Source organism: Tritonibacter litoralis (assembly GCF_009496005.1).
Classification (GTDB): domain Bacteria; phylum Pseudomonadota; class Alphaproteobacteria; order Rhodobacterales; family Rhodobacteraceae; genus Epibacterium; species Epibacterium litoralis.
Genome location: NZ_WIBF01000008.1, coordinates 56,967 through 114,176, shown reverse-complemented (window position 1 = coordinate 114,176; position 57,210 = coordinate 56,967). Strand labels below are relative to the sequence as shown.

The following is a 57,210-nucleotide window of genomic DNA, read 5'->3' as shown; positions in this document are numbered from 1 at the left end:
CCTTGATCTTGCGCACCGGAACACCGGAATTCGACGCCGCATTGCTGTCCCCGCCCGACGCAAAGATCCAGTTGCCTGCAGGCGTGCGCAGCAGCACGTAGGTCGCCGCCAGCGCAATTGCGATGAACCACAGGATCTCAACCGGAATGCCAGGCACCTTGGGCGCACCGCTTTTGAAGGTGGCAATCATACCCGCCTCCGCCAGCCAGGCAAACAGGCCGCCAAAGGCCTCGCCCGAGAACACCGGCGCAAGCCAGTCTCCCTCGATCGCATCGCGCACGCCGCGCAGCTGGGTCGAGCCTCCCGTGGCCAGCTTCAGACCCACCAGCGACAGACCCCGCAGGATAAACAGGAACGCCAGCGTTACAATGAAGGACGGAAGCCCCGAACGCATCACGATATTGCCGTTGATCGCACCCACAAGCGCCGCAAAAACAAAGGTCATCGGGATCGCAACCACCAGAGGCAGCGACCAGTTCACCACACAGACCCCAAAGAACAGACCCGCAAAGGCCACCATCGAGCCAATCGACAGGTCAAACTCACCGCCGATCATCAACAGGGCTGCCCCGATCGCCAGGATCCCCAGCTGCGAGGCAGGGGTCATAAAGTTCATAACCCCCGAGAGGCTGAACATCGACCGGTCCGCCGTGATCGCAAAAAACAGAAATACAAGGACCACGCCCGCGATGGCACCCAGCTCAGGGCGTTTCATCAATTTGGTGAGAAGCGGTTCAGACTTGATCCTCTCATCCCCGGCATCTTGAGTTGTTACACTCATGTCTTCCTCCCAGAGTGAGGAACGGCGCCTGACGCGCCGCTCCGTTTGGTTGCATTCGGATTAAATCCGGCCCGGGCTTAGCGGATGCCCTTGGCCGACAGATCAACAACCTGACCGGCTTTGTCGGCGGTGATCAGGTTCGGACCAGACGGCACATTGCCACCCGGCATCAGACCGTATTTGGCGTGCAGCGCCAGGAAGTTCACCGCCAGGTACCCCTGCAGGAACTGCTGCTGGTCAATTGCAAAGGCCGCGTCGCCCGCCATGATCGACTGCAGGAACGGCGCAGACATATCAAACGTGGCAACATTCACATCACGGCCAGACGCTTTGGCCGCCGCAACCGCAGGCTCACCCGCAGTCGACGCTCCCAGCGCCATGATGGTGTCGATGCTCTCATCAGACGACAGCGCCGCCGCAACCTTGGCCTCAACCTCGGTCGGGTCATTGGTGGTCGGAAGAACAGACCCCGTGCCGCCAAATCCCGCAAGGAAACCCTCGCAGCGCAGATCCAGCGCAACATTGCCAACTTCCTGGTTCACACAGATCGCAGAGGTGCCGCCCATGCCCGCAAGCTTCTCGCCCGCAGCCTTGCCCGCATCATATTCGTCCTGACCCACATGCAGCAGCGCGCCCAGACCCTTGGACACATCAGAACCAGAGTTGATCGAAATCACGGGGATACCTGCTTCTACCGCGCGTTCGATTGACGGGCCAAGCGCGTCCGCATCTGGGATCGACACGACCAGACCGTCGGGCTCCTGGTTCACGGCTGCGTCAATCAACTGCGACATTGCAACCATATCAAAGGTCTCAGGAGAGCGGAAATCAACGTTCGCGCCCGTGTCCTTGCCAGCCTCTTCCACGCCGTTCTTAACAACAGACCAGAACGGGTCATTCGCTTGGCCATGAGCCACCACGATGATCTCTTGCGCAACGGCTTGCGCAGCCATGCTCAGACTGGCGGCTGTGACAACCCCTGCTAATACTCGTTTCATATTATTCTCCTCCCAGTTATCCTGCCGAGCTTTTGCTCGGCTCAAAATTCGATCCACTCCGCGATTGGCGCAGTTTCACAGATTACAAAGCAGAAAAGCTTCCTTGCACGTTCCTCCTGTGCTGGTGGTCCAGTTCGAAAATTGGAATCACCGCCCTCCCGCCATATGGAATATTCATTCTATTGAGAGGCAATACAAGTGTTTTATTCCATTATTTTTCCACCCGACGCGATCCAACGGCCACGGCAATCGTGATCGCAAGCGAAAGCGTCGCGGAGAGCGCTCGAAACGACCCAAAATCCACCTCAGAGACCGAAATGGGCCGCACGCCCGGGATATGCAGCGGGCTCATGACAGTATCGGTAATGGCCACAACGGGAAGCCCGCGGTCGGCTGCTGCTTGCGCCAGGTCCACTGTCTCTTGACTATAAGGGGCAAATGAAATCGCAATCACAGCATCCCCTCCCCGCAGAGCATGGCGATGATCAAGCTTACCTGTGCCCTCGTGCAACATGCATGGAACTTCCATTTTTTCAAATGCATAGGTCAGGTAGGTTGCAACCGGAAAAGCTCTTCGAAAGCCCACGACGTGAATCATCTGTGCCCCAGACAAAGACACGACGGCCTCATCCAGAACTCTCGGATCCACAACATTAGCGAGATTTTCCAATGACATACGACCCGCATCCACAAATTCCGCCAGCAAAGACGCTGGACTATCTGCGCCGCGCTCGCGCAGATTGGCCAACCGTGTGGTGTAATCCGGTAGCCCCGGAGAATAGGCAGTTCGAAACAGCTTTTGCATTTCGCTAAAGCCCGCAAACCCCATGACGGAACAAAACCGCATCATGGCCGACGGCTGAACACCTGCCGCACTTGCCATTTCCGCAACGGTCGAGACTGCAATTCGTTCGGTGTTTTCGGCCACATAGGTTGCGCATTGCTTCATGCGTTTTGGAAGATCCTGCGACACGTCCTTAAGCCGGGCATTAAATTCATCGATGTTTTTTGGGGCCAGCCGCGCGGTCATGGGCATCTCCTGAAAGTCATTGACAGAACGTCATGGAAGCAGGATAGCGATATTGGAATGAAAATTCCACGATGAATCTCAGGAGGAGCTTTTGGGGAGGAGCACATGGGAACACCGTTAAATGTAGCCCTGGTCGGCACCGGCTTTATGGGCAAAACACATGCGCTTGCGTGGCGCAACTTGCGCGCGGTTATGGGCGGCGCGCGCGAGATCCAATTGGAACTGCTGTGTGATATGCCCCTTGCACAGGCGCAGGCCACGCAAGCCCAATTTGGTTTTGCCCGCGCAACGGAGGACTGGCAAGCGGCAGTGGCGGATCCCAATGTCGACGTTGTTTCAATCACAACGCCGAACCACCTGCACAAAGAGATGGCTCTGGCCGCCATCCATGCTGGAAAACATGTGTGGTGCGAGAAACCGATGGCCCTCACCCTGGCCGAGGCGCAAGAAATGTCAAAGGCCGCCGCTACGCAAGGCGTGCAGACAATGGTTGGGTATAACTATATTCACAACCCGGCCTTCACCCACGCGCAGCAGCTGATCAAAGATGGCATCATTGGCCGCATTGTTCATTTCCGCGGCTGGGTGGATGAGGATTATCAGGCAGACCCCAACCTGGCCTGGACCTGGCGTGCAAAACTTGCCGATGCAGGCCTTGGCACATTGGGCGATCTTGGGTGCCATCTGGTCTCAATGGCCTATGGCCTCTGTGGCCCGGTTGAAAGCCTGATTGCGGACATGCAGACTGTCCATGAAACGCGCCCTCTTGCAGATGGGACTGGCGCAGCAACGGTTGAAAATGAAGACACCGCAACTGCGCTGGTGCGATTTGCCAGCGGCGTTCAGGGCTCGCTGTCCACCTCTCGCTCTGCATGGGGCCGCAAGAACCGCCTGGCTTGGGAGGTTCACGGCACCAAGGGGATGCTGTGTTTTGACCAAGAACGCATGAACGAATTGCAGCTATATGTGAATGAAGGCCCCAAGAGGACACAGGGGTTTAAAACCATTTTAACTGGTCCGGAACACGGCCCCTATGGTCAGTTTTGCCCGGCCCCTGGCCATCAGCTTGGGTTCAATGATCTCAAAATCATCGAAGCTGCGCGATTTGTGGATGCGATCCAAACCGGTACTGACGCGCATCCGAATTTCGCGGACGCGCTTGGGTTTGAGAAGGTGATCCATGCAATGGCCGCCTCTGCCCGCGCGAACGGAAGCCGTGTGACGCTCTGACCCACCTCAAGCCACGAATAGTCACAGACCGCCGCCCCGATTGGGTGCGGCGGTTTTGCGTTTTGATTTCGGTTTTAGGCGATCATAAATGTTGACAAGTCAACACATATTGGAAAAGATGCCCCTGATCCCCATTATTCGTGGCGGATCCCCGCGGGCCGGGAGTTTGTTTGTCGCGTCAAGGGCACGTCAGCGCGACCAGCAATGGAGGAACGACCATGGGTCCTTTTCCACATGACGCACCCAAAGCCACCATCGATGAAAACAATATTGCCGGAACCGACGGGTTTGAATTTGTAGAATTCGCCCATCCAGACGCAGGCGCGCTGGAGGAATTGTTTGAAAAGATGGGCTATGTTGAGGTGGCGCGACACAAGACCAGGGATATTTCCCTGTATCGTCAAGGGGACATCAATTATCTCATCAACCGCGAAGCCGGAAGCCACGCTGCCGAATTTGTCGAAGCACATGGTCCCTGTGCGCCGGCAATGGCCTGGCGGGTAGTGGATGCCCAACACGCGCTGAAGTGCGCGCTGGACTACGGTGCCAAAGAATACACCGGCCCCGGAAAATCAATGGATGTTCCGGCTGTTGTCGGCATCGGCGGGTCGCTTTTGTATTTTGTCGACACTTATGGCGACAAAGGCTCCTGCTATAGTGCTGAATTTGACTGGCTGGGCGAAGAAGACCCCAAGCCAAAGGGCGCGAGTTTCTATTACCTCGACCACCTCACACACAACGTCCAGCGTGGCAATATGTCGACCTGGTATGATTTTTACGCCAAGGCTTTCAACTTCAAAGAAATCCGCTTCTTTGACATCAAAGGCCAGCAGACCGGGCTGTTTTCGCGCGCGTTGACCTCGCCAGACGGCAAGATCCGTATCCCGATCAACGAAAGCAAGGACGATAAAAGCCAGATCGAAGAATACCTGCGCCGTTACAAGGGCGAAGGCATCCAGCATATCGCTGTCGGGACCGAGGGGATCTATGACGCGGTGGATGAGATTTCAGAAAATGGAATCAAGTTCATGCCGAAGCCGCCGAACACCTATTACGACATGTCCCATGATCGCGTCACTGGGCACGAAGAGCCCATTGAACGGATGAAGGATCACGGCATTCTGATTGACGGCGAAGGCGTTGTGGATGGCGGCATGACCCGGATTTTGCTGCAGATCTTCTCCAAAACCGTGATTGGCCCGATCTTCTTCGAGTTCATTCAGCGCAAAGGCGATGATGGCTTTGGCGAAGGCAACTTCCAGGCGTTGTTTGAATCCATTGAGGCCGATCAAATTCAGCGCGGTGTCTTGAAGGCGGGCAAGTAATTTAAGCCTTTTGCCCTTACCCGTTTGTTGGGTCAGGGCTTTTGCTGTTCTGACGCCGGAATGGCCTGCGGTTCGCCAAGTTCCTGCGCCAAATGCCGTGAAAGCTTGTCAATCGCAGCCGTCAGCCCAGCCAGCTCGTCCGGGCTCAGCAGGTCCTCGAACTCAGCTTGGCGCGCAGAAAAAAACGGCTGTTCACCGGACAGCGCGTCTGTCCCTTTTGCCGAGAGCCGCAACAGCTTGCGCCGCTTGTTCTTGGGATCTGTGCGCTCTTCCAGAAATGCACCTGTACGCAACGCCGCCACAGAGCGGCTGATCTGCGCCCGATCAATCACCATAATACGCGACAAATCCGCCGCGCTGGTTTCGTGAAACAAGTCCAGCACCAACAAGATCCGGTAATCGGTCAGGTTCAGTTGCGGGTGTCGGATGTTTTTGGCGGAGTGATTGTCCATAAGCTTGCTCAATCGAGATACACGAAACGACAGATGCTCTTCGAGCTGAGACAGAGCCAACAAACGTGTTCTTGTTGTATTTACATCCAAAACATCCATCGCGTCGCCCTTGGACCTTTTTCATTTACTGCGTCAATCGCACCACAGTATCCGGTTTCTTACGGAATGTACGCCTTAAAGAGACAGAATGGAGCTGTCATGGTTAAAGGTTGCAACAGCATCAGAAAATCGCCATTCGGCCGCTGCGTCAGATTGCGTCAAACACCATAGAAAACAGCTGACACTCGGTGGTGATACCGAGCTTGCGAAACGGTCGATGCGTGTGGTTTCGGACAGTTCCAGCGGTGACGCGGGCATCACATAGGCATCACCGCGAGGGGAATTTTCAAACTCTCGCGGAAACGCAGGAAATGGGCGTGACGGAAAAGAGCGTCGGTGAACGCCATGTGCGAATGGATCACAACCCGAGGGCACACGGTCCGTCACTGCGCTGCGTTACACCGAAGCCTCGACCGCCTTCACGACCAAATTCGTGGTTGCAGACAAAAGGCTCTCGTCCTCACACTCCGCCATCACCCGGATCAGCGGTTCGGTCCCGGATTTACGAATAAGTAGCCGCCCCTGACCGTTCAACATCTCCTCTGCAGAGGCGATTGCGTCCTGCACGCTGTCGTTTTCGAGCGGGGTTTGCCCGGCTTTATAGCGCACGTTTTTAAGGAGCTGAGGCACCGGCGTGAACTGACGCGCCAGTTCCGAGGCCTTTTTGTCCGTGCGGACCATCTCAGCCAGGAAATGTAGCCCCGCCATCAGCCCGTCGCCGGTGGTGGCAAAGTCAGTCATCACAATATGGCCCGACTGTTCGCCCCCCAGATTAAAGCCCTGCTCACGCATGCGCTCCACGACATAACGGTCGCCCACGGCTGTCCGCTCCAACGCGATGCCATCGGCGTTCAGCGCCCGTTCAAGACCCAGGTTCGACATCACGGTCGCCACCAGCGCGTTGCCTTTCAGACGGCCATCGCGGTGCCACTGGCGCGCCAACAGCGCCATCAGCTGGTCTCCATCCGCAATCGCGCCGGTTTCATCAATCATGATCACCCGGTCCGCATCCCCATCCAGACAGATGCCCACATCCGCGCCATGGGCCACCACGGTCTCGGCTGCTGCCGCCGGTTTGGTGGACCCGCAGTCGCGATTGATGTTGCGTCCATCCGGTGACACGCCCACAGGGATCACCTCGGCACCAAGCTCCCACAGGATCTCTGGCGCGGCGCGGTGAGCAGCGCCATTTGCGCAGTCCACCACGACCTTCAACCCTTCAAGCCGCACATCACGGGACAAGGAGCTTTTGACGCGCTCGCCATAGCGAAACCGTGCATCATCAACGCGTTTCGCACGACCGATGTTATGGGATTGCGCACAGTCCACACCGGCTTCGATCAACGCCTCGATCTCCATCTCAGCGGCATCTGACAGTTTAAACCCGTCGGGGCCAAAGAATTTGATCCCATTGTCATCTGCAGGATTGTGGCTGGCCGAAATCATAACCCCCAGATCCGCACGCATGGATCGGGTCATGAGCCCCACAGCAGGTGTAGGCACGGGCCCAAGCAACAACACATTCATCCCTGTTGAGGTCAGACCTGCTGTCAGTGCGCTTTCGAACATGTAACCCGACAGGCGCGTGTCTTTGCCAATCACCACCCGGTGTCCGCTGCCGCTGTCACGGCGGAAGTAACGCCCGACAGCGGCCCCGATGCGCAAGGCCATCTCGGCGGTCATCGGATGAATATTGGCTGTGCCCCGCACGCCATCGGTTCCAAAAAGCTTCCGCATCATTTTGCCTCGCATGATCAGCCCGATCGGGTGCCGGGTCTCTTTTGGCTGCAGATTAACTGACGGACTGCCATAGGCGCAACGCCTGTTGTGTTGCCGCTACGTCGTGCACACGCAGGATCTGAACCCCCTGGGCCACGGCAGCCAGGGCCACTGCGATCGATCCCGGTGCTCGGTCTTGTGGCTCGGTGGCTTGACCGATCTCTCCAATGAACCGCTTGCGCGAGGCCCCCAACAGAATAGGACAGCCTAGACTGTGAAACAGGCTGATGTTTTTCATAAGTGTCAGATTATGTGCCTGGGTTTTTCCAAAGCCGATGCCGGGATCAACAACGATCTGATCCCGGAACACTCCAATGGCCTCCAGCTTGTCGACCTGTTCTGCAAGGAAGTCGTATACATCCAACAGAACATTGTCGTAATGCGGATCATCCTGCATCGTCGCCGGGTCGCCTTGGGCATGCATCACGCAAACCGGCACGCCGGCCTGCGCAGCCAAGGGGGCAAGCGCCGAGTCGAAGGTAAAGCCAGACACATCATTGACCAGCCCCGCCCCGGCTTCCAAAGCTTCCAGCGCGACCGCCGCTTTGCGCGTATCGATGGATATGGGAACTTCGCTCTTCTCACGGATCCCGGCAATCACGGGCGCGGTACGGGCGATTTCTTCGACCTCTTCCACCGTGGCCGCGCCTGGCCGGGTGGATTCGCCGCCGATGTCCAGGATTGACGCCCCGTCGCGCACCATTTGCAGCCCGGCCTCGCACGCCGCATCATAATCATCGTGCTTGCCACCGTCTGAAAAACTGTCCGGGGTCACATTCAGGATGCCCATGATCTTGGAGGTGGACATATCCACGCCACCGATGGCCGACCGTCGGGTCGATAGACGTCTGCGGATCTCTTCCGGGATCAATCCCGCAGGAACGATTTGTGGCGGGCGACCGCGCTCATGAATTTCGACGTCAGAAAACCATAGGGCGCTTGCCGCCAGGGAAATTGCACCTTCGGGGCGCGTCTCCCCGCTACGGACGAGAGGACGGTAATACATCACAGCTCACGTTGCTCCAGGTTTATGATGCGCGGGGGCATTGTCGTCGGCCATCCATCCTGTTCCTGTGGACCTCCAAAGATCAAGACTTCTTTGGCTCCGATAAACGCTGCAAACCACCGAGCCAGTTCCGGGCCACTTTCAACGGTCACCGCGCTTCCCTCCGGGGTGTCCAAAATAATCTTGGTCGGCGCCCAGACGCTAATCTGCCCATTTTTGAACGCCCAGTCCAGCTCTGTGCGGTTATCGACAACCACGCAACGTGGGTCCTTGTCCGCAAGCCGCCAGGCTGCCAGTTCACCGCCAAGCAGAGCCATGCGCCACCGTGCCGCTTGGGTGTCCGCCCCTTGGGCCACCGTATTGTCCGGGGCCACGCAGAACACAATTGGTGCCGCGCCTGCTGCCAGTTGATCAATCCAACTAGTCAAATTGGGGCTCTGCATCGCTTTTTCACTGAGAAAGGCCACAACAGGCGACAAAGCGGAAGAAGGCTCCACCTCCGAAACGGCTTGTCCCTTTTTGCGAACGATCTCGACTCCTAGGGCCCCAGGACCCCGGTCCAGTTTTTCAATCCGGACAAAAACACGTTCAGCCTGTGGCTGAAGCAGGATGCGATCCGCAACCCGTTCGCACAGCGTTTCCAGCAGGTTGAACCGCTCGGCAGCCAGCTCATGCGCAATCGCCTCGGTCAACCGGTCATAGGACAGGATCCGGTCGACATCATCACCCAGATCGTTGGGCAAAGGCGCGATTTCAACAACCACATTGAACTGCAGTCGCTGAACAACGTTGCGTTCGCTTTGAAACGCTCCGATTTCCACCTCGGCCAGATGGTTGCGCAATGACAGACGATCCAACGGTCGATCAGCCGTCGCAACAGACCGTGCCTCGGGGTGGGCAAAGGCCAATTCGGTTTCAGTTGTCATCACAGCTGTCCTTGTAGGATGGCACTCAATCCCGGTGCCACAGGGACCGGGGGCCTTCTCATACACCGGTTTTTTCGCCGAGGGAACAGCACAAACCTTTCGAATTGGAAACCCCACGAACGACGTGGACAGCCTTAGTTGGAGGCGGTCCGATACCGGTCGTCGCGATAGAATTTATGAACCCCGATCCGCGCCGTCTGCGTGAAACTGCGGCTCCAGCGCGGTCGCACAGCTGTGGTGTGATAATAAGTTGCGCCATCCGTCAGCTTGGTCTCGATCCCGTCCAAAACAACCCGTGCCACTTTGGACACCCGTTCATAGGCGCGTTTTTCTGCAATGATCTCTTTGTGGCCATCGCAGGTATAGGTGAACTGGCATTGGTACTTGCGCCCAGTGCCCTGGTTGACAACACCACAAGCCGTATTGGGGAATTGTTTGCTAGCGACACGGTTCATAATGACCTCGGCCACGGCAAACTGCCCTTTCACTGTTTCACCACGGGCTTCAAAGTAAAGCGCCTGCGCCAAGCACTGAAACTGAGCATCGCCGGTCGCCTGCGGACGTTGATCAAGCCAATTGTTACTAAATTCCACGATTTCGCCTTTGGCGTGCCGGTTTTTGCGGTTACCCTGAAAGAGACGTGCAAAGCGGGCGCTCGGAATCGAGTCCAAGGTGGTTTCTTCCTTCGCGAGCAAAGCGTCCAGGTTTGCTTCTGCCTGCACCGGTCCGCACAAGGACAGAGCCGCAGCAGCCGCAGCGGCAAACTTGATCTTCATCATCTCTTTTCACCCCCAAAAACACCACGTGCATGGCAAAGCTGGTGCACGCAGTCGGATCGTCTAACCGAAAGTTTTCAAAAGGTCCAGCCAGCGCATGGGTTTACCCATTTATGCGCGTTTATCCGCTGCCTTGTTTCCGGTATTCTCGCCGCCGGGTATGGCGAGGAAGACCTTAATTTTCAGTTATTTTGTCGTGAATCCTTTAAGTTATCCGCGATTGCAAGCTGGGCGGCGGCAAGCCGCGCAACCGGGACGCGAAACGGTGAGCATGAAACGTAATCGAACCCTGCCCGACGGCAAAATGCGATTGATTCGGGGTTGCCGCCGTGTTCGCCACAAATGGACAATGTGACGTCGGGATTGGCCTCTCGTCCGCGCTGAACACCCAGTTTCAGCAACTCACCGACCCCATCGACATCCAGAACGTGGAACGGATCTTCGGGGAACACGCCTTGGCGGACATATTCCGACATAAAGCGACCCGCGTCATCACGCGACAACCCATAGGTCATCTGTGTCAGGTCGTTGGTGCCAAAGCTTAGAAAGGCCGCATGTGTCGCAATTTCATCCGCGCGCAGGGCCGCACGGGGTGTTTCAACCATCACCCCCAGGCGATAGTCAAATTCGCGCCCACGCTCCAGCCGCACAGCGGCCGCAACCGAGTCGATACGCGCTTTGACCATTTCGACTTCACGTTTTGCTGACACCAGGGGGATCATGATCTCGGGCACAACCGGCGCGCCTTCCTCAGACGCTTCCAACGTTGCCTCAAAAATCGCACGCGCCTGCATGTCGTAAATTTCAGGCACGGTCACCCCAAGGCGCACGCCGCGCAGGCCCAACATTGGATTGTATTCGCCAAGTTCCTCGACCCGGCGCGTGACTTCGCTGACGGGCAGACCCAATGCCTCGGACAATTCGCGTTGTCCCGATTGGCTGGTGGGCAGAAACTCATGCAGTGGCAAGTCGAACAGTCGGATACAAACCGGCGTGCCTTCCATAATACGAAACAGCTCGCGGAAGTCGTCCCGCTGCATCGGCAAGAGGCGTGCCAACACGGCGGCCCGTCCTGATGGGGTCTCAGCAAAGATCATTTCCTGCATCACCGTAAGGCGACCGGGGTCAAAGAACATATGTTCCGTCCGGCACAACCCGATCCCCTGCGCATCAAAGTTGCGAGCGGTAGTGGCATCCCTTGGCGTATCCGCATTGGTGCGGATGCTGATATCGCGCGCCTCGTCCGCCCACCCCATCAAGGTCTGGAAGGCCCCATCCTGCGCCGCCTCAATCATCGCGGGCTCACCGGCGAGAACCTGACCGGTGCTGCCATCGATGGTGATTAAATCACCGGCCCGGAACACACGCCCATCCGCAGCCCGCAACCGTTTCCGGCGCGGGTCAAACCGAATGGAATTTGCACCAACAATACAAGGCAGCCCCAAACCACGTCCGATCACGGCTGCGTGGCTGGTCATACCGCCCTTTTCCGTCAAGACCGCAACCGATGCATGCATGCCTCGCACGTCTTCGGGCGATGTTTCACGGCGCACCAGCACGCAATCCTCGCCCCGGGAGGCGCTGGCCTGCGCCTCAGCCGAGGTAAAGACAAGACGCCCGGTGGCCGCGCCCGGACTGGCGGCAATACCGTCCCCGATGACATCGCGCCGCGCATCAGGTGCGACCTGGCGGTGCAAAAGCTCATTCAGCGAATGGGCATCAATCCGCATCACCGCCTCTTGTGGCGGGATAATATTGTCCTCGGCCAAGCCGACGGCCATTCGCAAGCCACCCCGCGCGCTGCGCTGTACCCGCACACCGTCCAGAATATGAACTCTGCCGTCCTGAATCACAAATTCCGCCTGCATTTCTTCGCGCAGGCGACGGCGCATCAGGGCCGCGTGGGTCTTTAGCTCTTCAAACGCTTCAGGCGCGGTCTCCTCCAAGGACGTGCCGCGGGGATCTTTTGCCAGAAACATCGCCGACGCCCCGGCCCCCAAAGCATCGCGCCCCTGGCTCTGGCTTAGATAACGGCCCGTGATCTGCGGCTCGCCCGTGTTGGAGTTGACCAATTGCAGCACACCAGATCCACAAACGCCCTGGCCAAGCCCCGGCATCATCTGTTGCACAACAAGGCCAAGCCCCGCATCTGCCGGTGCGCCACGCGCTTGGCGCAACAATCGGGCCGAGGTGCCCTCCCACGCACGTGCCATCGACCGCAGCACCGCTCCCAGCTGTTCGGATCGATTCTGTGGGAAACTCTCATCCGTTTCCGCCTCATAGGCATGCAGGATTTCGACCAATGCATCTGGCCCGCCGTCCTCAACATCCTCAAAGACATCCGGGTCCAACCGCGCCACATGCACGGCATAAGACTGCACAAACCTTAGATAAATCGCCGCTGCCGCCTCACGGCCCAGTTGATCACACAGATCGACATAACAGGCGTCATTGACGCCAATATTCAAAATCGCGCCGGGACCACCCCAATCGGGATCCTCGGAAGATGGGCGAACACATAACAAAGCGTCATCTGGAAACTCAGCCAAGATCGCGTCCAGATCCGGCATTACCCCATTGGCAATGCCAAGCACCGCATCAAAGGACAAGGCCACCGTTCGCGGGACGGGCAATTCCAGTCGCACAAGACGCTGCAAACACTTGGCGCGCCCGCCGTGGGTGGCCACATGCACCGGCGCCGTTGGCGTGATACGTACTGCATCTTGGATATCGGAACCGTTTTTCTGCATCGCAGCATCCCTTCACTGCTCGCAGCATATCACCGCATTTGCCCCTGCATAGAGCAGAGTTCAATTTTCTCGCTGCACCTACAAAACGAAGAAAATGTAAAAAGCCGGCGTGACACCTGCATTAAAATTGCGGTCCAAACTATGAAACAGGTCGGCCCACCGTCAAGCCGCCCCATGAATCACAGATCGCTTTGCAGAACTTACCCTTCTATCTGGGTCAGATCAGCCACTTGGCCACAGGCTTTTCGAATGTCGCTCAGCAAGTTCAGCCGGTTACGACGCAGGATATCATTCTCGGCGTTGACCTGCACCGCTTCGAAAAACGCATCGATCGGAGCGCGCAGCGCCGCCAGGCCGCCCATGGCGGCCGCGAAATCCTCGGCCTCGATGGCCGTGGAGATCGTACCCCCGTCCCCTTCAAGCGCCGAAAACAGTGCTTTTTCGGCATCGTCTTCTGCAAATTTCACATCTGCGCCATAAGAATACTCCACCCCATCCTTCTCTTCGGCCTGCGTCAGGATGTTGTTGGCCCGTTTAAAGCCCTGCACCAGATTTTCGCCATCTTCCGTGCCCAGGAACTCTTGCAAGGCACGGGCGCGCTTCACCAGCAGCGTCAGATCATCATTGCCAGCCATTTCCAGACAGGCATCAATCACATCATGGCGGATGCCTTGGTCGCGCAGGAAAACTTTCAAACGGTCGTGGAAGAACCCCAAAAGATCACGAGACACATCGGGCAGCATGGATTTCAGCTCTTCCAGATGCTCCGGCAAATCTCCGTCAAAAGCATCCAGAACCGTACGTACCGCCGAGCCAAAAACACCGTGATCCGCAATTTCGTTCAACATGTCCTGCATCAAGGTCGCCGAAACCTTGTCAGATCCATTTTGCGCAATCTCATGACGCAGCAATTGGCTGTCAAAGAACCGATCCAGCGGCATACGCGCATCATTTTCCAGAACCAGCCGGATCACCCCCAACGCGGCGCGGCGCAGGGCATAGGGGTCTTTGGAACCGGTCGGCTTTTCATCAATCGCCCAAAAGCCGGTCAACGTGTCGATCTTATCCGCCAACGCCACTGCAACCGAGACTGCCTCGGTCGGCACATCATCAGACGGGCCAAGCGGCGAATAATGCGCCTCGCAGGCATTGGCGACCTCTTGCGGCAGACCTGCCGCTTCGGCGTAGTACCGCCCCATCAGGCCTTGTAGTTCCGGGAACTCATAAACCATTTCCGATGACAGATCCGCCTTAGCCACGCGTGCGGCCTGTTCCGCCAGATCGGCATCCGCACCCACTACTGGCGCAATTTCCCGCGCCAGTTCCGCGATCCGGTCGATCCGCGCGGCTTGGGTGCCCAGTTTATTATGGAAAGTCACATTTGACAGCTTCTCGGTCCAGGCGGACATGCCCGTTTCCGACTGGGCAACGCGAAGATCGTTCTCCCAAAAGAACTTCGCATCCGCCAGACGGGCCGATAGAACCTTTTGGTTGCCAGCCAGAATAGTTGCGCCATTGTCGGCCGTTTCCCGGTTGGCCACGGTGATAAACCGTTCAATTCGACCCGTTTTGGGGTTCTTGACCGAGAAAAATTTCTGGTGCTCTTTCATCGAGGTCTGCAAAACTTCCGGCGGCAGCCCCAGAAAATCATCGGCAATCTCGCCCATCAAGACAACGGGCCATTCTACCAGACCCGCAACCTCGGCCAGCAACCCCTTGTCCTCCACCACGTCCAGACCAGAGGCAAAGGCCTGATTGGTTGCATCCTGCCAAATCGCATCGGCACGTTCCTTGGGATCCAACACGACAAAGGCGCGCTTCAGCTGGGTCACATAGTCGTCAAAGCCTGTGACGGTGATCTGCGCCGGTGCCATAAACCGGTGACCATAAGTGGTGTTGCTGGCCGCAATCCCCTCGATCTCCAGCGGCACAACTTCACTGCCTTCGTCTTTGGTCAGAACACAAAGAATGGAATGCAGCGGGCGCACCCAGCGCATCGAGCTTGCCCCCCAGCGCATGGACTTCGGCCAAGGGAAGTTGCGGATTGTGGTATCCAGGACCTCAGCAATAATCTCCGCCGCCGGACGGCCCGCCTTTTCGATAGTTGCGAAATAGACCGCGCCTTTAGGGGTCTCACGCTCTTCCAACTGTTCGCGAGTCAGACCCGCGCCGCGCAAAAAGCCTTCGATGGCTTTATCGGGCGCTCCAACCTTGGGACCCTTGCGCTCTTCGCGCACGGTGGGGCTTTCCGCCAACAAGCCTTCAACTGTCAGCGTCAGACGGCGCGGTGTCGAAAACGCGGCCGCGCTGGCATAGGTCAGACCGGCTTCCACCAGACCATCGGTCATCTTCTTCTTCAGATCTTCCGATGCGCGTGCCTGCATGCGGGCGGGGATTTCTTCGGAGAAGAGTTCAATCAAAAGATCGGGCATTGTCGTGTCCTCGGGTCCAGCGCTGTTCACGCATCGTATCGTGTCATGCCGGAGGCCCTCCGGCGGAAATTCAATTCTCTCGGGGTGGGCAATCTTCGCCAACGACCGTCCCGTCGTAGGCTTTCTCGCCACAATTGTTCAGTTCTTGCCAGGCATAACCGCGCCCGTCCTGGGTGATCGCGACAATCCGGTCGACGCCATAGTGGATGTTCTTTTGTCCCAAAAAGGCGGTTGCTTTGCCCGACTTCAGATCCGCGCCCAAGGCGGCGGCATCAAAACAGTCAAACCACCCCGGTGCGTTCCGCGGATCCAAGTGATCCGACAGTGTAAATACCTGCGCCAGTTCGTCCGGCGTCAGATCGGTCTTAAAACACGCCCGATAACGGATCGGCGAACTGCCGGCATCGATGGCTTGGAACGAGTCATATGCGATGGGCTGCGGCGCGCTCCCATCCAGAGGCATCAGCAGAACGTCCTGCCCAGGCGTGCCCGCAACCTCTTCATAAAACCCATAGACCTGCAGATAATACATCGCGCCACCGGCAATCAGCGCCGATAGGCCAAGGAAAACGGCCAGGATCTTGCCAATCATCCTGCGTCCTTTCCAAAGCACAGAACATTTCCATCCGGGTCTGTGACCTCAACCTCGACCATTCCGTATTCCGTCGTGGTCGGTCCTTTAAAAGCCAGTTGTTTTTCCTGAAGGGCGGCCACGAACCCGTCAAAGTCTTCGGGGTAAAAATAGACCCGCCACCCATCATAGGATTCGGCTGGACCGTCCCCAGCCGTCAGGAAAACTTGCGCTTTTCCGACGCGAAAAATTCCGAACCCCACAATTGGCTCACCAGCTTCCATGCCAACAGAAAAGCCCAGAACATCCATATAGAAGGTCTTGGCCCGCTGATAGTCGGATACCCGCAGCACAGGTGTGGCGTTCGAAAAACTCAAACCGCAGCCTCCGTCACAAATCCTCCAGCCTCAGTCAGAACAAAGGCATCCGCGCATTGCTTTGCCAGTGCGCGCACACGGCCGATATAGGCCTGCCGCTCGGTTACAGAGATGACGCCGCGCGCGTCCAGCAAGTTAAAGATATGGGAGGCTTTGATGCATTGGTCATAAGCCGGATGCGCCATGATGATGCGCTTGCCGGTTTTCGGGTCCTGGTGCTCTTGCGCCAGAATTGCGGCGCATTCGGCTTCGGCCTCCTCGAAATGGCGCAGCAGAACTTCTGTGTTGGCCACATCAAAATTCCAGCGCGCATATTCTTGTTCGGTCTGCTTGAACACATCGCCATATTTCAGCGCAATCGGCGACTGCGGATCATTGAACGGCATGTCCATCACGTGGTCCACGCCCAGAACATACATGGCAAGGCGTTCCAAACCATAGGTCAGCTCGCCTGACACGGGCGTGCAATCATGGCCGCCAACCTGTTGGAAATACGTAAACTGCGAAACTTCCATTCCGTCGCACCAGACCTCCCAGCCCAGCCCCCAGGCCCCCAGCGTCGGGCTTTCCCAGTCGTCTTCGACAAAACGGATGTCATGCAGCTCCATGTCGATGCCAATGGCCTGGAGCGAACCCAGATACAGCTCCTGCAGGTCCGGCGGCGACGGTTTGATCAGAACCTGATACTGGTAGTAGTGCTGCAACCGGTTCGGGTTTTCCCCATAGCGGCCATCGGTCGGGCGACGCGACGGCTGCACATAGGCCGCAGCCCAAGCGTTGGAGCCCAGCGCGCGCAGTGTTGTTGCCGGATGGAATGTCCCTGCGCCCACTTCCATGTCATAGGGCTGCAGTATCGCGCAGCCTTTTGAGGCCCAGTAAGTCTGGAGCCGCAGGATGATCTCTTGGAACGAGCGCGGAGCGCCGGATGCGTGGGTCATATCTTTTCCCTTTTGGGGCAGCAAATGCGGTCTTCTTCCTAGGCAACTGCAGCCACAGGGTCAACGGCCCAAAACACGGCTTTAATGCGTAAAAACCCAAAAGCCATGGGCGAAATCAACACAGTCCCCGGTAAATTCCCCCTGATCGGGAGTTCCCTTCGCATCTTATTGCCGCTATGAGCCAAAGGAATTTATTTATGATCCGGGATAGAGGCCCCTCAATGAAAAAGATCATCGCCGTCTGGGCGCTGTCCATTCTGTCGCTTATTATCGCAGCTCCCCGTGCCGTGCAGGCGCAACAGGAGCCAACCGTTTGGATCCAGATCGCAGCGCATCCGTCGCTGGCACAGGCCGAGGCGCGGGCGCGTGACTTTGCCTCGCGTCTGCCGGATGTCTCGGGCTTCTCGCTGGGTGGCGGCTGGTATGGTGTTGTTTTGGGTCCTTATTCTCGCACGGATGCAGAACGCGTTCTGCAGGTGTACCGCGCGGAACGGCAAATCCCAGGCGACAGTTTCATCGCCTTTTCCCGGAACCTACGCGCGCAGTTTTACCCCGTCGGCCCGGTCGAGACGACACCTGTCATCCCGCCCGTGGCCGAGGCTGCGCCTGAGCCTTCGCAATCGCCTGCAGTGTCTTCTGATTTCGACGATGAAAGCCCCGCTGAAGCACGCCGGTCCGAAGCGCGTCTGAGCCGGGATGAGAAGATGCAGCTGCAGATCGCGCTGCAAGCTCAAGGGTTTTACAACTCGTCTATCGATGGTTCATTTGGCCGAGGCACCCGCCGGTCAATGGCAGACTGGCAAGCCGCGAACCGAGTGGAGCCCACTGGCGTTTTGACCACACGCCAACGCCAGTCCCTGCTCGATCAGTATAACGCGCCGCTGATCTCGGTTGGTATGGATCGTGTCGAAGACGCAGCCGCAGGCATTGCCCTGTCCCTGCCCACCCAGGAAGTCACCTTTGCCCGCCATGAATCGCCCTTTTCGATCTATGAAACCTCTGGAGATCTGGGCGCGCAGGTTCTGCTGATCAGCCAGCCAGGTGACGCCCGCACTTTGGCGGGTCTGTTTGAGATTCTCCAAACGCTTGAGATTGTCCCGTTGGAAGGTCCGCGCAGCCGTCAGGGCAACAGCTTTTCGATTGAAGGGCGCGGCAAGGGGATGATTACCCACGCCGAAGCCACGCTGCGCAACGGCGAGATCAAAGGGTTTGCCCTGATCTGGCCAACAGGCGACGACGAGCGCCGCGCACGGATCCTGACCGAGATGCAGCGCTCCTTCACCCGGCTGGACGGCGTTTTGGACCCAACCGCAGGGGCGGATGCACCGCAAAGCGTCGATCTTCTGTCGGGGCTGGAAATCCGCAAACCGCGCCTGTCACGCACCGGGTTCTTTGTCGACGCCACGGGCACCGTCTTGACCACATCTGACGTTGTGGCCGAATGCAGCCAAGTGACTCTGGACCACGACTATCCGGTGGATGTGATCCTGAATGATACCCCCAACGGTGTTGCCGTTCTGCGCCCGCGTGGCACGTTGGCACCTATGGATGTGGCCCAGCTTGCAACAAGCGCGCCGCGGCTCCAGTCCGATGTGGCGGTTGCCGGCTTCTCCTACGAAGGGGTCTTGGGTGCGCCCTCCCTGACCTGGGGCACGCTCAGCGACCTGCGCAGCCTGGACGGCAATCAAGGTGTCGCGCGCCTGGCCCTGGCCGCGCAATCCGGCGACGTTGGCGGACCGGTACTGAACACAAATGGTGCGGTTCTGGGCATGCTGTTGCCACGTCAGATCGGCAGCCAGCAATTGCCGGACGGCGTCAGCTTTGCCGCAAACGCCCAAGCGCTGCGCGCCATTTTGGAACGCGCCTCGGTTGCGGCGGTTGACCAATCCGACGATCAGGGCCAAGTGCCAAATGCTGAATTGGTCCGCAAGGCCAATGGAATGACAGTTCTGGTCAGCTGTTGGAACTAAGCCAAACAAAACGAACAAAAAAACCGGGCATGCCGCCCGGTTTTTTTCATTCTGAACCCTCTGGTCAATAGGGCATAATCCGCCCGTCCCAGTCGTGGAAACAGCCCGTTGTTTCTACGCTCAGATCCTCAAACTCGCGGATCAAGCCAGAGGCGCTTTCCAAAACCGAAATCTCACCCTCTTGGCCGCCCATATCCGTTCGCACCCAGCCTGGATGGTAGATCCCAACAGCAATGCCATCCAGTTTCAGATCGGTTGCCAGATTGCGACCAATGCTGGTCACCGCAGCCTTGGAAGCCCGATAAGCGTAGCTGCCCCCAGGTGAACGGGCGTGGCTGCCCATCTGGGATGACAAAATAGCGATCTTGGGCGTTTCAGACAGGTGTAGATTTGGCAGCAGGGTCTGAACCGTCAGGAACACACCCATAACATTGGTGGCCAGCGTCTTGCTCCAAACCTCGGCGCTGTAGTCCCCCATTGCCATGTTCTTGTCGAGATAGACCCCGGCATTACACACCAAAAGATCGACCGGCTGCCCTTTGAGACGCGCGGCAAAGCGCGCCTGCTGACCTGGATCCGTTACATCCAGCTGTGTATCTGCGGAATGGTCGCGCGATGTCGCACTGACCTCGTGCCCTTCGTCGCGCAGCTGACGCGTCAACTCTTTGCCGATACCCCGGCTTGCTCCTGTGATGACAACATGCATGTTCTGCCCTTCTTTGGCTTTTATTTGCTTTTGTGTTTTCCCAAAACCCGCAAGCCCCCTGCAAGTCCACCGTCGCCATTCATTTGCAGCAGATCAGTTCGCCTTGCGCCCCGATACAAAGGGGAGTGGGACAACCGGGATCCCGTCCTCTAACAGTTCTTTTGCTTCCTCAGGCTTGGCCTCACCATAGATCGCCCGTTCCGGCGCATCGCCAAGGTGCATGGCCCGCGCTTCATCCGCAAATTTCGCGCCGACATAGTCCGAATTGGCTTCCACGGTCTCGCGCAGCTTCTTGAGCGCGGCCGCAACCTCTTCTTGGCTGGGGCCCGTCTCCGCAGCAGCAACCACCGGTTCTGGGGCAGCAACAACTGGCGGCGTTGCTTCGTGAACAGGTTGTTCCGCCTCGCCCAGTCCGGACACGGCCTTGCGTCCTGTCCGAACTCGCGGAGCCATTATTGCCTTTTGGACATGAGCGCAGCCGCATTCAACGCAAGTCACCATGCCCGCCTCCGAAAGCTTGTCAAAAGCTGAGGCAGATTGAAACCAGCTCTCAAAAACATGGCCGTTTGAGCATTTGAGCGTGTATTGAATCATGCTTCCCCTCTTAGCAGGAAAACATGATTAAAACTCCAATTTCGGCAAGCACAAGATCAATTCACTGTGGTTTTAAGATCTTTGGGACGAAATGTGGCCAATATCTCAGCCAGTTGCGGCTCAGCCACCAGCTCTGCAGCGTCTTTGGGCGGTAGCCATTGACGCTCACGTTGTCCGACCTCGGGGAAATCCTTTTCAAGGCTTGCAACTTCCAATGGGTATACATCAACACGGCAGGGGATCGGGCGTTCACCATCTCGCCATTTCTCGTATTCATAATGCCCAATGCGCTTGTCTCGCACCCGGCCCCGCACGCCGGCCTCTTCCCAGGCCTCGACTTGGGCCGCTTCCCAGGGTTTGCGCCCGCGCATCGGCCAGCCCTTAGGTAGAACCCAACGCCCGATACCGCGCGAGGTTATCAGCAGAAATCGCAATTTGCCTTTCGCCGTGACTCGATAACAAAGGGCAGCATATTGCTGCTCTAGACTTCGAGTGTTGTTGGGCGATTTCGCCATTCTTTTCTGCTCCGTTCCACGCTTTTCAAACCGCGCAGTGGCCTTCTAATTAACATTGAACATCTGTTCTAACGACGTGGGGCTGGGTGCACCTTTTGCATGCGTTCAATTATGTCAGCTTCAGATATATCACAATCTACCGCCAACTTACGCACAGAGAAGTGAAGATTTGCGATTTTCTGGTAATAGTCGGCATAAATATAATTGCAAGACGCGCCAGCAACGCCCCCGGCAATGGGGGCAGCTTGCACCGCCAGTTTCTGCCCCAATGCAACGCCCAATTTGGGTGCAATCTGCGACACCAGCCTGTTAATTCCGGTGCTGTTGAGCCCCAAGCGCGTGGCCAAAAAACCCGTCTCGGATTGATCATCTCCAAATGGACCCGGCGCCGAGAAGACCCGCACAATGTCGAACTGAACATTTTCCTGACGTGGATCAAACCCTTGGCGCTGCCCCTCTTTTTGAATGACGCGCAACAGAAATGCGGTGGTTACCGGCAGCTCCACCAGTGTTCCAGCAAGCCCCCCCGCGCCACCGACAGCACCAAGCGCTGCGCCCATCAACCGCTCTCCGCGCTCAGAGACCTCGGGCAGGAAGCGGGGCGCGCGTGTTTTGGTGCTGTGTCGCAACGCAGACATCAAAGCCTGCTCGCTTGCGTACTCAAGATTGTCGCGCACGCTGTTCGGAAGCCGGTCCAGCAGCTGATCCGCCTGCGCGCCAATCCGGTTTAAAAACCGAAGCGCAGGCCCGTTTGCCCGGTGTCCCAAGTCCGCCAGCCGCACAATCTCCTGGTCAAGGTCATGGGCGCTGACTACCGCATCCGGCATAAGGATCTCTTCCAAGCTGCACCTCCAGCTGAATGTTCCCGCATACTTTCTATGGGGTAATATGTGGGGATGTGAGCCTGCGGTTCAATGCGCGTTACCGCTGCCAGCGCCGGACCTGTCCGGAAACACCGTCCCAAGCCCCCGGTTTGATCGCTAACCCCAACACTCGGGCCGGGTTTGTGGGCGGCGGCATTTCGACCCTGTCCAGCTGCGCAAATCCAAACCGTTTGTAATAGGGAAAGTCACCAACCAACATCATGCGCGACCAGCCGCTTTCCATTGCTTTGTCAACGCTGTCGCGGATCAACACGCCGCCCAGCCCCTCGCCCTGACGGGTGGGGTGCACAGCCACTGGCCCCAGCAGCAACGCATCGTGATCCCCAATATGAACGGGCCAAAACCGGATCGCGCCTGCCAAGATGCCATCTCCATCCCGCGCCACTTGGCTGAGCCCGGCCACCGGTGGCACGTCATCACGCAGACGATAAGATGACAGAGCCTCTCGACCCGGTGCAAAACACAGGTCATACAGGGCCTCAACTTCCCATTTGTCCTCTGGCTGCTCAGATTTTAGCTCAATCACCGCGCTCACCTCATTGTGCCCTCGCGTAGGGGTGGCATTGCCCCTAGCACGTGACTAACTGTGGCGCAAACACTTGGAGACCCACATGTTCTATCGCCCAAGCGAAGGCCACGGCCTGCCCCACAACCCCTTTAACGCTATTGTCACGCCGCGCCCGATCGGCTGGATCTCCAGCCGGTCCAAGGACGGTGTCAACAACCTGGCGCCTTATTCCTTCTTCAACGCCACTGCTTATGTCCCGCCACAAGTTATGTTCTGCTCGACGGGTACAAAGCCGGATCAGGACGGCACCAAAGACTCGCTGACAAATATTCGCGAAACCGGTGTCTTCTGCGTCAACGTTGTCGAATATGAGATGCGCGACGCCATGAACGCGTCCTGCGCAAACCTGGCCAAAGAGGTCGATGAGTTCGCCCACGCAGGTCTTGAGGCCGCGGAATGTTCGGAGATCGCCTGCGCCCGTGTTGCAGCCGCCCCTGCGGCGCTGGAATGTCAAGTGACACAGATCGTCGAATTGAAGGGAGAGACCAATTACATGGTGATGGGCGAAGTGGTCGGTGTTCACATGCGCGACGATTGCCTGGTCGACGGGATTTTTGACGTCACCACCTATCAGCCCCTCAGCCGATTGGGGTATATGGACTATACGGCTGTGCGTGAACTGTTCAGCCTGAAACGTCCTGGATAACGGAACATCCAATGCCCCTTCCCGACCCTGCGCAGTCACATCCAATCGAATTGCCGGATGGAAGCCTCTATCCAGGGACGGTTTTGTTGAATCAGGTCGTGAACAATCCGCAGATCGAAATCGGTGACTATACCTATGCCTCTGATTTTGATCCGCCCAAAGATTGGGGGCGCCGTCTTGCCCCCTATCTGTTTCCGTTCTCTCAGGAACGGCTGATCATCGGGAAATTCTGTCAGATCGCCCAAGGGGTGCGGTTTATCACGGCCTCGGCCAATCACAGTCAGGCCGGGTTGACGTGTTATCCATTTCCCGTGTTCTCGCTGGAGACCCGCGCTGGTTATCAATGCGACCTGCGGGACACAGTGATCGGTCATGATGTCTGGTTAGGGTATGGATCCATGGTGCTGCCCGGTGCCCGGATCGGGCATGGCTCGATCATTGGTGCGGGTGCCGTTGTGCGCGGCGAGATCCCGCCCTATGCCGTCGTCACCGGCAACCCAGGCACGGTTGTGCGCCATCGTTTTTCGCCAGATGTGATAACACGGCTGCTGGACCTCAAATGGTGGGATTGGCCGCATGAGGCGATCAAACATGCGGAGGCCGCGCTGTTGTCCGGGGATTTGGAGCAACTGGCCGCGCTTTCACCAAGCTGAGCAAAGGTCATCCGATGGGTCGGCCGTGGCACACAGAAAAACCCGGCGTTTTATCGCCGGGCTCAAATGGTTCACCGCGTAGTCTGGGGACCTTAGACCATCGCAAGCAGTTCTGACTCGGGCGGCCAAACCAAACGCGACAGATCCGGAAACTGTGCGGTATCAGCCGACTGGCACCGCGCCGAAAGCATCCGTTCAACAGCTTTAAAGATCTGCCGCATATGTCGTTGCTTGTACGGGTAGATCTCACTGCTATCGAGGTTGTGCACAATCAGCGCATTGTCGATTTCAAACACCACCAGATTCCCGTCGGCATCTTCGGCGCAGTCAAAGCCGACATACTCCAACCCGATTGCATCATTCATTGCCTCAAATGCGTTTTGATGGCGTTTGCAGAACTCGGTTCGAAAGTTATCCATAAACGCCTCTTCTTCCAGACGTTTCCAAGGCGACTCTTCCATTTTGGAATTGGCGTACCAAATGTCCCAGTGATCCGCGATTGCATAGTGGGACGGGTACGCTTTGCCATCGACCAGAACGACGCGTGCCTTGCGGAACATGCCGTCCTCTGGCGAGGCGTAGTTGATGAACTCTCCAATGGAAAATTCATCTTCCGCGCGCGTCGCGAGATAGGACGCAAAATCCTCTCTGCTATCGATCTTCTCCAGACCAAATCCCGCATGAGAGCCAGCCGGGCGAATGATAAACGGATAAGAACCCGTCTCAGCCAGCACGTCAGCCTCGTTCCCCAGTGCCAGCATCTGCTGCAAGGCATCACGCGACATTTGCTGGGTTTTGGGCACATGCAGACCAGGCACATTGGCAAAGAGCTTCGGAAGCAACTCACGCTCGGGCTTCACCAAGTTGTCCGGCAGGTTTACAACCTTCAGATCCTGCAGCGCTGCCAGATGGCGAATTTTGGCATAAAACGCTTGCGCCTGCGCATGGTCCGCCGGGGCCGCGCAAAAGGCGATGTCGTGTTCGGGCAGCTGCGGCACCTCTTCGGGTGACATGTCAAAGCTGGGATAATAGGTCACAACGTCAAATTCATCACTGCGCAGCAGCAGATCAACCGGGGTGTTGCCCCCCATGTGAATCGGCGCAGCAAAGACCAAAACCGTCTTTTTTGCAGGGGTTTGCCGGATCGACCGATAGACCCGGCTGATCTTGAACGCCTCACCCTGCCACGCGAGGCCAAGGTCCTGATGCCCCTGCATTTGGGCCAAAACAGACAGATCCATCATCACCCCAGCATTGGTGGGGTTTTCCTGAACAAGGGGAATGAGTTTTGCGTAAAACGCTTTCAGGTCACCGCCGTCAAACGCAAATTCGCTCAACGCGGCAAGCCCAATTCTGAGGTGCGGTTCCATTCTGGCTCCTTTGAGTACACAGCCCAAATCTGCCAGCAAGCCCTTAAAAACTGATTTAAGTCACGACCGCTTTGTGATTGCGCAATATCACAAAAACGGCATCTGTGCCCGGAGGGTTTTGCCACGCAAAACCTGCGTGCAGCCTCCGGGCACAGGAAACAGCTTAGTGACCGCCCAGAACACCTGTGCGGACCGAGTAATCCACGGCCACAGCATATTCCGGGTCATCATCGCTATCGACTATCAGATGGCCCGCTTTGGTGAGCAGCTGATGGCAGTCCCGGCTCAAATGGCGCAGCACCAATGTCTTGCCCGCCTCATCATATTTGGCGGCCAGCGCCTCGATAGCCTGCAGCGCGGATTGGTCCACAACCCGGCTGCGGGCAAAGTCGACGATCACATGATCCGGATCCTCCGCAACGGTGAACAGCTCGCCAAACCCTTCGGTCGAGCCAAAGAACAGCGGCCCTTCGATCTCATAGACTTTGGCCCCCTTGTCGCTTTCGCTGTCGCGCGTATGAGCTGTGATGCGGCGCGCATTGTTCCACGCATAGGCCAGCGCCGACACGATCACACCCACAACCACGGCAATGGCAAGGTCGGTGGCTACGGTCACAACCGTCACCAGCACGATAACAAAGGCGTCGGTGAACGGAACTTTGGTCATCACCTTAAAGGAGTTCCACGCAAAGGTGCCAATCACCACCATAAACATCACCCCAACCAGCGCAGCCAGCGGAATCTGTTCGATCAAGGGCGAGGCCACAACAATGAACGCCAGCAAGAACAGCGCCGCCGCAATACCTGCAATCCGCGTGCGACCGCCGGATTTCACGTTGATCATCGACTGACCGATCATGGCACAGCCGCCCATACCGCCAAAGAAACCGGTAATGACATTCGCCGTGCCCTGCGCGATACATTCCTGGCTTGCGCCACCTCGTTTATTGGTGATCTCCCCCACCAGGTTCAGGGTCAGCAGGCTCTCGATCAGGCCAATGGCAGCAAGGATCACCGCATAGGGCAGGATGATCTCAAGTGTTTCCAGATTGAACGGAACCAGCGGAATATGGAAACCCGGCAAGCCGCCTTCGATGGAGGCCATATCACCAACACGCGGCACATCCAGTCCCAGAGCGATCACCAGAATGGCGACAATCCCGATACCCGCCAGGGGGGCCGGGATAACTGAGGTAATCTTTGGCATCCCCCAGATGATCACCATCGTCAGCGCAACCAACCCCAGCATCAAGGCCAGCTGACCACCGGCCAGCCATTGCTCACCATCTGTGCCCGGCACTTTGAATTGCGTCAGCTGCGCCAGGAAGATGACGATCGCCAGACCGTTCACAAAGCCCAACATAACCGGATGCGGCACCAAACGAATGAACTTGCCCCAATGCATGACACCGGCAAAAATCTGCAGGATCCCCATCAAAACCACGGTTGCAAACAGATATTCAACGCCGTGTTCAGCAACCAAAGCCACCATCACAACCGCAAGCGCGCCAGTGGCACCGGAGATCATCCCCGGACGGCCGCCAATCAAAGCCGTGACCAGCCCCACCAGAAACGCGGCGTAAAGCCCGACCAATGGGTGAACACCCGCCACAAAGGCAAAGGCCACCGCCTCGGGCACCAAGGCCAGCGCTACGGTCAGCCCCGACAAAAGCTCGGTTCGGATACGGGAAACAGTGAACCCTTCGTCCTGCATGATGGACAGGTTCGGGGGAGAGATTTGCTTGGCCAACAGGCCGAAAACACCACGTGTCATCAAGTCTACCTGATTAGGGGAAGGAGTGCGTTACCGCCTGTTAACGCCAAACCCGTTTGCAAGCAAGGCAAGCCCCCGTCTGAAGCGCGGTCGCGCGCCGCATTCCCACGCTCTGTCGCAAAAGCCGTGCGCAACACGCAGCCTTTGTGCAGCATGCGCCAGGAATGCATTCCAAAACAATCATGCAATACTTTCTGTCTGCAACGTGATTTGGGAGTTTGAGTGCTGCCGCATAAAAGCAACGCACAGCGAAATGGAGAGTGATATGTTCCCTGCCCTGCGATCCCGAGTTCTGCCAGCCCTCTGTACTTGCCTGTGTGCACTCCCGGCTCTTGCCCAGGACCAAGACGGCAATGACACCGCCGGCAATTGGCGCGTGACCCATTTTGAAAAATTCGGGATCTACCTCTCCTCCTGTGACGAAAGGATGGAGGGCGAAGCCCTCAAGCAGCGGTGCTACTTGCGATATGTCGATATCTTCTCCGCCAAACCAAAATTCGCGGCCCAGTTTATGTTTGTCACCAATGGCGCAGACGGGCCTGAGGTGGAGTTTGGTCTCGAAGCGGGCACTTTGTTTGGGGCCAATGGGTTTCGCATCGAAACCGCGGGCGATGTGGCCTGGCGCACCCGCCGCATCGGCTGCCTTACTGGACTGTCCTGCAGTTTTGACGGATCGGCCGCAGCCGATCTTCTGACTGCCATGGAAAACGGCGATGCGTTCCGCTTCACCTTCCGGGACAGCCATGGCCAGCCCCAGGACCTCAGCTGGCCGCTTGCAGGCTTTGACGACGCGCTCAAAGATTTCCACCAGCAATCCCAACTGCGCGGCCTTTAATCAGCGCCAGTTGCACACGCGCCGTTCAAATATGCGCGCCTTGGCTTTCATCTTTTTAAAAATACTTGCGCCGCAGGCACGCGCTTGTCAAAGCGCGTTTCAACCCTCACTACTTGGCACAACAGAATTTCTTCAGAGGTTTGAACAATGACCAAAGAAACCATGATTGCCATTATCGGCGGTTCCGGCATTTATGACATCGATGGCCTGGAAGGTGCCGAATGGGTCACGGTTGAAACACCCTGGGGTGCGCCATCAGATCAGATTCTGACGGGCACATTGGATGGGGTAAAAATGGCCTTCCTCCCGCGTCACGGCCGGGGCCACGTCCATTCCCCAACCGAAGTGCCCTATCGCGCCAATATCGATGCGCTGAAACGCTTGGGCGCAACGGATGTTTTCTCGATCTCGGCCTGTGGATCCTTCCGCGACGAAATGGCACCCGGTCATTTTGTCGTCGTCGACCAGTTCATCGACCGCACTTTTGCCCGCGACAAAAGCTTCTTTGGCACCGGTTGTGTCGCCCATGTGAGCGTCGCACACCCTACCTGCCCTCGCCTGTCCGATGCGGCGGAAACAGCCGCCAAGGAAGCGGGCATCACCGTGCATCGCGGCGGCACCTATCTGTGTATGGAGGGCCCGCAGTTCTCAACCCTCGCAGAATCAAAAATGTACCGCGAAAGCTGGGGCTGTGATGTCATTGGTATGACCAATATGCCCGAAGCCAAACTCGCCCGCGAGGCGGAGCTGTGCTATGCCTCCATTGCGATGGTTACAGACTACGACAGCTGGCACCCGGATCATGGTGAAGTGGATGTGACCTCCATCATCGCGACCCTGCAGGGCAATTCAGCCAATGGCCGCACGCTGGTCAGCAAGCTGCCAGCACTTTTGGGAACCACCCGCGCGGATTGCGAACACGGGTGCGACAAAGCCTTGGAGTTCGCCATTATGACGGCCCCGGAAAAACGCGACCCGGCGCTGTTGGCCAAGCTGGATGCCGTGGCAGGGCGCGTTCTGACGTAACGCCACCGCAACGATCCAATGCGCAATCCGGCAATCGACATCGCGCGCTTTGTGGCCTTTTGCGGAATGGTGCTTGTCAACTTCCGCATCGCCGCCAGTGTAACGGCAACGGCCGATTGGCCGTCTGCCGTCACCAACGCGCTTGAGGGGCGCGCGGCAGCCCTCTTTGTTCTGCTCGCAGGTCTTGGCCTGTCACTTGCCCGGGCTCAGCCCCAGCGGATTTTGAAACGCGCAGCTTTTCTGTTTCTGCTTGGGCTTTTGAACCTCACGATTTTTGAAGCGGATATTCTTCATTTCTATGCGCTCTATTTCCTGTTGGCCGCGCTGTTATACCGGGCCTCAGATCGCGCGCTCTTGGGAGCAACCGCCCTGATCGTCATGACAGGCTATATCTGCTTGTTTGTGCTGGATTACAGCGCCAACTGGGACTGGGACACGCTGACGTACGCCAATTTCACCAATCCCTATGGGTTCCTGCGGCATTCCTTCCTGAACGGCTGGCATCCGGTTTTTCCCTGGGCGGGTTTCCTGACCTTTGGCATGTGGCTTGGGCGCCAGGACCTGGCGAGCTTGCAGATACAACGTCGACTTGTTGTGTGGGGGGCTGTTGCCGGGGTCACGGCAGCGCTGCCGCAGCATCTGGTGCACAGCGCAGCGCTGGCGGAGCTCATGGGCACCGCCGCCCTGCCGCCTACGCCGTTTTACATGGTTTCCGCAACAGGCAGCGCCTGTGCTTGCCTTGGCCTATTGCTGTTGGCGACACCTCATTTCCCCACTCGGATCAGCGAGGCGCTTGCGGTCACGGGACGACAGGCACTGACGCTTTATCTGGCGCATATCATCGTCGGCATGGGCTTATTGGAAGCCTTTGGCCTGCTGGATGGCACGTTAAGCACCGGTGCGATCTTTGCCTACAGCCTTGGCTTTTGCGCGGCCTGCGTAATCTACGCCAAAGCCTGGCAAAGGGTCTTGCCGTATGGACCATTGGAGGCCGTGCTTAAGCGTTTGTGAGCCACAGACCCAAAGCACCGGTACAATTAATTACTTGCACTTGCGTCCGAACTTCGGCTTCGTCACCGGGTAAAGGAGATCGCGAAATGGAACCACATATCTGGCTGGCCTTTGTCACCGCATCCGTCGTTTTACTTTTGATCCCGGGCCCCACGGTTTTGCTGGTGCTCAGCTACTCGCTGTCCAAAGGGCGCTCGGTCGCAGTTGCCTCGGCTTTGGGTGTGGCATTGGGGGATTTTATCGCAATGACGGCGTCCCTCGCCGGGCTGGGCGCTTTGGTTCTGGCCTCAGCGCAGCTGTTTACCGTTCTAAAATGGGCCGGCGCGGCTTATTTGGTCTGGCTGGGTTTCAAGCTCTGGCGCAGTGCTGGTGGCCAAGGGCTGACGCCACTGAACCCAACACAGATTCAGGCGGGTGGCGTGTTTGGCCATGCGGCGATTGTCACAGCGCTCAACCCAAAATCCGTTGCCTTCTTTATCGCCTTTGCCCCGCAGTTTGTGCGCCCCGACGCGCCTTTGTTGCCACAGTTTGCCATTATGATCGCAACGTTTGTGGGCCTCGCGGCCTTGAACGCGCTGGCCTATGCGCTGGCGGCGGATCGGCTGCGCCGTGTCATCGCGCGTCCCTCCTTTAACGACGCGCTCAGCCGCCTGGGCGGTCTGGCCCTGATGGGAATGGGCATTTTAACCGCAACACTACGACGTCCCGCTTAATAGAAGGCAGCGGCAGCTGCGCTCGCCAAGCACAGAAAAAGGCACCTCCCATGGTCGGGGGTGCCTTTTTCGTTGAGATGTCTGCCCAAACCTATTTTGTCCCATGTTTCTTGAGGAATTCACGAATGAAATGACGGATCTCTCGGGCAGCCGTCGTATCCAGATCCTTGCAGAGATCCACAAAACGCTCTCTTTTCTCTTTGTCCAAACGCAGAACCAGTTGGCTGTCCTTTTTTCCTTTGGCGTCACGGTCTTTTTTAGGCACGCATTCAGCTTTCTTAACGTTATATTGACATTTGTATATTATGTGTATATACATGTGATGTACTCAACCGGTTCTTACCGGCTGTAAACAGTAATGAAATTGTTACACACGGGCAGAAAAAAATGAACCTCTATGTCGCAAAGAACATTCTGACACGTGATCGCCGGGATTGGCTCAGACCCCATCTCCCCTGGCTTTCGCATAAATTTTACCGCACCTATCTCTCAAAGAAGAGATAAGCGGCGCGCCTTATAAAACCTTTGGCTTTACCCTTGAACCAGAGGCAGTAATCGGCCAAATCCTGTTGGTCCGATCCCATATCGGACATCTGAATCTGCACCAAGACGCGCGATCCAGCAGGGAGTCACCGCATGCCGAAAAAGACCGACGTCAAAGATTACATCCGCACCATCGTGGACTTCCCGCACGAAGGGATCATGTTCCGTGATGTGACCACCCTGTTTGCGGATCCTCGCGGCTTTCGCATGGCCATTGACCAGATGCTGCACCCCTATGCAGGTGAACAGATCGACAAGGTTGTGGGCCTTGAGGCGCGTGGGTTTATTTTGGGCGGCGCGATTGCGCACCAGCTGAGCGTCGGTTTTGTTCCGATCCGCAAAAAGGGCAAACTGCCCGGCACCACCATCAGCCAGGATTATAAGCTGGAATACGGCGAAGCGATTGTGGAAATCCACGACGACGCGATCCAGCAGGGTGAGAAAATTCTGTTGGTGGATGATCTTTTGGCCACGGGCGGCACCGCAAGCGCCGGTATCAAGCTGATCCAACGTTTGGGCGGCGAGATCGTCTCCTGCTCGTTCATCATCGACCTGCCCGAACTGGGCGGCCGCAAGCTCTTGGAAGAGCAAGGCATGGATGTCAGCGTTCTGTGTGAGTTTGAAGGGCTATAAGCGCCCGACAGCGCGCCCGACAGTGCGAATGCCAAAGGGGCCAGTGGCCCCTTTTTTATTGCTCCGCCAGGACCGCACCGGGATTCATAATCCCATTGGGGTCCAGTGCTGATTTGATCGCCCGCATCGCTGCAAGTTTTGTGGGGTCACCATAGTGTTCCAAGTCCGAGACCTTTAGCCGCCCGACCCCATGTTCGGCGCTGAAGGACCCCTGAAATTGCGCCACCAGATCATGCACACAGGTCTGAATATCGCCGCGCAAATCCGCATAGTCGTCCCGCGAGCGCCCAGCCGCCGGGAAAACATTGTAGTGCAGGTTCCCATCCCCGAGATGGCCAAAACAGTTGATCCGCATGTCACCCAGCTTGGCCAGCGCAGCGCCTCCCTGGTCCACAAACGCAGGAATGGCAGAGATCGGCAGCGAGATGTCATGGCTGACAATTGACCCCACCGCCTTGTTCGCGATGGGGATATGTTCGCGCACAGACCAGATCTCCTGGCGTTGCGCCTCGGATTGCGCGATGGTCCCATCGGTGACCAACTCCCGCTCCATCGCGATCTCAAACAATTCCAAAAGCGCGCTGTCTGTATTGGCTTCGCGCGCAAGCCCCAGGTCAATCAAGACGCACCACTCGGGGCACGGATCCAACGCCTGGCGAATTTCCGGCAGATGTTCCGCCATAAACGCCAACCCCTGGCGGTGCATCAGCTCAAAGGCGCTGACCGCCTCTCCAAATTGGTCCCGCGCCAGTGCCAACAGATCAATCGCCGCCGCTGGATTTGGCACCACCATCAAGGCGGTACCCAGCCCACGTGGACGAGGCGACAGTTTCAAGGCTGCGGCGGTAATGACCCCCAGCGTACCCTCTGCACCAATCAGCAGATTGCGCAGATCATAGCCGGTGTTGTCTTTGCGCAAGCGGGTCAGGCCGTTCCAGATCTCTCCATTTGGCAAAACCGCCTCCAGCCCAAGGCACAGGTCCCGCGTATTGCCATACCGCAGCACGTTGACGCCGCCGGCATTGGTGGCCAGCAACCCGCCCATCCGCGCCGTGCCCTCAGCCGCCAGGGACAAGGGGAACAGCCGGTCAACCTTTTCTGCTGCAGATTGCACATCCGCCAGAATAACTCCGGCCTCGGCCACCAGCACGTTTTCCTCTGGGTAAACCGCGCGCACTGCATTCATCCGTTCCAAGGACAAAACCAAGGGCACCGGGCCCTCTGGTGCGATCTGGCCGCCCACCAAACCGGTGCCCCCGCCATAAGGCACCACGCCCACCTGGGCGGCATTGGCCTGTTTGAGGATCTCTGACACCTCATGAACAGTGCGTGGCAAGGCAACCGCGCCCGCCTGCCCCTGGTAGCGCCCGCGTGGCTCTTCCAGGTATCGCGGCTCTGCAGCGCGCAAACTATCTGCTGGCAGAGCCGCAGACAGCGCGTTCAAAAAGTCAGGAGACACAGAGTTCAGCGTCATGGAAGGCCTCGTCTTTTGCCCTCGTTCGGGTCAGGCTTGTCCGGAATTGGTACGCCCGCGCCGGTCGTGGCGCAAGGCAGCATAAAGCACATGTGTGCGCCAGCGCCCGTTGATTTGCAGATAGGACTGGGCAACACCTTCGTATTTGAAACCAGAGCTTTCCAAAAGCCCGCGTGAGGCTGCGTTTTCCGGCAGGCAGGCTGCTTCGATCCGGCTCAGGTCCAACCGGGTGAACGCATGATGCACAACTGCAGCGATCGCCTCGCGCATATACCCCTGACGGGCAAAAGGCTGGCCAATCCAATACCCCAATGTTCCTGCCTTGGCCGGGCCCCGACGGATGTTATCCAGCGTCAGCGCACCGATCAGGCGTTGATCGTCACGCCGGATCAGGAACAAGGGCAAAGCCGTGCCGGAATTCACAGACCGCTGGGCCCAATAGACACGGTTGGTAAAGCTCTTGCGGCCCAAGTGATCGGCGGCCCAGGTCGGCTCCCAGGGGATCAGGTGATCTTGGCTGTGCAGGCGCAGTGCGGCCCATTCCCGGAAATCGGAATGGACCGGCAGCCGCAGCGTCAAACGCTCGGTTTCCAGACGGACCTTGCGACGCGACAACAGCATTAGGCGGCGCGCCTCTCCTGCAATGCCTCCAATGTGGGCGCGGTCTCAACCGGACCATAAAGCGCCAGAGCCGCCGGAGCCTGAACGGCATAGGTTTCGGCCAAGGCGCGCACATCCGTAGTGGTGACCGCATCGATCTTGGCAATCGTCTGCTCCAGCGAGGGAACGCGCCCCCAGATTTGCACCAGACGCGCCAGACGTTCCGCGCGGTTGGACGGGCTTTCCAGCCCCATCAACATGCCTGCCTTCATCTGCGCGCGCGCCCGTGCAATTTCCTCATCGCTCAGATCATCCGTGGCGCGCTTCAACTCATCAATAGTGACCTGCGCCAGCTCGCCAACCTGTTCCCCTGACGTGCCCGCATAGATCGTCAACGCACCGGTATCAGCATAGGATCCCGCCTGTGAAAAGATCGAATAGCACAAGCCCCGATGTTCGCGGATTTCCTGGAACAAGCGGCTCGACATGCCGCCGCCCATAGCGCTGGCATAGATCTGCGCGGTATAGATCGCGTCGTCCCGATAGCCTGGGCTTTCCAGCGCCAGCGCAAAATGGGCCTGTTCCAGCGACTTTGCATTGCGCACTTCACCACCGTGAAACAGAGCAGATTCGCTGCGGCGGCTGTCCTTGCGTTCCATATGGCCAAAGAGTTTCTCGGCCAGCTTTACGATCTCATCATGATCAATACCGCCGGCAGCGGACAGGATCATTTGCGAGGGGCCGTAATGTTCCGCAATAAAGGTCTGCAGATCCCGCTGGTCAAAGGCTTTTACCCGCTCTGCCGGACCCAAAATCGTGCGTCCAATGGGTTGGCCAGGATAACACTGCTCTTGCAGCCAATCAAAGATCACATCATCGGGCGTATCCAGCGATTGGCCGATCTCCTGCAGGATCACATTGCGCTCGACCTCGATCTCGCGCGGGTCCAGGATCGAGTTCTGCAGGATGTCGGCAATCACCTCCATCGCCAACCCGGTGTCTTCCTTTAGCACACGCGCGTAATAGGCTGTGACCTCACGGCTGGTGTAGGCGTTGATATACCCGCCGACATCCTCAATCGACTCGGCGATTTGCAGCGCGCTGCGTGTGGTCGTCCCTTTGAACGCCATATGCTCCAGAAAATGCGCAATGCCGTTTTGTTCCAGACGTTCATTGCGCGCCCCGGCCCCGACCCAAACGCCGATGGCTGCAGATTGCAGCCCCGGCATATGTTCAGTCACGATACGGAAGCCATTGGGAAGTTCGTGTTGTTGCACCGTTGCTGGGCTTGTCACTTGGCGATTGTCTTTCTGATATGATCCTCAAGCGCGGCCAAATCACTGCTGATGCGGGTCACGCGTTCCGACCTTTCATACAGATCTGCCATGCGTGAGGGAAGAGGCGGATGCACATCGCTGGCTTTCTCGACAGCAGCCGGGAATTTCGCCGGGTGCGCTGTTGCCAATGTGATCATCGGAACCTCTGTTTTGCGATGTTCATTGGCGACCTTCACGCCAATGGCACCATGCGGGCACAACAGCTCACCAGATGCGGCATATTCGGATTTAATCGTCGCCAATGTCTCGTCTTCGGACGCGCGGCCCGAGGCGAATGTGGCAGCCAGAAACTCCATCGCACCTTGGCTCACATCAAAACCGCCGGTCTTTAGCTCATCCATCAGTTGAGCCACGGCCGCGCCGTCTTTGTCATAGGCATAAAACAGCGCACGCTCAAAGTTGGAGGAGACCTGAATATCCATCGAAGGCGAGATCGAGGGGATGGTTTCCCCTTTGTAGTAGCCATTGCCAGACAGGCAGCGGTGCAGGATGTCGTTCTGATTGGTGGCAACCACCAGCTGGTCGATCGGCAGGCCCATCTGCTTGGCAATGAAACCTGCAAAGATGTCACCAAAGTTGCCGGTCGGCACGGTAAAGGAGACTTTGCGATGCGGCGCGCCCAGGGCCACGGCGGACGTAAAGTAATAAACCACCTGCGCCAGAACACGGGCAAAGTTGATGGAGTTCACGCCTGCGAGCTTCACTTCATCCCGGAAGTCAAAATCGTTGAACATATCCTTCAGACGGCCTTGGCAATCGTCAAAATCGCCATCCACCGCCAACGCGTGGACATTTGCCGCCGTCGGCGTGGTCATCTGGCGGCGCTGCACCTCGGACACACGACCATGAGGGTACATGATAAAGACGTTCACCGCCTCAAGCCCCGCAAAAGCCTCCATCGCGGCAGAGCCGGTGTCGCCCGAGGTTGCGCCAACGATGGTCACTGTTTCCCCGCGGCGTTTCAGAGCAACTTCAAACAATTGCCCAATCAGCTGCATAGCAAAATCTTTGAACGCCAGTGTCGGACCGTGGAACAGTTCCAGCAGGAAGTGGTTTGGTTCCAGCTGTTTCAGCGGCGCACGAGCGGCATGGCCAAAACCTGCGTAGGCGCGTCCGATAATGTCGCGGAACTCCTGATCGGCAAAACAATCCCCGACAAACGGGCGCATGACGCGGAAGGCAACTTCCTCATAGGACAGGCCCGCAAAGCTTGCGATTTCTTCGGCGCTCAATGTAGGAATCTCAGCCGGGACATACAGCCCGCCATCACGCGCAAGGCCGGTCAACATCGCCTCTTCAAACGTCAGCTCGGGCGCTTGTCCGCGGGTGGAGATATATTTCATCAGTTCGAACCTTTAGGTTGGGTGCCAGCGCGGCGCAGGAAATAGGCGGTCATCCCGCCCCAAATCAGCGCCAAAGAAAACCAAGTGATGGCATATTGCAAATGATCGTTGGGAATTCCAGCCGTGTCGATCGGCATCGGTGTGAGGGCTTCGCTGCCCTTGGGGCTTTGACGCAGAACCAGCAGGATCTCTTGTGTCTGAAGCTCAGCCGCCATCTGCGCGATGTCGCGGGCATACCAGACATTTCCAGTGCGATCCGGATCAGGGGTAAAACCGCTGATTTCATCCGGCCAGTGGAGGTTGCCGATCAATGTGGCATCCCCCAACGGACGTGCCGTCTGTTTGTCTGCCGCGGGCGCAAACCCACGATCCACCAGAATGCGACCGTGATCTTTGGTTTCAAACGGCGCGATGATCCTATATCCCGCGCCCTGCCCTTTTAGGGTGGTCCAGACGTGAATTTCCCCGGCCTCAAACGTGCCAGAGGCGGTCACCGCACGGAACCTGTCTTTAATGGGATCAACCGGAGTTTCAATGGGCGTGGGTGTTGCCACCAAGCTTGCGCCAATCTCGGCCAGAACTGCTTCCTTCCAGCTCAACCGTTTGAGCTGCCAGGTGCCAAGACCCAGCAAAATCGCGCATCCTAAACCGCCGACAATGGCCAAAAACCAAAAGCTGCGCATGTCCTCATCTTCCTGACGCAAAAGGCGCGTAAGGTCCCTGCCTCACACGCCTTTGGTAGATAATCGTGCTTTGCGATGTTGAAAACCACAAAGATGTTTCGGTTACATTCCGAGTGCTTTGCCCTTAGTGGACCGGAGCGCCCCAAATGTAGACGGCGACGAACAGGAACAGCCAGACGACGTCAACAAAGTGCCAGTACCAGGCTGCTGCCTCAAAGCCCACGTGCTGCTCTGGGGTGAATTCGCCATTCATTGCCCGGATCAGACAGACCGTCAGGAAGATCGTCCCGATGATCACGTGGAAACCGTGGAAACCGGTGGCCATGAAGAAGTTTGAATAGAACTCATCACCGCCAAATTCCCAGCCTTCATGCAGGATCAATTCGGCATATTCGTAGCCTTGCAGGAAGGTGAACAGAACACCCAGTGCAATACCAATCGACAGGCCCTGAATCAGCGCCTTGCGGTCATTGTTGTGAACCAGCGCGTGGTGTGCCCAGGTCACAGCACAGCCTGACAGCAGCAAGACAAGTGTGTTGATCAGCGGCAGGTGGAAGGGATCTACCGCGTGAATGGCAGGTGCCACATATTCGGCCCCTACATAGCCTTCCATCGGATAGATCGCATGTTTGAAGAAGGACCAGAACCAGGCGAAGAAGAACATCACCTCGGACATCACAAAAAGGATGAACCCATAGCGCAGGCCGATGCGGACCACTTTGGTGTGATCACCCTGACGGGATTCGATCACCACTTCGCGCCACCAGCCGAACATTGTGTAAAGGACCAGCGCAAAGCCAACCCAGAACATGGCCGAGGTGATGTCCTGCATCCACAGGACTGCGCCAAACAGCATGACAAACGCACCAACCGAGGCCACCAGGGGCCAGATCGATGGTGGCAAGATATGAAAATCGTGATTTTTAGCGTGCGCCATTCAAGTGTCCCTCACCTAGCGACCGAATTATTGTTTTCATCTGCACCGACCTCCAGAGCCGCGTACCCCTCGGGCAGATCGCTCTCATAAAACGTGTACGACAGCGTGATCGTATGCACGTATTTCGCATCCGGATCCTCGACAATCTCGGGATCCACAAAGAAGGTTACGGGCATCTGCACCCGTTCCCCTGGCAACAAGATCTGCTCGTCAAAGCAGAAACAAGCGATCTTGTCGAAATAGCCGCCCGCCGCGTAGGGCGTGACATTAAACGACGCCATGCCCGCAATCGGGCGATCGGTGGGGTTGTAAGCCTCATAAAAGGCCAGCCCTGTTTCACCGATTTTCAGCTCCATCTGACGTGCAACGGGTTTGAACTCCCACTCCATGCCGCGGTCCTTGGACGCATCAAATCGCACGGTGATGGTTTGATCCAGAATTTCCTCGGATCCGGCCTCGGCTACGCCGGTTACACCGCCAAAGCCGGTGACCCGGCAGAACCAGTCATAAAACGGAACAGAAGCCCAGGCGAGCCCGCCCATGACAAGCACAACGCCGACCAATTGCAGAACGGTTTTCTGTTGTGCGTTCACCGCCATCAGTTGTTCCCCTGCGACAGTTCAGACGGAAACTGGAACCCGTTTGAGGTGACTTTGACCATCGTCAAAACCAGAACCAGCACGACAAAGCCGCCCAGGACCAAACCCAACCCCACATTGCGTCCTTTGCGGCGCTGGTGCAGTTCATGTTCTTTGTTCAAAGCCATGGATTACCAACCTCCCAGACCAAAGGGTTTCAACAGCGCCTCAACCAGGATCGCGCCAAAGTGCAGGAAGAGGTATAGCAGCGAAAGTTTGAAGAAGTTTCGTTCGATCTTGAAATTATCCGCCTCGCTGGCATCCTCGTCGCGGCGTGCAATGCGCAACGCCCCCACCAGAAACAGCGCGTTCAGTACCAAAGCCACCGCAAGGTAGATCGGCCCGCCAACAGCGGTAAAGCCTGTGCCAATGGCCAGTGCGGCCAGCAACACGGTGTAGACCAGAATATGCAAACGGGTGGCACGGCGTCCGTGGGTCACCGTCAACATCGGCACGCCTGCGTCATCGTAATCATTACGCATAAACAGCGCCAAAGCCCAGAAATGCGGCGGCGTCCACATGAACGTCAGGGCGAACATCAACCAGGGCTCCAGCGACATGGATCCCGTGGCGGCGATCCAGCCGATCACCGGCGGAAACGCCCCGGCTGCGCCGCCGATCACAATGTTCTGCGGCGTCGCACGCTTCAGCCACATGGTATAGATCACCACATAAAAGAAGATGGTGAAGGCCAGAAACGCACCCGCAAACACATTGGTGGCCAGCGCCAGCATGATCACCGACAAAACCGACAGAGCGATACCAAACTGCATCGCCTCGTTTGGTGCGATTTTACCAGCCGGGATCGGGCGTTTCTTGGTCCGTTTCATGATGCGGTCGATATCCGCGTCCCACCACATATTCAGCGCGCCGGACGCACCGCCCCCGATGGCGATGAACAAGATCGCACAGAAACCCACAACCGGATGCACCGAAACAGGCGCGGCCAACAGGCCGACCAACGCCGTAAACACCACCAACGACATCACACGCGGCTTCAGCAGCGCGAAATAATCGCCAAAGCTGGCCTCGTCCTCATAGGGGGTGCTGGCATGAAGGCTTGCGTCAGTCATGGTCCTTGGATCTTTCGTCAGGCAGGCAAGGCCACGGGATGGCCCTGCAAATGTTGGAACCTTTGGCATCTGCAATCTGTGACGCCAAAGGTGTATGTGCCTTGCGGATTATTTCGCTGCAACCTGATAAGGCTGCGCAATGCCCGCGTATTCTTCAATCGCGCCATCCAGCCATGCGTCATAGGCCTCTTGGCTCACAACTTTGACGGTGATCGGCATATAGGCATGGTCCTTGCCACACAGTTCGGAACACTGACCAAAATAGATGCCTTCTTTCTCGGCCTTGAACCACAGTTCCGCCAGACGGCCAGGCACCGCATCCTGTTTTACGCCAAAGGCCGGAATGGTCCAGGAGTGGATCACATCCGCACCGGTCACCTGCATCACAACAGTTTTGTTCACAGGCACAACAACGGCTGTGTCGGTTGCCAGCAGATATTCATCGTTGGCATAGCCGTTTTCTTCCAGCTCTTCGCGCGCCAGCATGAAGCTTTCGAATTCAAACTCATGATCAACATATTCATATCCCCAGTACCACTGGTATCCGGTGACTTTGATGGTCAGATCCGCTTTGGGGATTACTTGCTGCCGGAAGAGTTCCGGCAGCGAGAAGGAGCCGATGAATACCAGAATGATGATCGGAATCACAGTCCATGCGATCTCAATCGGGGTGTGGTGGCTAAATTTTGCAGGTGTCGGGTTTGCCTTGCGATTAAAGAAGACGATTGCCCAAAGCAAAAGCCCGCCCACAAAAATACAAACCAAGGTGATGATGATCAGAATCATCCAGTCAAGCTGTTGCAGGCCTCTGGCCAGTTCCGTGGCAGGTTCCTGAAACCCCCACCCGCCGTCGACGGGTTTGCCAATTGTCTCCAAAGCCTCCTGAGACATGGCAGGCACAGTCAAAAGGCCAGAAAAAAGGCCTCCAAGCATCCAAGCATTCTTCATTACGCTGTCCTGATCGGTTGATCGCATCTATGTTTCGTCCAAAGCACGTTCGAATTCCTCCCGAATCCGCAAACTGCTCCAAACAGGTTGTCTTTGATCCTGATCAAAATCATATTCCTCCACACAGATAAAGAGAAATGCTCGCGGCAAACCGTCGCCATTCTTGATTTAAATCAATAAACCAGAGGTTTCCGATGGACCAATCCGACTTTCGTCCCTTTGACACCAGCCTTCCGGAAACGGAAGCGCTTGCGGTCTTGAAAACCGCGCTCGATGGGGCGCAAGACGGTGAAATCTTTGCAGAAAGGCGGAAATCCGAGTCCCTGGTTTTTGACGATGGACGGCTGCGTTCCGCCAATTATGACGCCGCTGAAGGCTTTGGTCTGCGGGCTATTAATGCGGATGTGGCGGGGTATGCGCATTCGACAGATTTGTCGATTGCTTCACTCAAACGCGCGGCAGAAACCGCCCGTTTGGCGGTTGGGGCCGGTGGTGGCACCTGGGCGGATGCGCCCGCGGCCACAAATTCCAAGCTTTATACCGAGACAGATCCGATTTCTGCCCTGCCCTTCCCGGTCAAGGTCGACACCTTGCGTGAAATTGATGCTTTTGCCCGCGATCTGGACCCGCGTGTGGTGCAAGTCAGCGCGTCTTTGGCGGCGTCGCTGCAAGAGATTGAGATTTTGCGCCCCGATGGCGTGCGAATCCGCGATGTTCGCCCGATGACACGGCTGAATGTGTCGCTGATTGTCGAAGAAAACGGCCGCCGTGAAAGCGGGTCAGCCGGTGGCGGTGGCCGTGTGGGGCTGGATGGGCTGATTGATCCGAAAGACTGGCAAGCCAAAGTACAAGAATCACTGCGGATCGCACTGGTCAATCTGACGGCCGTTCCCGCTCCGGCCGGAGAAATGGAAGTTGTGCTTGGCCCCGGCTGGCCCGGAATTCTGCTGCACGAAGCCATCGGCCATGGATTGGAAGGTGATTTCAACCGCAAGGGATCTTCGGCCTTTGCAGGGTTGATGGGGCAACGCATCGCCGCCCCCGGTGTAACAGTGCTGGATGATGGCACCATCCCGGATCGGCGCGGCTCTCTGACCGTCGATGACGAGGGAACGCCGAGCCAGAAAACAACCCTGATTGAAGACGGCATCCTTGTGGGTTTCATGCAGGACCGCCAGAACGCTCGCTTGATGGGGGTTGAACCCACCGGGAACGGACGGCGACAAAGCTATGCCCATGCGCCCATGCCGCGCATGACCAACACCTATATGTTGGGAGGGGATGCAGAACCGGATGCTTTGGTCAAAGAGATGAAAGATGGCATCTGGGCCGTTGGGTTTGGCGGCGGTCAGGTTGATATCACCAACGGTAAGTTCGTGTTCAGCTGTACCGAGGCCTATCGCGTGAAAAATGGCCGCATTGGCGACCCGGTCAAAGGGGCCACGCTGATTGGCGACGGCGCGACTGCGCTCAAACAGATTCGCGCGCTTGGCAATGATATGGCGTTGGACCCTGGCATGGGCAATTGCGGCAAAGCCGGGCAATGGGTGCCGGTTGGTGTTGGCCAACCCAGCGTATTGATGGATGGTCTGACCGTCGGCGGCTCTGCCACCTGACCGGCATGGATTAACCATCTTTCGGAACTAAGCAGCCAAGGCGACCAGAACCATCTGGTCGCCTTTTTCGATTTCGCATTTGATTTCACCCCTAAAATAAAAGGCAGAACGCAATCTATCGTAAAGGACACATACCTCGCCCTTTTTCAGAAAAATCGACGAAAAAGCGAGATATGTTCACCAGCTGTTAACTCTCACAAACGTAATCATGGTGGTGCAACAGGTCGGAGCCACGGATGATCGAAGGACACACTTCTTCCACTCACCCCCCACTCCCACCCACCACGGAAGATACCCGATTTTCCAGGCTTCGCCTGTTGCGCTCACGGCGCGTTGGTCCGGTGACCTTTCACCGGCTCATTAACAAATATGGTTCGGCGCAGAATGCGCTGGAGGCGTTGCCCAAAGTGGCACGCGACGCTGGTGTCAAAGGCTATGAAATATGCCCAGCCAGCACTGTGACCGCCGAGTTGGATGCTGCAAAAGCCGCCAAAGCGCGGCTTTTGTGCATTTCTGACCCAGAATACCCGGACCTTCTGAAAGAGCTGCCTGATGCGCCCCCCTTGCTGTGGGCCATCGGGGATACTGCTCTTTTGAAACGGCCATCCCTGGCTCTGGTTGGTGCCCGCAATGCCTCATCGCTGGGGGTCCGAATGACCCGCGCCTTGGCCCGCGACTTGGGCGCGGCTGGATATGTCATAACGTCGGGCCTGGCCCGAGGGATCGACACTGCCGCGCATCAGGCCGCCGTGGAAACCGGAACAATTGCCGTTATGGCAGGTGGCGTGGATGTGGTCTACCCGACCGAAAACAGCAAACTGGCGGCCGAGATCGCGGAAAAAGGCCTGCGCCTGTCGGAACAACCCATGGGCCTGGCACCGATGGCCCGCCACTTTCCCAAACGCAACCGGATCATCGCGGGCCTGTCGCGGGCGCTGGTGGTAGTGGAGGCAGCGGCCAAGTCGGGGAGCCTGATCACTGCACGCGATGCCTTGGACCTGGGCCGGGAGGTCATGGCCGTCCCAGGCCATCCATTTGATGCCCGTGCATCTGGCTGCAATCTGCTGATCCGCGATGGTGCGCAATTGGTGCGCGGTGCTGAGGATGTGTTGGCGGCCTTGCCCAACGCGGCCCTCTCCCCGCCAGAACCCGCGCAGACGATATCAGACCTTCCCCCGCCCCCACCCGAGCAGCGCAGCCTGCGGGAAACAACTCTCCTTCATCAGGAGATTCTCCAACGTTTGGGCCCAACGCCCCTGCCTGAGGATCAAATTATCCGCGATATTGCCACATCTGCGCGAGATGTCGCACCAGCGCTGACCGAGCTTGAACTGGAAGGGAAAGTCGACCGCCACCCCGGCGGGTTGATCTGTTTAAAATTTGAAAAATCCTGAACCGGTCCAAGGTTTTGCCCCCGAATTGCGACGGGACATGCGCAAAACTGCACCACTGTATGCACCTTTGCGGAAAACCCATCAAAACGGTGCTGCTGTTGATTGACGGCAGGCACGAATTGATGCAGTCGGATTGACATTCAGCCCTTGCGCACCGAACTTTGCACCGCCATAGAGCGCGCCGAATACGTCCGAAGAGGTCCTTACTTTATGCCAGTTGTTGTCGTCGAATCGCCGGCCAAAGCAAAAACAATCAACAAATACCTAGGCTCCGATTACACGGTCTTGGCATCTTATGGGCATGTCCGCGACCTGCCCGCAAAGAATGGATCGGTCGATCCGGACGATGAATTTGCGATGACATGGGAAGTCGGCACCGACAGCCGCAAACATGTCAAAGCCATCGCGGATGCGTTGAAATCAGATGATGAGCTGATCCTCGCGACCGACCCCGATCGCGAAGGGGAGGCAATCAGCTGGCACCTGCAAGAGGCGCTGACCAAGCGGCGCTCTATCAAGAAATCCACCAGCGTAAGCCGGGTAACATTTAATGCGATCACCAAGGAAGCCGTGACCGAGGCGATGAAAAACCCGCGTCAGGTCGACATGCCACTGGTAGAGGCCTATCTGGCGCGCCGTGCGCTCGACTACCTTGTTGGCTTCAACCTCTCGCCGGTTCTGTGGCGTAAACTCCCTGGCGCCCGGTCCGCGGGACGCGTGCAGTCCGTCTGCCTGCGTCTGATCGTTGAACGTGAGATGGAGATCGAGGCGTTTAATCCCCGCGAGTACTGGTCTGTCAAAGCCCAGATGAGCACCCCGCGCGGTCAAAACTTTGAAGCTCGCCTCACCGTCTTGGGCGGGGACAAGCTGGATAAATTCGACCTTGCCAATTCCACCGCCGCTGAGCTGGCGGTTCAGGCCATCGAGGCACGCGATTTCACCGCCCGTTCGGTTGAGGCCAAACCAGCCTCACGCAACCCCTCCGCACCGTTTATGACATCTACCCTGCAGCAGGAAGCCAGCCGCAAGTTTGGCATGGGCGCACGTCAATGTATGAACGCCGCCCAGCGCCTGTATGAGGCCGGTCTGATCACCTATATGCGGACCGACGGGATCGACATGGCCCCCGAAGCCGTGACCGCCGCCCGCGCCGAGATCGAGAAACGCTATGGAGCGGAATATGTCCCATCCGAGCCGCGCATCTACAAGAACAAAGCCAAGAACGCGCAGGAAGCGCACGAATGTATCCGCCCCACCGATATGGGTCGCGACGCCGCGTCGCTGAAGGTGTCCGAAGATGACCAGCGCAAGCTTTATGATCTGATCTGGAAGCGGACTCTAGCCTGTCAGATGGCCGGCGCCCGGATGGAACGCACCACGGTTGATATCGCGTCCGGTGATGCGCAGGTGGTGTTGCGCGCCACAGGCCAAGTGGTTCTGTTTGATGGCTTTATGCGCGTCTATGAAGAAGGGCGCGACGATGTGGTCACTGATGATGACGACAAGCGCCTGCCGCAGGTCATGCAAGGTGAGCCGATCAAATTTGCAGGCTCCCTGCAGGGTGACTTTGACAAGGCCGGCGCAGATGCGGCTGTCCTGTCCCAAAACACCTCTGTCCTGGCACTGCAGCACCACACCCAGCCCCCGCCCCGCTATACCGAGGCGACGCTGGTCAAACGGATGGAAGAGCTGGGCATTGGTCGCCCGTCGACCTATGCATCTGTGATCACCACGATCCAGGACCGCGACTACGTCCGTAAAGACAAAAACCGCCTGTTCCCAGAGGACAAGGGCCGGATTGTGACGATCTTCCTGCTCAACTTCTTCCGCAAATATGTGGGCTACACGTTCACGGCGGAACTGGAAGACCAGCTGGACAATGTCTCGGCCGGTGACCATGACTACAAAGACCTTCTGGGACAGTTCTGGCGCGATTTCTCGGCCGCGATTTCCGAAACCTCTGATCTGCGGATTTCTGAAGTTCTCGATGTGCTCGACGAAGCACTTGCGCCGCAGCTTTACCCCGCGCGCGAAGATGGCGCGGATCCCCGCGTCTGCCCAAAATGCGGCACCGGCCAGCTGCACCTGAAAACCTCACGCACCGGTGGATTTGTCGGCTGTGGCAACTACCCGGAATGCAACTATACCCGCCCCATCTCTGGCGAAGGCGCCGAAGGTTATGAGCGCATCCTGGGGGAAGATGACGGCGACGAGATTCACCTCAAATCCGGCCGGTTTGGCCCCTATGTGCAACGTGGCGAAGCAACGCCCGAGAACAAGAAACCGCCCCGGTCTTCGCTGCCGAAACAGAACAAAGACTATCTGCCCGGTTGGGGCCCGAACGATATCACCCTGGAACAGGCGGTTACTCTGCTGACCCTGCCACGTGAAATCGGCCAGCACCCGGATGGTGGCGTTGTGGCCTCCAATCTGGGTCGGTTTGGCCCCTATCTGATGCACCAGCTGCCGGATGAAGAAAAGCCAATCTATGTGAACCTCAAAGAGACCATGGACGTCTTTGAGATCGGCATGAACCGCGCCACAGAGATGCTGGCCGAGAAGCGCGCAAATCCCGGACGGCGCGGCGGCCGCGCCGCGGCCAAAGCCTTGAAAGAGCTGGGCGAGCATCCTGATGGTGGCGGCGCAATCCAGATTATGGATGGACGCTATGGGCCTTATGTCAAGTGGGAAAAGGTCAATGCGACCCTGCCCAAAGATGTGGAACCCAAAGACGTGACTGTGGAAATGGCCGTGGCGCTGATCGCTGAGAAGGCCGGCAAGAAAGCCCCAAAGAAGAAAGCAGCAGCCAAGAAAACGACTGCCAAAAAGACCACAGCCAAGAAAACAACCACCAAGAAGACCGCTACGAAAAAAGCGGCCTCAGGCACCAAAAAGGCGGACGCTGAATAAAGCGTCCGCCATCAGTTCTGGCGCGGGGGTAAGACAGATAAGTTTGGCTTCCCCCAAGTCTCCGCCGTGGGGCCGGGCACATCCTGCGCCGCATAGACCCCAGCGACATCCGCCCGACAGCGCACCGCTGCAGCGCGCCGCGTACGGGCCTGTGACGCCCACGAACCGGTCGACGCGGCGCGTGATAGGCACGCAGCCTCCAACACCGGACGCGACAAGCGTGACAATCGGTCCACCAGGATCTCCGCCCGCGCGCCTTCCACACAACGCCGTGCGGTTTGGGGTTTGCCTTCCTGAAACACCAACGACGGCTGATGTTTGTACAGATCCCTCCGGTTTCGCTCCGGCAAAGCGGACAATGCCATTGGTCCGGGCAGGAAACTCTCAACCAGCGCGCTTTCTGCAAACACAACTTCATGGGCGCGTGTCATAACATGCCAATAGGTCAAGGCCTGGTGTACGGCTTTCTGGCTGATCCCCGGCAAGCCAAGCAGCTTTTTGGCGGGAACCAAAACCTGCGCTTGGTCAAACATCTGCTGCGCGAGGCCTGAGGCAATCAACACACGATGCTGCGGCGATACATAAAGCGGCCGTTTGGGCCAGCCCATTCCCAATGCCCCCGCTGCAATTCGGATCGGGACCTCATCTGTGCCCGACACAACATGCTGGCACCCCATCCACACAATGGGTTGCAGGCCATGATCCAATGTCTGGATCTGATCGCCAATCTGCAACTGCTCGACGGGGATTTCACCGCCAGACACCATCAAACGGGTGCCTTCCAGAAAACTGGTGACAAAGGCGCTGGTCTCCAAGTCAGAACACAACCAGTTGAGGTTGTCCCCAGCCAGACGGTCAATTGTGATCGAACTGACAGATTGCGGCCGGATCAAAGGTGGACCGTAGCCAGTTGTCAGAAACAACCGCCCCAGATCATCTTGCAAGATATACATCTTGGCCGCCACCGACAGGCCATCCGACATATGTATGGTAACATGATATTCTAAAGCGCCATCCAGTGGATCAGCGGCCTGTTCCACGATCAATGGATGCAGAGATTGAAGCGACGCATCTTGCCCCACCCCATCGTGCAGGCCCACCCCTTCGAGCAACAATCTCTCGTAAGTGTCAAACAACGGAGCTGCCCCGCTGCCATATGTTTTACCAACCAAGGAAAAGGCTTGCGCCACAGACCAATTACCATCGAACGTGTCCCACTCGGCGGCAGAACCGAGATAGAACGCGTCTATCGTGTAGTCAGACATCTTAATCCCCCATGGATCTAAGAGTCAGTCTCCGGATCAATTGGTAATAAAGTCTTAATTTTCTGAAAATTCTCAACTTCAAAATTACGTATTAACACGTAAAATTGGCCAAAATTTCCGCAAAATGCCTCACCAAAGGTTAACATATGTAAAAAAAGATTAATCCTGCCCCGGTTATCCCCTTCCGTAGAAATACCTGAAACTCTCAGTATTCTTGACTTAGCCCGGTCTCGGCGCGACAACTTGTCCAGAATTTCAGTAGTCGGGAGGACTTCATGAAGAAAGTGTATTCCACCGCCGCCGACGCCCTGGATGGGCTGTTGCACGACGGTATGTTTATCGCAGCTGGCGGCTTTGGCCTTTGCGGCATTCCAGAACTCTTGCTGGACGCCATCAAAGACGCAGGGACCAAGGATCTGACCTTTGCCTCCAACAACGCAGGCGTTGATGATTTTGGCATCGGCATCCTGTTGCAGACGCGTCAGGTGAAAAAGATGATCTCGTCCTATGTGGGCGAAAACGCGGAGTTCATGCGCCAGTATCTGTCCGGTGAGTTGGAGCTTGAGTTCAACCCCCAAGGCACCCTGGCCGAGCGTATGCGTGCAGGCGGTGCAGGTATCCCAGGCTTCTTCACCAAAACAGGCGTGGGCACTGTGATTGCCGACGGCAAACTGGAGAAGCAATTCCCAACCGGCCCTGACGGTGAACTGGAAGACTATATCATGGAAGAAGGCATCTTTGCCGATCTTGCCATTGTCAAAGCCTGGAAAGCCGATGAGACGGGCAACCTGATCTTCCGCAAGACGGCGCGCAACTTCAATGTGCCCGCGGCCACCTGTGGCAAGATCTGTGTTGCCGAAGTTGAAGAGATCGTCCCCACTGGTTCGCTGGACCCGGACGCGATCCACCTACCGGGCATCTATGTGCACCGCATTATCCAAGGCGACCACGAAAAGCGCATCGAACAGCGCACTGTACGGGAGGGGTAAACCATGTGGGATCGTAACCAAATGGCGGCCCGCGCCGCACAGGAACTGCAAGACGGCTGGTATGTGAACCTCGGCATCGGCATCCCGACGCTGGTGTCAAACTATATCCCCGAAGGGATCGAGGTGACGTTGCAGTCGGAAAACGGAATGCTGGGCATGGGCCCCTTCCCGATCGACGGGGAAGAAGACGCCGACCTGATCAATGCAGGCAAACAGACCATAACCGAGCTGCCGCAGACCGCCTATTTCGACAGCGCGCAATCCTTTGCCATGATCCGCGGTGGCAAGATTGCCATGGCGATCCTGGGCGCAATGGAAGTTGCTGAAAACGGCGACCTTGCGAACTGGATGATCCCCGGCAAGCTGGTCAAAGGCATGGGCGGCGCAATGGATCTGGTCGCGGGTGTGGGCCGGGTTGTGGTGGTCATGGACCACACCAACAAACATGGCGTCTCCAAACTGCTCAAAGAATGCACCCTGCCCCTGACCGGCAAAGGTGTGGTGGATCGCATCATCACCAATCTTGGCGTTTTGGATGTTGTCGAGGGCGGTTTGAAAGTTGTCGAGCTGGCCGAGGGCGTATCGATGGACGATATGGTCAAAGCCACCGAGGCAACGCTGGTCGACTGATCCTGCGCTTATAGTCTATTCTTAGGCCGCCAGTGTTTTGGCGGCCTTTTTTATTTCAACACGTGAAACACGCAGCCGTCCGAAATAAGCTCAGGCGGTGTTTTGCATAGGCCCCGGGCCACCTGGAACGCGGCGAGCACTTTGGGCACGTAATCCCGCGTCTCGGCATAGGGGGGCACACCCTCATGGTCGCGCACCGCTCCGGCGCCCGCGTTGTAGCCCGCCAAAACCAGGATCGGGTCGCCGTCAAACCGCTCCATCAACCAATCCAGGTATTTGACACCGCCCGCAATGTTCTGCGCCGCGTCAAATGGATCCTGGACCCCAAACCGGTCAGCCGTCTCGGGCGTCAGCTGCATCACCCCCTGTGCCCCGGCGGCGCTGGTCACATCTGCCCGACCCGCGCTTTCCACCGCGATCACCGCCAAGGCCAGTGCCGGAGAGACACGAGTATTCACTGTCTCCAGCAAAAGCGGCACGCCATAGGCTGCGGCCATGTCTTGAAGATCCTGCAAACGTGGCGGCGACAATCCCGGCTGGCGCGAGACTTCCAACAGGGCCGACGCAAGGCGTCCCGGACCGCTGTCTGCCTGTTTTGGCGAGATCACCTGCCAGAAACTGCCATATCGCGCGGGCACCACGCTGGACGTTTGGTCTGTCTGAGGCTGTTGCGTCTCTGCTGCGGCTTCCGGCGTAATTTGGACAATGGAGCGTTTCGGCGCGCCCGCTTTGGGCGGGCGGACGGTTTTGGATTGGAACTCAGGAAACGGTGCAGGCGTCACCCGCTTGGGCGCTGCGGGTTCGCTTTGGGCTGTACTTCTTGGTGCCGGAGCGACCGCAAGGACCGCCGTCAAAAAAACCGGGATCAGCCGATTCCGTAAAAACCCCATAAGACTGCTCGTATTACCGCTGATTTTAGGAAAGTTTTTACCAATCCGGCGCAAACTGCCAGTAAAACCCGCCCAAATTTGGCAACATCGCCATATTTGCCCCGATGTGCCGCATGCAAGCCACGGCTATCAACATTTAGTTACTATTTTTTTTCTTAACTTTCAGCGCCTTACCCCATTCCCTGCTGAAAAGTTAAAATTGGGCGTGTTGTTCCGGGTTTCAGCCCAAATCCTGCCATTCTCCGCTGGCTATATGTGCTCATACCGCGACGGACAGGGGACACGCTGGTGAGAGAGCACTCCTCAGATACAGCTTCGAAGCGGTCGAGACACCTTTTATGAGATCCTTTGGAGGGACTAACCATGATCAAATTCATCAAAAACTTCCGCGAAGACGAATCCGGCGCCGTAACCGTTGACTGGGTTGTTCTGACCGCTGCCGTTGCTGCTCTGGCCGGCGTTGTTTACACTGGCATTCAGTCCGGCACCTCCGGCCTGGTCACAACCACCAGCTCCTACCTGACCGGCACCGGCACCTCGCTGGGTACCACCGGCGCGATTGGTTCTTCTTCTACAACAACCACCGAATAAGTTAGACGCTTAACAGCGTAATCAGGGGCACCGGCTCCTGGTTCAAAAACAAAGCTGCGGCCGCGCCTGCCCAAGTACGCCCCCAAAACGGTACATTACAAACGCGCGGCCGCATTTTCCCGAAACCACAATCCGGGACCGATTATGCGACATATGTTTCAGAAATTTCGCCGCGACGAAAGTGGCGCGGTAACCGTCGATTGGGTGATCCTGACAGCCGTTGTTATGGCCGCCGTACTCCTTTTGACCACGCCTTTGCGCACAGGTCTGGAAGGCGTATTGACAGCTGTAAGCGGCTATATGGGCGCGACAAGCACAGATTTGGCCAGCCAGGGGAATGCGCTGGAATAAGATGGCGATCAGCTTGCCGTTTTTGTGGATTAACTTCCAGCTCGGTTTTCAAACAGCAAGTATCAGACAGGCCCGTCTGCATCGCCTTTTTAATTCACCCTTTCTTATTCAACACACAGCACCCAAAGGAGCACCTGATGCGCGCAGTCTTCGGTATCGTTCTAGTTGCAGGTATCGCCCTCGCCGGGGGGGCTGTTATGATGGTCAAGAACCGGATTGGCGCATATCAAAACGCACTGGCGCATGAACGTGCGACGCGTGAACAGGCCATTCCAACAGTGAATGTTTTTGTCGCCACTGAGCCGCTGAAATACGGCCAACGCCTGACCGAAGAAATGGTGCGGCAGGTGCGCTGGCCACAAGAGAGCCTGCCCGAGGGCACGTTCCAAACCGTCGAAACCCTCTTTCCGCCGGGACGTGCCGAAGACCAGCGGGTGGTTCTGCGAGAAATCGAACCCGGCGAGGCCATTCTTGCTGTCAAGGTCACCAATCCCGGTGAAGATGCAGGTCTGACGTCTCGATTAAAACCGGGGCAGCGCGCTTTTGCAATCAAGGTTGATGTGGCATCAGGCGTGTCCGGATTCCTACGACCCGGCGACCGGGTGGAAGTCTATTGGACGGGCGATATGGTGAATTCACAAGGCCAAAGCACCCGCGAAGTAACCCGTTTGATTCAAACAAATGTTGAGTTGATTGCAGTCGATCAAAAGGCTGGTGGGGTTGATGGCACGACCATCGCGCGCACCGTAACCGTTGCAGCGGCCCCCGTTCAGGTTGCAGCTCTTGCCCAAGCCCAATCCACGGGGCGCCTTTCCTTGGCATTGGTTGGGGCTCAGGAAGAAAGTGTTTCAGCTTCGGTCATTGAGGTCGATCAACGTAAGCTTTTGGGCGTGAGTGAACATGTTGCGCCCGCTCAGGTGGAAAAGCAGAAAGTCTGCACCATCCGAAACCGCCGAGGCGCAGAAGTGGTAGAAATCCCTATTCCCTGCACCAACTGATTGCGACTTAGTTTCGATCGACGGCCGCCCAATGGCGGCCACAAGCGTTGAAACTGCCTGATCTAGACCATCCAGTTTTGTGCCGCGCCAGCCCGCCCCTTCACCGGTTCCTGTTGCTGCCCTTCCACACACAACAGTGCCGAAACAATGATTCTTGCAATAAAATCAGCTTTCGCGCAAAGTGGCGGGAAAGAAAGACGGGCAAAAAGACCCGAACCATAGAGGCGTGATCGGAAAGGCAGGTCACATGTCATTGAAGAAACTCATTGCAGCAGCTCTTACGGGGGGTGCTTTGTTCGGCTTGCCCACGACACAAGGGGCCTGGGCCAACGAGCTGCGGGTCGTGCGTCAAGGTGTGACAACCACCTTAGAGGTCCCTATGAACCGGGCGGTGGTGGTCGAAAGCGAAAACCCCTTTGCGGAAATCACAATCGCAAACCCGAGCATTGCGGATATTTCTTCGCTGTCGGACCGGTCGATCTACGTCCTGGGTAAAACACCAGGTTTGACCACGCTGACCCTTCTGGATGCTTCGGGTAGCCTCATCACCAATGTAGACGTTCGCGTGGCCGCTGATGTCAGCGAGTTCAAACAACGCTTGCGGCAGATTCTGCCGGGCGAGCCGATTGAAGTGCGCACTGCCAACGACGGCATCGTTTTGTCGGGGACGGTTTCCAGCTCTGCGAAACTACAGCGGGCGTTGGAATTGGCGGAACGCTACGCGCCGGAACGTATTTCAAACCTGATGTCTGTGGGTGGCGTCCAGCAAGTGATGCTGCAGGTCCGTTTTGCCGAAATGCAGCGGGCGGTGTCGAAAAGCCTGCGCTCCTCGTTGGCGCTGGGCAGCGGTGACGTTCTGGCAGAAACCGGAACCTGGCTGCTGAACGATAACAGCCTCAACAACAATTTGATCGTGCCAAGCAACGACATCGAAGGCGCGATTGCCTTTAACTTTGGTGTTGGCTCTGTGCAGCTTGGTATTCTATTAGAAGCCCTTGAAACCAAAGGTGTTGTACGCACGCTAGCAGAACCGAACCTGACAGCCCTCTCGGGACAGGAAGCGCGGTTCCTCGCGGGCGGCGAAGTGCCCATCCCGGTTGTCGATGACGATGGCTCCGTCGGTGTGGATCTGGTCCCATTTGGTATCGAACTGGATTTCATTCCCCGCGTCGTAGACGGTGATTTGATCAACCTAGAGCTCAGCGCATCGGTGTCAGAACTGGACCCGTCTACAACAACCACTGTAAATGGTCTCACCGCGTTTGGTTTCAGCAAACGCCAGACCAACACCACCGTTGAATTGCGGGACGGTGAAAGCTTTGCGGTTGCCGGTTTGGTCCAGGATGACTTCTCGGACACGATTTCCCAGTTGCCGTGGATTAGCGATGTGCCGGTTTTGGGATCACTGTTCCGCAGCACCAGCTTCCAGCGGGAACAGACCGAACTGGTGATCATCATCAGCGCTCACCTGGTCACACCCACACGCGGCGAAGCGCTCAGCTTGCCAACTGACCGCGTTACTCCACCAAGCGAAGCCGAACTATTCCTGTTTGGCAAAACTCATCGCAATCAACGCGGTGCTGCGGGCGAAGTTGCCGCCCAAGACTTCACCGGCTCTTACGGCTACGTCCTGGACTGATATGAGGAACAAAACAATGTTCAAGCATACGATCTTGTTGGTCCTCTTAGTGGCGGTCACGGGCTGCGCCCGAGAGGTTGGCAGCAACCGCAAATCACGTGAAAACTTTGGTGTGGCATCTGCCAATAACACTGCGGTTCATCGCGGCGAGCGGGACTATGTTGTTGCACTGGGCAAACGTTTTGCAAAAGAAGTGCCAACGACAATCAATTTTGCCTTCAACAGCGCCCGTTTGGACGGCCAGGCCCGCGCAATTTTGGACCGCCAGGCAGATTGGATCAACCAGTTTCCTGAGGTTCGCTTCACCGTTTATGGCCATACGGATGCTGTAGGCTCAAACGGCTATAACCGCGCGCTCGGTCAGCGTCGCGCCAATGCGACCGTGCGGTACCTGGTTTCCAAAGGGATTGACCGCCGCCGCTTGCAAGCTGTTGTTTCTTTTGGCGAAACCCGTCCAGTTATCGACACCCCAGATCGGGAGCGCCGCAATCGCCGTACCGTGACCGAAGTCTCCGGTTTCTTGAAACGTCACCAGACCCTGGACGGACGATACGCGGCCATTATTGATCGTGATTACGTCGAAAGCGCCGTGGCGCAAACCACACTGACACAAGCACCGGAACAGCAGACCATTACCGACAACTAAGACCCAATTTCAACGTCTTAATGTGGAAAGCGCCCTCAGGGGCGCTTTTTTCAATTCTTAAACAATTTCTCACAAATGGGGCTTTTTAGCCCAAATCTCGCCCAGATTTTCCTTGATCTTCTTTCCATGGAACGAACTGCGTCCGGACACTTCGGATTAGCCTTGCTGGCGGCACGCGAGACTTCCCGTGAAAGAGGATAAACAGCAATGAGCAGCGGTCTGCCCCAACCAGAAACAAGTTCGATCACGGCCTGTACCATCAGCCGTGATGTTCAGAACTTTGATCTGCTGATTGAGGACATGGAGACCGCCTTGGGCGAGGCCTGGGGCGATCTGACCTTTGACGAAGCCCTGCCCTTTTTTACCCAGGAAGACGGGCAATCCCTTGAATTTGTCGCTCTGGCAATGGACTGCGATGACGAAGACGAGCTGTCTCGCATGGAAGAAATCATTCAGGCGGCCAAGGCCAAGAACATCAAGGTCATCTTGATCGCCGAAGACGTAACTCCAGCGTCGCTGCACAGCCTGCTGCGCAAGGGCGCCGATGAATTTATCCCCTACCCGCTGCCAGAGCATGAGCTGCAATCCGCGATCGAGCGGTTGAAAAACGCCCCGGCTTTTGCGGGACACGCGGGTCCTGCGCTTCAGTCCGAAAACCAGCGCGAAGGCGCGGTCATCGCCTGTCACGGTCTGGCAGGCGGTGTTGGCTCAACAACGCTGGCTGTGAACCTGGCTTGGGAAATCGCCGAGCGCTGCGAGGGCGATACACCTTCGGTCTGCTTGATTGACCTTGATCTGCAGTTTGGGTCCGTTTCCACCTATCTCGATCTGCCAAGACGAGAAGCGGTGACCGAGCTTTTGGGGGATATGGACTCCTTGGATGACGAAATCTTCGGCCAGGCCCTGGTGACCTTTGAAAACAAGCTTCAGGTTTTCACCGCCCCAGCTGAAATGCTGCCGCTGGACTTTCTGACGCCTGAGGATGTGAGCAAAATCATTCAGATGGCCCGCAAGCATTTTGACTTTGTGGTCATCGACCTGCCTAAAACACTAGTGCAATGGTCAGACACCGTCTTGACCACCGCGCATCTGTACTTTGCCCTGATCGATCTGGATCTGCGTAGCGCTCAAAACGCGCTGCGGATCAAACGTCTGCTGCAAGGGGAAGACCTGCCGTTTGATAAACTGCGGTTTGCCTTGAACCGGGCACCAAAGTTCACCGATCTGGGGGGGAAAAGCCGGGTCAAGCGCCTGTCAGAATCTTTGGAAATTTCTATCGACATTCAATTGCCCGACGGCGGCAAACCCGTGATGCAATCCTGTGACCACGGCCAGCCTTTGGCCCTTTCTGCGCCCAAGAATCCGCTGCGCAAGGAAATCGGAAAACTGGCCCAATCCTTACATGAACTTGGTCGCAACGAAGCCGCCGCTGCATAGATTTTTTGAGGTGATACATGTTTTCGCGATATAAAAAACAGACACCTGCGCAACCGGTTGCGGCCAAGCCCAAAACGGCACCGGCCGCAGCGTCTTCGGCTGCAAAGCAGGCCTCGTTACGAAAACCCGTCACGCCCAAAACCGCAGCAGCCGCAGGCCCTGCTGACAAAGAGCGTAAACGCAAGGAGCGGCTGGGTCAGATCAAGGTTGAGCTGCACCGGGAGCTGCTGGAAAACCTGAACCTCAGCGCGTTGGAACACGCCAGCGAACAAGAGCTGCGCACCGAAATCTCGGCCATTGCAACCGAGATTCTGTCGGAAAAAGGCGTGGTGCTGAACCGCGAAGACCGGCAAACCCTGAACAAGGAACTCTATGACGAGGTTACCGGCCTTGGTCCGCTGGAAACGCTCCTTCAGGATGAAACGGTCAGCGATATTCTTGTAAACGGGCCACAGCAGATCTTTATCGAACGCGGCGGCAAGCTGGAATTGTCGAACATCACGTTCAAAGATGAAAAGCACCTGATGCGGATCATCGACAAGATCGTATCAGCCGTGGGACGTCGCGTGGACGAAAGCAACCCCTATGTGGACGCCCGTCTGCAGGACGGGTCACGCTTTAACGCCATGGTGCCCCCGATTGCAGTCGACGGCTCGCTGGTATCGATCCGGAAATTTAAAAAGGACAAGCTGGGCATCGATGACCTGGTGAATTTCGGCGCCTTTACCGAGGAGATGGCCGCCTATCTTCAAGCTGCCGTCGCGACCCGCCTCAACATAATCGTCTCCGGTGGTACCGGCTCTGGTAAAACAACCACGCTTAACGCGCTGTCCTCCTTCATCGACAACTCAGAACGGATCCTCACAATCGAGGATACCGCCGAACTTCAGCTCCAGCAGACCCATGTGGG

General features: G+C 57.2%; 54 protein-coding genes (2 of these 54 running past the window's edge). 22 read left to right on the top strand and 32 right to left on the bottom strand.

Annotated elements, in window-relative coordinates; genetic code table 11:
• The 3 genes from GFB49_RS13445 to GFB49_RS13435 all read right to left on the bottom strand — a co-directional run.
• Positions 1–781 carry the 5' portion of an ABC transporter permease gene (locus GFB49_RS13445; protein WP_153216404.1) on the bottom strand. 326 nt of this gene lie to the left of the window's left edge, so the window shows 781 of its 1,107 coding nt (coding positions 1–781); the start codon lies at positions 779–781; its stop codon lies beyond the left edge, outside the window.
• Positions 782–858: 77 nt separating this feature from the next.
• Positions 859–1,734, bottom strand: coding sequence for a sugar ABC transporter substrate-binding protein (locus GFB49_RS13440; RefSeq protein ID WP_425505223.1), 876 nt, complete (start codon positions 1,732–1,734; stop codon positions 859–861).
• Positions 1,735–1,990: 256 nt separating this feature from the next.
• Positions 1,991–2,809, bottom strand: a complete 819-nt coding sequence (locus GFB49_RS13435; RefSeq protein WP_153216402.1) for a MurR/RpiR family transcriptional regulator — start codon at positions 2,807–2,809, stop codon at positions 1,991–1,993.
• 105 nt (positions 2,810–2,914) lie between these two features.
• On the opposite strand from GFB49_RS13435, the gene GFB49_RS13430 reads away from it, so the two are divergent.
• Complete coding sequence (locus GFB49_RS13430; protein ID WP_153216401.1) at positions 2,915–4,039, top strand: Gfo/Idh/MocA family protein; 1,125 nt, start codon at positions 2,915–2,917, stop codon at positions 4,037–4,039.
• Positions 4,040–4,257: 218 nt separating this feature from the next.
• A complete protein-coding gene (gene hppD, locus GFB49_RS13425) occupies positions 4,258–5,364 on the top strand; it encodes a 4-hydroxyphenylpyruvate dioxygenase (RefSeq protein ID WP_153216400.1) in 1,107 nt (368 codons plus the stop codon).
• Positions 5,365–5,396: 32 nt separating this feature from the next.
• Here hppD and GFB49_RS13420 read toward each other — a convergent pair whose 3' ends face one another.
• From GFB49_RS13420 to GFB49_RS13375, 10 genes are all read right to left on the bottom strand, one after another.
• The gene (locus GFB49_RS13420; protein WP_194269345.1) at positions 5,397–5,816 is read right to left on the bottom strand and encodes a MarR family winged helix-turn-helix transcriptional regulator; all 420 of its coding nucleotides are present in this window, start codon (positions 5,814–5,816) and stop codon (positions 5,397–5,399) included.
• 495 nt (positions 5,817–6,311) lie between these two features.
• Positions 6,312–7,652 (bottom strand): phosphoglucosamine mutase, encoded by a 1,341-nt coding sequence (gene glmM, locus GFB49_RS13415; RefSeq protein WP_153216398.1) that lies wholly within the window; start codon positions 7,650–7,652, stop codon positions 6,312–6,314.
• Positions 7,653–7,707: 55 nt separating this feature from the next.
• Positions 7,708–8,703 carry a dihydropteroate synthase gene (folP, locus tag GFB49_RS13410; protein ID WP_343032573.1) on the bottom strand — a complete coding sequence of 332 codons (996 nt, stop codon included), beginning with the start codon at positions 8,701–8,703 and terminating at the stop codon, positions 7,708–7,710.
• Positions 8,700–9,626 (bottom strand): dihydroneopterin aldolase, encoded by a 927-nt coding sequence (locus GFB49_RS13405; protein ID WP_153216396.1) that lies wholly within the window; start codon positions 9,624–9,626, stop codon positions 8,700–8,702. The genes folP and GFB49_RS13405 overlap by 4 nt, the downstream gene beginning before the upstream one ends.
• A 134-nt stretch (positions 9,627–9,760) precedes the next feature.
• Positions 9,761–10,402 carry a cell wall hydrolase gene (locus tag GFB49_RS13400; RefSeq protein WP_153216489.1) on the bottom strand — a complete coding sequence of 214 codons (642 nt, stop codon included), beginning with the start codon at positions 10,400–10,402 and terminating at the stop codon, positions 9,761–9,763.
• Between the two features lie 182 nt (positions 10,403–10,584).
• On the bottom strand, positions 10,585–13,152 hold the full coding sequence (locus GFB49_RS13395) for a putative PEP-binding protein (RefSeq protein ID WP_153216395.1): 2,568 nt from the start codon (positions 13,150–13,152) through the stop codon (positions 10,585–10,587).
• A gap of 200 nt (positions 13,153–13,352) precedes the next feature.
• The gene (glyS, locus tag GFB49_RS13390) at positions 13,353–15,584 is read right to left on the bottom strand and encodes a glycine--tRNA ligase subunit beta (RefSeq protein WP_153216394.1); all 2,232 of its coding nucleotides are present in this window, start codon (positions 15,582–15,584) and stop codon (positions 13,353–13,355) included.
• Between the two features lie 70 nt (positions 15,585–15,654).
• Positions 15,655–16,176, bottom strand: coding sequence for a DUF6446 family protein (locus tag GFB49_RS13385; protein WP_153216393.1), 522 nt, complete (start codon positions 16,174–16,176; stop codon positions 15,655–15,657).
• Positions 16,173–16,532, bottom strand: coding sequence for a glyoxalase superfamily protein (locus tag GFB49_RS13380; RefSeq protein ID WP_153216392.1), 360 nt, complete (start codon positions 16,530–16,532; stop codon positions 16,173–16,175). Before GFB49_RS13380 ends, GFB49_RS13385 begins: the two co-directional genes overlap by 4 nt.
• Entirely contained in the window at positions 16,529–17,470 is a 942-nt protein-coding gene (locus tag GFB49_RS13375; RefSeq protein ID WP_153216391.1) for a glycine--tRNA ligase subunit alpha, read from the bottom strand. The genes GFB49_RS13380 and GFB49_RS13375 overlap by 4 nt, the downstream gene beginning before the upstream one ends.
• A 221-nt stretch (positions 17,471–17,691) precedes the next feature.
• On the opposite strand from GFB49_RS13375, the gene GFB49_RS13370 reads away from it, so the two are divergent.
• Positions 17,692–19,440 (top strand): trypsin-like peptidase domain-containing protein, encoded by a 1,749-nt coding sequence (locus tag GFB49_RS13370; RefSeq protein ID WP_153216390.1) that lies wholly within the window; start codon positions 17,692–17,694, stop codon positions 19,438–19,440.
• 64 nt (positions 19,441–19,504) lie between these two features.
• On the opposite strand, the gene GFB49_RS13365 is transcribed toward GFB49_RS13370, so the two are convergent.
• The 5 genes from GFB49_RS13365 to GFB49_RS13345 all read right to left on the bottom strand — a co-directional run bounded on the left by GFB49_RS13365 (position 19,505) and on the right by GFB49_RS13345 (position 22,665).
• Positions 19,505–20,146 carry an SDR family oxidoreductase gene (locus GFB49_RS13365; RefSeq protein ID WP_153216389.1) on the bottom strand — a complete coding sequence of 214 codons (642 nt, stop codon included), beginning with the start codon at positions 20,144–20,146 and terminating at the stop codon, positions 19,505–19,507.
• Positions 20,147–20,239: 93 nt separating this feature from the next.
• Positions 20,240–20,740 carry a DUF1178 family protein gene (locus tag GFB49_RS13360; protein WP_153216388.1) on the bottom strand — a complete coding sequence of 167 codons (501 nt, stop codon included), beginning with the start codon at positions 20,738–20,740 and terminating at the stop codon, positions 20,240–20,242.
• A 56-nt stretch (positions 20,741–20,796) separates the two neighbouring features.
• Positions 20,797–21,255, bottom strand: a complete 459-nt coding sequence (locus GFB49_RS13355; RefSeq protein ID WP_153216387.1) for an NUDIX hydrolase — start codon at positions 21,253–21,255, stop codon at positions 20,797–20,799.
• Between the two features lie 68 nt (positions 21,256–21,323).
• Positions 21,324–22,097, bottom strand: a complete 774-nt coding sequence (locus GFB49_RS13350) for an EcsC family protein (RefSeq protein WP_153216386.1) — start codon at positions 22,095–22,097, stop codon at positions 21,324–21,326.
• A 79-nt stretch (positions 22,098–22,176) separates the two neighbouring features.
• Positions 22,177–22,665: a GNAT family N-acetyltransferase gene (locus GFB49_RS13345; RefSeq protein WP_343032572.1), complete on the bottom strand. Its 489-nt coding sequence runs from the start codon at positions 22,663–22,665 to the stop codon at positions 22,177–22,179.
• 85 nt (positions 22,666–22,750) lie between these two features.
• Between GFB49_RS13345 and GFB49_RS13340 the strand changes: the two genes are divergently transcribed.
• Both GFB49_RS13340 and GFB49_RS13335 read left to right on the top strand, forming a co-directional pair.
• Complete coding sequence (locus GFB49_RS13340; protein WP_153216385.1) at positions 22,751–23,353, top strand: flavin reductase family protein; 603 nt, start codon at positions 22,751–22,753, stop codon at positions 23,351–23,353.
• A gap of 11 nt (positions 23,354–23,364) precedes the next feature.
• On the top strand, positions 23,365–24,006 hold the full coding sequence (locus tag GFB49_RS13335; RefSeq protein ID WP_153216384.1) for a CatB-related O-acetyltransferase: 642 nt from the start codon (positions 23,365–23,367) through the stop codon (positions 24,004–24,006).
• Positions 24,007–24,098: 92 nt separating this feature from the next.
• Here the strand turns inward: GFB49_RS13335 and GFB49_RS13330 are convergent, their stop codons facing one another.
• The gene (locus GFB49_RS13330; RefSeq protein WP_153216383.1) at positions 24,099–25,376 is read right to left on the bottom strand and encodes an ATP-grasp domain-containing protein; all 1,278 of its coding nucleotides are present in this window, start codon (positions 25,374–25,376) and stop codon (positions 24,099–24,101) included.
• Between the two features lie 163 nt (positions 25,377–25,539).
• On the bottom strand, positions 25,540–27,150 hold the full coding sequence (locus GFB49_RS13325; RefSeq protein WP_153216382.1) for a SulP family inorganic anion transporter: 1,611 nt from the start codon (positions 27,148–27,150) through the stop codon (positions 25,540–25,542).
• A 265-nt stretch (positions 27,151–27,415) separates the two neighbouring features.
• Between GFB49_RS13325 and GFB49_RS13320 the strand changes: the two genes are divergently transcribed.
• The 5 genes from GFB49_RS13320 (at position 27,416) to GFB49_RS13300 (ending at position 31,911) form a co-directional block, all read left to right on the top strand.
• On the top strand, positions 27,416–27,985 hold the full coding sequence (locus GFB49_RS13320; protein WP_246149723.1) for an invasion associated locus B family protein: 570 nt from the start codon (positions 27,416–27,418) through the stop codon (positions 27,983–27,985).
• A 147-nt stretch (positions 27,986–28,132) separates the two neighbouring features.
• Positions 28,133–29,011 (top strand): S-methyl-5'-thioadenosine phosphorylase, encoded by an 879-nt coding sequence (locus tag GFB49_RS13315; protein ID WP_153216381.1) that lies wholly within the window; start codon positions 28,133–28,135, stop codon positions 29,009–29,011.
• 18 nt (positions 29,012–29,029) lie between these two features.
• Positions 29,030–30,022: a heparan-alpha-glucosaminide N-acetyltransferase domain-containing protein gene (locus GFB49_RS13310; RefSeq protein WP_153216380.1), complete on the top strand. Its 993-nt coding sequence runs from the start codon at positions 29,030–29,032 to the stop codon at positions 30,020–30,022.
• A gap of 86 nt (positions 30,023–30,108) precedes the next feature.
• Entirely contained in the window at positions 30,109–30,735 is a 627-nt protein-coding gene (locus GFB49_RS13305) for a LysE family translocator (RefSeq protein WP_153216379.1), read from the top strand.
• Positions 30,736–31,371: 636 nt separating this feature from the next.
• Complete coding sequence (locus GFB49_RS13300; RefSeq protein WP_153216378.1) at positions 31,372–31,911, top strand: adenine phosphoribosyltransferase; 540 nt, start codon at positions 31,372–31,374, stop codon at positions 31,909–31,911.
• A gap of 55 nt (positions 31,912–31,966) precedes the next feature.
• Here GFB49_RS13300 and GFB49_RS13295 read toward each other — a convergent pair whose 3' ends face one another.
• From GFB49_RS13295 to coxB, 10 genes are all read right to left on the bottom strand, one after another.
• Complete coding sequence (locus GFB49_RS13295; RefSeq protein ID WP_153216377.1) at positions 31,967–33,385, bottom strand: FAD-binding oxidoreductase; 1,419 nt, start codon at positions 33,383–33,385, stop codon at positions 31,967–31,969.
• Positions 33,386–33,415: 30 nt separating this feature from the next.
• A complete protein-coding gene (locus tag GFB49_RS13290) occupies positions 33,416–34,006 on the bottom strand; it encodes a GNAT family N-acetyltransferase (RefSeq protein ID WP_153216376.1) in 591 nt (196 codons plus the stop codon).
• Entirely contained in the window at positions 34,006–35,280 is a 1,275-nt protein-coding gene (locus GFB49_RS13285) for a M16 family metallopeptidase (protein ID WP_343032571.1), read from the bottom strand. The genes GFB49_RS13290 and GFB49_RS13285 overlap by 1 nt, the downstream gene beginning before the upstream one ends.
• A complete protein-coding gene (gene thrC, locus GFB49_RS13280) occupies positions 35,277–36,665 on the bottom strand; it encodes a threonine synthase (protein ID WP_153216375.1) in 1,389 nt (462 codons plus the stop codon). The genes GFB49_RS13285 and thrC overlap by 4 nt, the downstream gene beginning before the upstream one ends.
• Positions 36,665–37,348, bottom strand: coding sequence for an SURF1 family protein (locus GFB49_RS13275; RefSeq protein WP_153216374.1), 684 nt, complete (start codon positions 37,346–37,348; stop codon positions 36,665–36,667). Before GFB49_RS13275 ends, thrC begins: the two co-directional genes overlap by 1 nt.
• 124 nt (positions 37,349–37,472) lie before the next feature.
• The gene (locus tag GFB49_RS13270; RefSeq protein WP_153216373.1) at positions 37,473–38,285 is read right to left on the bottom strand and encodes a cytochrome c oxidase subunit 3; all 813 of its coding nucleotides are present in this window, start codon (positions 38,283–38,285) and stop codon (positions 37,473–37,475) included.
• A gap of 11 nt (positions 38,286–38,296) precedes the next feature.
• A complete protein-coding gene (locus GFB49_RS13265; protein WP_153216372.1) occupies positions 38,297–38,884 on the bottom strand; it encodes a cytochrome c oxidase assembly protein in 588 nt (195 codons plus the stop codon).
• Positions 38,884–39,051: a cytochrome C oxidase assembly protein gene (locus GFB49_RS13260; RefSeq protein ID WP_153216371.1), complete on the bottom strand. Its 168-nt coding sequence runs from the start codon at positions 39,049–39,051 to the stop codon at positions 38,884–38,886. The genes GFB49_RS13265 and GFB49_RS13260 overlap by 1 nt, the downstream gene beginning before the upstream one ends.
• 3 nt (positions 39,052–39,054) lie before the next feature.
• On the bottom strand, positions 39,055–39,996 hold the full coding sequence (gene cyoE, locus GFB49_RS13255) for a heme o synthase (protein WP_153216370.1): 942 nt from the start codon (positions 39,994–39,996) through the stop codon (positions 39,055–39,057).
• A gap of 108 nt (positions 39,997–40,104) precedes the next feature.
• Positions 40,105–40,944: a cytochrome c oxidase subunit II gene (gene coxB, locus GFB49_RS13250; protein ID WP_153216369.1), complete on the bottom strand. Its 840-nt coding sequence runs from the start codon at positions 40,942–40,944 to the stop codon at positions 40,105–40,107.
• A gap of 194 nt (positions 40,945–41,138) precedes the next feature.
• Between coxB and tldD the strand changes: the two genes are divergently transcribed.
• From tldD to topA, 3 genes are all read left to right on the top strand, one after another.
• The gene (tldD, locus tag GFB49_RS13245) at positions 41,139–42,560 is read left to right on the top strand and encodes a metalloprotease TldD (protein ID WP_153216368.1); all 1,422 of its coding nucleotides are present in this window, start codon (positions 41,139–41,141) and stop codon (positions 42,558–42,560) included.
• Positions 42,561–42,796: 236 nt separating this feature from the next.
• Positions 42,797–43,954, top strand: coding sequence for a DNA-processing protein DprA (gene dprA, locus GFB49_RS13240; RefSeq protein WP_153216367.1), 1,158 nt, complete (start codon positions 42,797–42,799; stop codon positions 43,952–43,954).
• Positions 43,955–44,164: 210 nt separating this feature from the next.
• Positions 44,165–46,864 (top strand): type I DNA topoisomerase, encoded by a 2,700-nt coding sequence (gene topA / locus GFB49_RS13235; RefSeq protein ID WP_153216366.1) that lies wholly within the window; start codon positions 44,165–44,167, stop codon positions 46,862–46,864.
• A gap of 11 nt (positions 46,865–46,875) precedes the next feature.
• Here the strand turns inward: topA and GFB49_RS13230 are convergent, their stop codons facing one another.
• Positions 46,876–48,129, bottom strand: a complete 1,254-nt coding sequence (locus GFB49_RS13230) for a Hint domain-containing protein (protein WP_153216365.1) — start codon at positions 48,127–48,129, stop codon at positions 46,876–46,878.
• 275 nt (positions 48,130–48,404) lie between these two features.
• On the opposite strand from GFB49_RS13230, the gene GFB49_RS13225 reads away from it, so the two are divergent.
• Both GFB49_RS13225 and GFB49_RS13220 read left to right on the top strand, forming a co-directional pair.
• On the top strand, positions 48,405–49,118 hold the full coding sequence (locus tag GFB49_RS13225) for a CoA transferase subunit A (RefSeq protein ID WP_153216364.1): 714 nt from the start codon (positions 48,405–48,407) through the stop codon (positions 49,116–49,118).
• A gap of 3 nt (positions 49,119–49,121) precedes the next feature.
• Complete coding sequence (locus tag GFB49_RS13220; protein WP_153216363.1) at positions 49,122–49,748, top strand: 3-oxoacid CoA-transferase subunit B; 627 nt, start codon at positions 49,122–49,124, stop codon at positions 49,746–49,748.
• 50 nt (positions 49,749–49,798) lie between these two features.
• Here the strand turns inward: GFB49_RS13220 and GFB49_RS13215 are convergent, their stop codons facing one another.
• The gene (locus tag GFB49_RS13215; RefSeq protein ID WP_153216362.1) at positions 49,799–50,638 is read right to left on the bottom strand and encodes a lytic transglycosylase domain-containing protein; all 840 of its coding nucleotides are present in this window, start codon (positions 50,636–50,638) and stop codon (positions 49,799–49,801) included.
• 363 nt (positions 50,639–51,001) lie between these two features.
• On the opposite strand from GFB49_RS13215, the gene GFB49_RS13210 reads away from it, so the two are divergent.
• From GFB49_RS13210 to GFB49_RS13180, 7 genes are all read left to right on the top strand, one after another.
• Complete coding sequence (locus GFB49_RS13210; protein ID WP_153216361.1) at positions 51,002–51,229, top strand: hypothetical protein; 228 nt, start codon at positions 51,002–51,004, stop codon at positions 51,227–51,229.
• Positions 51,230–51,373: 144 nt separating this feature from the next.
• Complete coding sequence (locus tag GFB49_RS13205; RefSeq protein WP_194269344.1) at positions 51,374–51,580, top strand: Flp family type IVb pilin; 207 nt, start codon at positions 51,374–51,376, stop codon at positions 51,578–51,580.
• Positions 51,581–51,717: 137 nt separating this feature from the next.
• Positions 51,718–52,578: a Flp pilus assembly protein CpaB gene (cpaB, locus tag GFB49_RS13200; RefSeq protein ID WP_153216359.1), complete on the top strand. Its 861-nt coding sequence runs from the start codon at positions 51,718–51,720 to the stop codon at positions 52,576–52,578.
• A gap of 247 nt (positions 52,579–52,825) precedes the next feature.
• The gene (locus GFB49_RS13195) at positions 52,826–54,217 is read left to right on the top strand and encodes a type II and III secretion system protein family protein (protein WP_153216358.1); all 1,392 of its coding nucleotides are present in this window, start codon (positions 52,826–52,828) and stop codon (positions 54,215–54,217) included.
• Between the two features lie 16 nt (positions 54,218–54,233).
• Entirely contained in the window at positions 54,234–54,863 is a 630-nt protein-coding gene (locus GFB49_RS13190; protein ID WP_153216357.1) for an OmpA family protein, read from the top strand.
• 207 nt (positions 54,864–55,070) lie between these two features.
• On the top strand, positions 55,071–56,300 hold the full coding sequence (locus tag GFB49_RS13185; RefSeq protein WP_153216356.1) for a CpaE/TadZ family protein: 1,230 nt from the start codon (positions 55,071–55,073) through the stop codon (positions 56,298–56,300).
• A gap of 17 nt (positions 56,301–56,317) precedes the next feature.
• Positions 56,318–57,210, top strand: the 5' portion of a protein-coding gene (locus GFB49_RS13180; protein ID WP_153216355.1) for a TadA family conjugal transfer-associated ATPase. Its footprint extends 550 nt past the window's final position; the window shows 893 of its 1,443 coding nt (coding positions 1–893); its start codon is at positions 56,318–56,320; its stop codon lies beyond the right edge, outside the window.

What these genes read in the sequence shown, in the direction of transcription:
- GFB49_RS13290 (WP_153216376.1), bottom strand. Translation starts at nt 34,006, where the DNA reads ATGCTGTTGTCGCGTCGCAAGGTCCGTCTGGAAACCGAGCGTTTGACG.
- GFB49_RS13205 (WP_194269344.1), top strand. Translation starts at nt 51,374, where the DNA reads ATGCGACATATGTTTCAGAAATTTCGCCGCGACGAAAGTGGCGCGGTA.
- GFB49_RS13440 (WP_425505223.1), bottom strand. Translation starts at nt 1,734, where the DNA reads ATGGCTGCGCAAGCCGTTGCGCAAGAGATCATCGTGGTGGCTCATGGC.
- GFB49_RS13370 (WP_153216390.1), top strand. Translation starts at nt 17,692, where the DNA reads ATGAAAAAGATCATCGCCGTCTGGGCGCTGTCCATTCTGTCGCTTATT.
- GFB49_RS13305 (WP_153216379.1), top strand. Translation starts at nt 30,109, where the DNA reads ATGGAACCACATATCTGGCTGGCCTTTGTCACCGCATCCGTCGTTTTA.
- GFB49_RS13225 (WP_153216364.1), top strand. Translation starts at nt 48,405, where the DNA reads ATGAAGAAAGTGTATTCCACCGCCGCCGACGCCCTGGATGGGCTGTTG.
- GFB49_RS13405 (WP_153216396.1), bottom strand. Translation starts at nt 9,626, where the DNA reads ATGACAACTGAAACCGAATTGGCCTTTGCCCACCCCGAGGCACGGTCT.
- GFB49_RS13385 (WP_153216393.1), bottom strand. Translation starts at nt 16,176, where the DNA reads ATGATTGGCAAGATCCTGGCCGTTTTCCTTGGCCTATCGGCGCTGATT.
- dprA (WP_153216367.1), top strand. Translation starts at nt 42,797, where the DNA reads ATGATCGAAGGACACACTTCTTCCACTCACCCCCCACTCCCACCCACC.
- GFB49_RS13375 (WP_153216391.1), bottom strand. Translation starts at nt 17,470, where the DNA reads ATGACCCACGCATCCGGCGCTCCGCGCTCGTTCCAAGAGATCATCCTG.
- GFB49_RS13295 (WP_153216377.1), bottom strand. Translation starts at nt 33,385, where the DNA reads ATGACGCTGAACTCTGTGTCTCCTGACTTTTTGAACGCGCTGTCTGCG.
- glmM (WP_153216398.1), bottom strand. Translation starts at nt 7,652, where the DNA reads ATGCGGAAGCTTTTTGGAACCGATGGCGTGCGGGGCACAGCCAATATT.
- GFB49_RS13360 (WP_153216388.1), bottom strand. Translation starts at nt 20,740, where the DNA reads ATGATTCAATACACGCTCAAATGCTCAAACGGCCATGTTTTTGAGAGC.
- glyS (WP_153216394.1), bottom strand. Translation starts at nt 15,584, where the DNA reads ATGCCCGATCTTTTGATTGAACTCTTCTCCGAAGAAATCCCCGCCCGC.
- coxB (WP_153216369.1), bottom strand. Translation starts at nt 40,944, where the DNA reads ATGAAGAATGCTTGGATGCTTGGAGGCCTTTTTTCTGGCCTTTTGACT.
- thrC (WP_153216375.1), bottom strand. Translation starts at nt 36,665, where the DNA reads ATGAAATATATCTCCACCCGCGGACAAGCGCCCGAGCTGACGTTTGAA.
- topA (WP_153216366.1), top strand. Translation starts at nt 44,165, where the DNA reads ATGCCAGTTGTTGTCGTCGAATCGCCGGCCAAAGCAAAAACAATCAAC.
- GFB49_RS13365 (WP_153216389.1), bottom strand. Translation starts at nt 20,146, where the DNA reads ATGCATGTTGTCATCACAGGAGCAAGCCGGGGTATCGGCAAAGAGTTG.
- GFB49_RS13325 (WP_153216382.1), bottom strand. Translation starts at nt 27,150, where the DNA reads ATGACACGTGGTGTTTTCGGCCTGTTGGCCAAGCAAATCTCTCCCCCG.
- GFB49_RS13420 (WP_194269345.1), bottom strand. Translation starts at nt 5,816, where the DNA reads ATGGACAATCACTCCGCCAAAAACATCCGACACCCGCAACTGAACCTG.
- GFB49_RS13355 (WP_153216387.1), bottom strand. Translation starts at nt 21,255, where the DNA reads ATGGCGAAATCGCCCAACAACACTCGAAGTCTAGAGCAGCAATATGCT.
- cpaB (WP_153216359.1), top strand. Translation starts at nt 51,718, where the DNA reads ATGCGCGCAGTCTTCGGTATCGTTCTAGTTGCAGGTATCGCCCTCGCC.
- GFB49_RS13270 (WP_153216373.1), bottom strand. Translation starts at nt 38,285, where the DNA reads ATGGCGCACGCTAAAAATCACGATTTTCATATCTTGCCACCATCGATC.
- GFB49_RS13220 (WP_153216363.1), top strand. Translation starts at nt 49,122, where the DNA reads ATGTGGGATCGTAACCAAATGGCGGCCCGCGCCGCACAGGAACTGCAA.
- hppD (WP_153216400.1), top strand. Translation starts at nt 4,258, where the DNA reads ATGGGTCCTTTTCCACATGACGCACCCAAAGCCACCATCGATGAAAAC.
- GFB49_RS13335 (WP_153216384.1), top strand. Translation starts at nt 23,365, where the DNA reads ATGCCCCTTCCCGACCCTGCGCAGTCACATCCAATCGAATTGCCGGAT.
- GFB49_RS13215 (WP_153216362.1), bottom strand. Translation starts at nt 50,638, where the DNA reads ATGGGGTTTTTACGGAATCGGCTGATCCCGGTTTTTTTGACGGCGGTC.
- GFB49_RS13340 (WP_153216385.1), top strand. Translation starts at nt 22,751, where the DNA reads ATGTTCTATCGCCCAAGCGAAGGCCACGGCCTGCCCCACAACCCCTTT.
- cyoE (WP_153216370.1), bottom strand. Translation starts at nt 39,996, where the DNA reads ATGACTGACGCAAGCCTTCATGCCAGCACCCCCTATGAGGACGAGGCC.
- GFB49_RS13400 (WP_153216489.1), bottom strand. Translation starts at nt 10,402, where the DNA reads ATGAAGATCAAGTTTGCCGCTGCGGCTGCTGCGGCTCTGTCCTTGTGC.
- GFB49_RS13185 (WP_153216356.1), top strand. Translation starts at nt 55,071, where the DNA reads ATGAGCAGCGGTCTGCCCCAACCAGAAACAAGTTCGATCACGGCCTGT.
- GFB49_RS13275 (WP_153216374.1), bottom strand. Translation starts at nt 37,348, where the DNA reads ATGCGCAGCTTTTGGTTTTTGGCCATTGTCGGCGGTTTAGGATGCGCG.
- GFB49_RS13230 (WP_153216365.1), bottom strand. Translation starts at nt 48,129, where the DNA reads ATGTCTGACTACACGATAGACGCGTTCTATCTCGGTTCTGCCGCCGAG.
- GFB49_RS13300 (WP_153216378.1), top strand. Translation starts at nt 31,372, where the DNA reads ATGCCGAAAAAGACCGACGTCAAAGATTACATCCGCACCATCGTGGAC.
- tldD (WP_153216368.1), top strand. Translation starts at nt 41,139, where the DNA reads ATGGACCAATCCGACTTTCGTCCCTTTGACACCAGCCTTCCGGAAACG.
- GFB49_RS13430 (WP_153216401.1), top strand. Translation starts at nt 2,915, where the DNA reads ATGGGAACACCGTTAAATGTAGCCCTGGTCGGCACCGGCTTTATGGGC.
- GFB49_RS13210 (WP_153216361.1), top strand. Translation starts at nt 51,002, where the DNA reads ATGATCAAATTCATCAAAAACTTCCGCGAAGACGAATCCGGCGCCGTA.
- GFB49_RS13195 (WP_153216358.1), top strand. Translation starts at nt 52,826, where the DNA reads ATGTCATTGAAGAAACTCATTGCAGCAGCTCTTACGGGGGGTGCTTTG.
- GFB49_RS13435 (WP_153216402.1), bottom strand. Translation starts at nt 2,809, where the DNA reads ATGACCGCGCGGCTGGCCCCAAAAAACATCGATGAATTTAATGCCCGG.
- GFB49_RS13320 (WP_246149723.1), top strand. Translation starts at nt 27,416, where the DNA reads ATGTTCCCTGCCCTGCGATCCCGAGTTCTGCCAGCCCTCTGTACTTGC.
- GFB49_RS13395 (WP_153216395.1), bottom strand. Translation starts at nt 13,152, where the DNA reads ATGCAGAAAAACGGTTCCGATATCCAAGATGCAGTACGTATCACGCCA.
- GFB49_RS13330 (WP_153216383.1), bottom strand. Translation starts at nt 25,376, where the DNA reads ATGGAACCGCACCTCAGAATTGGGCTTGCCGCGTTGAGCGAATTTGCG.
- GFB49_RS13265 (WP_153216372.1), bottom strand. Translation starts at nt 38,884, where the DNA reads ATGGCGGTGAACGCACAACAGAAAACCGTTCTGCAATTGGTCGGCGTT.
- GFB49_RS13310 (WP_153216380.1), top strand. Translation starts at nt 29,030, where the DNA reads ATGCGCAATCCGGCAATCGACATCGCGCGCTTTGTGGCCTTTTGCGGA.
- GFB49_RS13315 (WP_153216381.1), top strand. Translation starts at nt 28,133, where the DNA reads ATGACCAAAGAAACCATGATTGCCATTATCGGCGGTTCCGGCATTTAT.
- GFB49_RS13190 (WP_153216357.1), top strand. Translation starts at nt 54,234, where the DNA reads ATGTTCAAGCATACGATCTTGTTGGTCCTCTTAGTGGCGGTCACGGGC.
- GFB49_RS13260 (WP_153216371.1), bottom strand. Translation starts at nt 39,051, where the DNA reads ATGGCTTTGAACAAAGAACATGAACTGCACCAGCGCCGCAAAGGACGC.